Genomic DNA, 56,915 nt, shown 5'->3' with positions numbered 1-56,915 from the left:
TCCACCGGGAAGGTCAGCATCGAGGTTTCTAGTGCCTGGCCGACACCGACGCTCGTGTTCGAACCCTGTCCCAACGATGGACCGGTGCTGGTAGCGGTCCGCTACCGAGTGCAATCGGATAAACGCGAAAAATTCATCGCCGCGATGAGCACGGTCAGGCAGTCACGGCTGCGAACCGGCGGCCACAGTTGGCGGTTGTATCACAGTGTCGAACAGCCCGACATGTTCCTCGAACGGTTCACCGTGGTGTCCTGGTCCGAATTCGAGCGCCAGCGCACCGAACGCTGGTTGGAATACGACACCGACGGTGTCTCTAGGGCGATCAGCTATACCGTCGACCGCACCCGGCGGCATGGGTACTACCTCGCCGTGCGGGTGCGCAGGAAAAGAGTCGGTCGAGACAGGGCTGGTCATTGATCGGCTTCGAAAACCGAGACGGGATCGAGGATTACGCCGTTTTCCTCCACGTAGCGGTCCCACAGGGCGAGCAGTTCGGCGAGCTTGTCGGGCCGCGCGGCGGCCAGATCGTTGATCTCTCCCGGGTCGACGGACAGGTCGTAGAGCTGCCAGGCGCCCGGGCCGTAGGGCTCGGGCAGGTGCAGCGCCTTCCAGTCGCCCTGGCGAATGGCGCGGCGGCCGAACAACTCCCAGCCGGTGCCGGTGGCACCGTCGTGCACCGCCTCGGCGGCACCCGAGAGATATTTCACCAGCGAGCGGCCGCGCATGGGCACCACCTCGCGGCCCTGGTAATTCGTGCCGGGATGGGCGACGCCGGCGAGTTCCAGCACGGTCGGGGCGATGTCCATGACGGTGGTGAACGCGGTGCCGATCTCGCCCTGGCGGGCGAAGCCCGGCCAGGTGACGAACCCGACCACCCGGATGCCGCCCTCAGAGGTGAACGCCTTGTGCAGGCGCGACGGCGCCGTGGCGGCCTGTGCCCAGCGCGGGCCGTACCAGATGAACGAGCTGGGGCGGCCAAGGTTGTCGACGCTATTGTCGCAGTGCTTTTCGATCTGCGTGGCGATCTGGGCGCCGTGCAGCGGCATCGCCTCGACGATTGCCCCCTCCGCGCCGTTGTCGGACAGGAAGATCACGACCGTGTCGTCAAGCTCGCCGGTCTCGGCCAGGTAGTCGATCACCCGACCCACATTCCAGTCCAGCCGGTCCACCATCCCGGCGTAGACCTCCATGGTGCGGGCCGACAGCGCACGCTCGTCGGGCGTCATGTCGGCCCACTCGGCGGCGCCGTCGGCCACCACGGGATGGGGCACCACATCCGGTGGGCACAGGCCGAGTCGCTTCAGCGCGTCCAACCGGGCCTCGCGCAGTTCGTCCGGGCCGGCGTCATAGCGGCCGCGATAGGTCGCGATGGATTCGTCGGGGGCCTGCAGCGGCCAGTGCGGCGCCTGAAACGGCAGATAGGCGAAGAATGGCCGCTCGTCGTCAGGGCGCCGCTCCCGGAAGTAGCGCAGCAGGGTGTCGGTAAACGAGTCCGACGAGTAGAACTCGTCGCCGACCGTGACGAACTGGTCATCCTCGGTGTAAAGCGTTGGCACAATGGAGAACCCGGTTGCCGCGGCGCCTCCGTAGTGGCTGGCGCCTGCCGGCAGCAGCGCGAACGAACGCTCGAATCCACGAGCCCACGGAGACCTGTCGATGGTGCTACCGAGATGCCATTTGCCGGACATCAGCGTGAAGTAGCCGGCGTCGCGCAGTAGTTCGGGCAGGGCCGCGACCCGGTCGTTGAGATAGCCCTCATAGCCGGGGGCGCCGCGGAATGCGGGGCCCGCGACTTCGAGCATCGTGCCGATCCCGGCGATGTGGTGATCGGTTCCGCTCAACAACATCGCCCGGGTGGGCGAGCAGGCCGGCGCCGAATGAAAATCGGTGAACCGGGTGCCCGCGTAGGCCAGCCGGTCCAGATTGGGGGTGCTGATTTCGCCGCCGAAGGCGCCGATGTCCGAATAGCCGAGATCGTCTGCCACGATGACCAGAAAGTTGGGTCGCTTCACGGTGAAGCATCCTGTCAGGTCGGCCTGGCGGACTCAACGACGCCCGTATTCGAAGCGGTTGAGCACGTCGTAGGCCGCGACGGGCAGGGCGGCGAACAGGCGGTAAATCAAGCGCACTGGCGTCGATGGGATCTTCGGGTAGCCGGAGAGCACGGACGTCTGCTCGAGGAATTTGAGCTTCGGGTTCCACTTCTCCATGTCGCGAGCGTCGCGGATGCCCCATTTGGTGATGCCTTTGGTGAGCAGTTTGGACATCCGCGGCGCGATCGGTGGCAGCGTGTCGAAGAGCATCTCGCCGGAGGCGAACCGGTCGGTCAGGCGCTCGACCAGCTGACGAACATCGGTCTCCCACAGGTACATCAGCAATCCTTCAGCGATGACCAAGGTCGGGTGACCGGTCGGGATTTGGTCGAGCCATTGCGGATCGGTCACCGACGAGCCGATCATCCGATAGCGGTCGGTGTCGTCGTACAGCCGCCGACGCAGCTCGATGACGGCCGGCTGATCGATGTCGAACCAAAGTCCCGGTGGCGCGATCCGAAATGCTCGCCCGTCGAGGCCGCAACCCAGGTGCACGACGACGGCATCGGGGTGACGCGCGAGAAAGGCGGTAGCCCAGTCATCGAGCTGCCTTGCCCGCAGCGCGACCAGGTACTGGTTGGACGCCGGCAGCGAGCTCCGATGTATGCGCTTAAAGTCGTAGTCGATGCGATCGAGGGCCTCGGCGGCTGCCTGGTCACCCAGAATTGGTCGGTGCGAATGGCTTTCATACGCGCGCAGGTACAGGGTGACCAGGTTCGTCCACTCCACCGAGCCCCACCTGACCGAGCTGAAGTCAACTTTCGCTGCCGTCATGTTCGCTTCCCCTCCCGTGCAAAGCGCGTGGGACACAACTGATGATGGCGACGCCCCGATCTCGAACACTCCGGCGGCGTCGTGGCCGCGACAATCCCGAGATACGCAGACCGTCACCGTTTGACCGTAAACAGCGTCGGGAATCCCTCGGCCCGCAGGTCGGCGGCGGCATCGGCGATGCCCTGCTGGGTTCCGATGACCAGATCGTGCTGCAGCGCAACGGTCGCGGAGTGTGGCGGCAGGAACCCGAACGGGGTGACCACGTTCGCCGGACCTGTCGAATAGCCATAGGCCGGATCGCCGTAACCCCAGTTGATGAGATACCTCAGGTCGGGCTGAAGCAGGTCTGCGATCGGGTTGCCGATGACGGGTATGGCGCGCAGCGGCTCCAACAGCGGCAGGTTCTCGGTGGGAATCATGTAGTAGGTGGTCATCGTCGGTCCCGACGTGGGCAACTCGACCGCCGACGCGAGCTGCGCGTCCGTGAACGTCGGATACAGGTTGTGCACGTAGAGGACACCCATGAGGGCGTTGACGTCGGCGAGCACATCGATCGGGTAGCGCGGGAAGTCGGCGAAGCCGTCGTATTCCCCGGTGTAGATGACGGTCGGGTAGTCGTTCGACGGGGTCCCGCCCGAATACATCCCGCCCAGATGCGGCAGGCCCAGGCCGGGAAAGCGGGTGAACATGCCGCCGTTGGGATTCATCGGATCCCCGACCAGCACGAAGTTCACGTCCGGGCTCGGGATGCCGGCCGCCACGAGTTTCGGCATTTCCAGCGAGGCGACAACCGCGCTCTGCGAGTAGCCGAAGACGTTGATGGGGGTGATCCCGTCGTCATACGCCTGCAATATCGCCTTGTCGAGGATCGCGAGGCCCTGGCGCACCGACTGGTCCAGGGTCATGCTCCGCAGACCGGTGATCGGAAACAGTTGGTTGGGTGTGGTCAGGACCTGGAGGTTCGTGGTGGTGAAGTTGGGCGAAATGTAAAGGCGGTAAACCTCGTTCAGGTACCGCGGTGTCGGTGTCGGTATGTCGGTGGGTCCCATGATCAACGAAATCCCGACGGGTATCGGCTCGCCGCCGGTCAGGGGGCCGGCCAGCGCTTTGGAGGCCGCCGCGTCGGTCGCCGCGTAGGCGTTGCCGGCGGCGGCCAGCAACCGGGCAAACGTGCCGTGAAACGCCGCGGCTTGCTTGATGAGGGCCTGGTACTCGCGGGCATAGGAGTTGAACAGGGCCGTGACAGATGCCGAAACCTCATCCGCTGCCGCCTCGAGCACACCGGTGGTGGGGCCGGCGGCGGCCGCGCTGGCATCGTTGATCGCCGAACCTACGTCGGCCACGTCGGCGGCGGCCGCCAACATGGCCTGCGGTCCCGCGAGCACGGATGCCTGCACTCAGCAACCGTAGGAAAATCCCGCTACTTTGTCCGGCATTTCAGGCTAAAAGGCGTTGGGGTCTTGCTGAACCTCGACGGGCACCGGATGGCTATACAGGTGTGCGGCGTTGGCCCAGGTGATTTTGCGGATGACGTCGTGCGGCAGATCGCCGATTTCGTCGTGGATCGTTTGTTGGGTGTGCGGCCAGGTCGAGTCGCAATGCGGATAGTCGGCTTCCAACATGATGTTGTCCACCCCGATCCGGTCACGCTGGACGAAGGACGACTTGTCCTCCACCGCGCAGAACCAGAAGTTGCGCGTGAAAACCTCTGCGGGAGTCAATGTTTCACCCAACGCCTGCCAGGTGCCATACATCGCGTGGTAGCTGAGCATGTGGTCGAGGCGATCCAGCAATCCTGCGACCCAACCGATTCCGCCTTCCGACAGGCAGATCTTGAGATCGGGGAACCTGCTGGGCAGGCCGGAGTACAGCCAGTCGACCGCCGCCGAAATGGCGTAGGCGAAGAACAGCACGCCCTGCACGTCCGGGGGCGCGTCCTCGGTGGTGGATGGGGACGAACCCGACGAGCCGATGTGCAGGTTCACCACGGTGCCCGTCTCGGCGCAGGCGGCCATCATCGGATCCCAGTGACCCGAGTGAATGCTCGGCAGGCCGAGCATCGCGGGGTTCTCGCTGAAGGTGACGGCATGAAACCCGCGCTCGGCGTTCTCATAGATCATGGTTGCGCCCAGTTCGGGGTCCAGCAGCCACGGCAGCTGGCAGGGAATGATGCGGTCCGGGTATGAGCCTGCCCAGACCTCGAGATGCCAGTCGTTCCAGGCGCGGACCGAGGCCAGCGCGAGGTCGCGGTCGTTGGTTACCTGCTGCAGCCGCTGGCCGGCGAAACCCGGCAGGAAGGACGGGAAGTTCAGCGAGGCGTAGATGCCGTTGAGGTCCATGTCCTTGACGCGTTCGTGGATATCCCACGCGCCCCTGCGCATTTCGTCGAATCGGACCGGTTCGAAGCCATACTCGGACACCGGGCGGCCGACGACGGCGTTGAATCCCACGTTGGGCAGTTCTTGTCCGTCGTAGACCCAGGTCTGGCCGCCCCGGTCGGTGTCGACGACCTTGGGCGCGCGGTCCGCGAACTTGCGCGGCAGCCGGCCGGTGAAGGTGTCCGGGGGTTCGACGATGTGGTCGTCGACCGAGATCACCGTGTAGCGGCGGTGCGCGCGCGGCGGGTCAGGCAGAAACGTGACCGAACGATCGTCGCCGGTCTTGGCTTTGGTGAAGGTCAGGTTGGCGGCCAGCTCGTCGATCGATTTCACTCGTCACCCTCCTTTTGGTGGCGCGAGCAGCCGGGGTTACTTGAGCACATCGGGGTCCGCCTTAATGGTCATCCGCGCCGCGCCCGCCCAGTAGACGTCCGCGGCGCGTTCGATGAGCGACCGTTGCATGCCCGCCATGTCGGACCAATTCATCTGCACCGGTTCGCGGCCGGTGAGCATGACGTCATAGGCCAGTTTGCAAACTCGTTCGATCGACGCCGCCCGGTAGACGGCTTCGGGCAGGCTGCGGCCGGTGGCGATGACGCCGTGATTGGCCAGGATCGTCAGCTTGGCCCCGCCGATGCGGGCCGCGAGTTCGGCGGCCCGGGCCGCGCTGTCGACCTCGCCGTCGTAGGTGTCGACCAGACACATGTCGTCGAGGAACAGCGCACCGGTCTGGTGCACCAGTTCGGGCAGCCGGCCCAGCGCGGCGAGCACGCACACGTAGTACGGATGATTGTGGATCACCACCCGGGCGTCGTCGCGGACCCGATGCAATTCGGTGTGGATGTGGATCGCCGGGGTGACGTCCCACCGACCGCGCACCACCGCGCGTCGGCGTCCACCACACAGATGTCCGACGCGGTGAGCTCGGCCCACCACAGGCCCCACGGATTGACGAACATGTCGGTCTGTCCGTCGGGCTGCCAGGTGATGTGTCCGGCCATGTTTTCGGCGAAGCCGATGGCGGCCAGATGACGAAAGGCCACCGCGAGCGCCTGTTCGTCGGACAACTCGACGCCGATTGGGGGGACCACCGACGGTGCCCACACCTCTAGCCCGCCGCGCCGCGCGTCAGGAGCATTCATGCTCGGCCTCCATCCTGATCCGGATATCCTCACGGAGCTCACCTTTAGCGATCTTCCCACCGGACGAGCGGGGTAGTTCGTCGACCATGATCAGCCGTTCGGGCAGCAGTTCCTTGGAGACCCCCGACGCCAGGAGATGCTCGACGAGCTCCGGCAACTCGATGGTGCGCGAATGAGCGAGTTCGGTGTAGACACAGACCTTTTCGCCGAACACCGGGTCGGGCATCGCGACGGCCGCGGCGACCGCGATCGCTGGATGACTGGTGACGGCGTCCTCGACCTGCGCCGCGCTGATGTTCTTGCCGCCGCGCAGGATGAAATCGGAGGTTCGGCCGGTGACGGTCAAATACCCGTCGGCGTCGATCTCGCAGATATCGCCCATCCGCATCCACCCGTCTCGGGTGAACAGCTTGTCGTGGTCGGTGCCCCCGAGGTAGCCGAGGCTCGTCGCGGGCCCCCGGCACGCGGGTTGGCCACGTCCGGTGGCGGTGACATCCCGATCGCCGTCGAAAAGCCGCACCGACATTTCCGGCACGATCCGCCCACCGGTGCGCAGCCGTTGTTGCAGCGGATCGTCCAGCGTGGTCCCGCTCAGCAGGCCGGTTTCGTTCGAGCCATAAAACTGCAGAATCTTCGCACCGGTGAGTTCCTCGAACTCGGCGGCCGGCCGATACGGTAGCGCCTCGCCGCCGGCGAACACGACCCGCAGCGAACTCAAATCGTAGTCGCGAGACGCCGGGTCGGTCATCAGCATCGTCAATTGCGTGCTGACACAGCACAATACGCTTGCCCGGTGGGTGGCTATCGCCTCGCACGCGGCCCGCGTACTGAACCGGTTCAAGATGACCGACGTCGCACCCAGATAGATCGGGGTGGTGTGGCTGGTCCATATTCCGAAGCCGAAAGGCATTGGTATGACCGGCAAGAAGATGTCATCCGCCGTCAGCAGGCCGTTGGCGACGGCCTTCTGGTGAAAGTAGTGCCAGCGGTTCTGGGTATGCACGACGCACTTGGGCAGGCCCGTCGTGCCCGAAGTCGAATTGATCAGGAAGACGTCGTCGGCGCCGAGTTGCCATTCGACCCCCACCGCCTTGGGCTCCACCTCGGTGCAAAGGCGCGCGGCGTCGGCCGCGTGCCCCATGGTCAGCGTGGGCACACCCAGGGCTGCGGAGGCGGCGGTACCGCTGCGCTGCTGATCGACGATCAGTACCTTGGGCTGCGAATTCGCCAGTATCGCGGCAACCTCGCGGGTGCCGGCGCGCGCCCCGATGCCGACGACGACAGCCCCACAGCGTTCAACCGCCACGAACAGCACGTGAAGGGCGGCCGAATCCCCGTGCCACACCGCGACCCGGTCGCCCGGCGCAATACCGACGCCGGCCAGCTGTCCCGCCAGAACGCTTGCCGCACTGTCGAATTCGCGCCACGTCAGCGACGAACCCTGGTGATCAACATAGGCTAGCCGATCCGGTGACCGCTGAGCGTTACGACGCACCGCGTCCGACAGCGTGGAGTCCGACCACCAGCCAGCCGCGCGAAACCTGACCGCATCCTGCGCGGCGAAGGCCGGCGACGACCCGGCATGAAGGCTATCCCGCGCGCCGACGCTCATCACCAAATGATAGGAAACCCCGGGCCTGCAGCGGAGATGCGATGAGGACTACCTCCCGTCAGCGGCTGTTCCGAGAGCCACACCGGCCGCGTCGCGCGACCATGTCAGCGCCGTCCCCGCAGGTCAGGGGCGCTTGCCTATAAGTAAATATCTGTTAAGGTGGCCACTATCTGCTCACCGACGAGAGGCTCCCGCTCAGAATGCCGGGTAACGGCGCGAATTGCCCCGCTATGTATACGGGGATTCAACCTCAGATAGCTGATCGATGAGCATTGATCGTTCTTTCATCGGCCGCGAGTTTCCGCCTGTGTCGCTGTTGGTGACCCGCAGTCGGCTGCGCAACTTCGCCAAGGCAACCGGACAGGATCAACCCGTCTACACCGACGTCGACGCGGCCAAGCAGGCCGGGTACCGCGACCTGCCAGTCCCGCCGACCTTCTTTTTCGGGATCGAACTCGAGGCGCCGGATCCATTCGCCTTTGTCACCGAACTCGGGGTGGACCTGCGCACCGTGTTGCACGGAGAGCAGAAGTTCGACTATCGGCGGATGGCGTTTGCCGGCGACGAGTTGACCGCGGTGAGCCGCATCGCCGACATCTACGAGAAAAAGGGCGGACTGCTCGAATTCGTCGTGCGCGAGACCACCGTCACCGATCAGGACGGTGCGGTCGTTGCCGTGATGCGCAGCTCGACGGTGGTGCAGAACCGGCGGGCGAACTGATGGCGTCATTTGTACCCGAGGTCGGCGCCGAATTGCCGCCGCTGGCGATCGATCCGATTTCGCGGACCACGTTGGCGCTGTTCGCCGGTGCCTCCGGCGACCACAACCCCATTCACATCGACCTCGACGTCGCCCGCTCGGCCGGGCTCGACGACGTGTTCGCGCACGGCATGTTGTCGATGGCCTACCTGGCCCGGTTGCTCACCAACGTTGTTCCGCAACAACAACTTCGCTCGTTCCAGGTGCGGTTCGCCGCGATCACCCCGGTGCACGGCCGGCCGACCTGTACCGGCACCGTTGCCTCGATCAACGAGGTTGACGGCGAGCGCCAAGCGACTCTCGACCTCCAGGTCAGCCTGCCCGACGGCACGGTGACGCTGCTCGGCAGCGCCGTCGTCGCACTCGATTGAACAACGAAAGGACACCCAGAATGGGAAAGCTGGACGGGAAGACGGCCATAGTCAGCGGCTCGGGCCGCGGCATCGGACGCGCGATCGCGCTCAAGCTCGCTGGCGAAGGCGCCAACGTCGTGGTCAACGATCTCGACACCGACCCGGCCAACGCGGTCGTCGAGGAAATCACCAAAGCCGGTGGCAACGCGGTGGTCTGCGCCGGGAGCGTCACCGCCGAGGGCTTCGGCGAACGGTTCGTCGGCACCGCGACGTCGGAGTTCGGCGGCCTCGACATCATCATCAACAACGCCGGCTACACCTGGGATTCGGTCATCCAGAAGATGACCGACGAGCAGTGGGACGCGATCCTCGACGTTCATCTCAAGGCGCCGTTTCGCATCCTGCGCGCCGCACAACCGGTGATCAGCAAGGCGGCCAAGGCCGAGAAGGAGGCCGGCACCCGGGTCTACCGCAAGGTGGTCAACATCTCCTCGGTGGCCGGTCTGACCGGGAATCCCGGGCAGGTCAACTACTCCTCGGCCAAGGCGGCCATCATCGGCATGACCAAGACTTTGTGCAAGGAATGGGGTCGCTACAACGTCAACGTCAACGCGGTGGCCTTCGGGTTCATCGAGACCCGGCTGACTTCCGCAGCGGCAGACGGCAATTCAACCATCGAGATCGAGGGCCGCGAGATCAAGGTCGGGGTCAACCCCGGCCTGCTGGCGGCGGCGGAAATGATGATCCCGCTCGGGCGCCCCGGTACCCCCGACGAGGCCGCCGGAGCGGTGGCGATGCTGACCTATCCGGAGGCCGATTACGTCAGCGGGCAGCTCCTGGTCGCCGGCGGCGGATTCGAGGCCTGATCACGATGAACACGACTTACACCAGCGCGTGGCGCGACGACGAGGTCAACGCACTCGGCGAACTCGCCGACAAGTTCTTCGCCAAATCCCTGGTCCCGCATCGTGACCGGTTCGAAGCACAACAGCACGTCGATCGTGAGGTGTGGCGGGAGGCCGGGAGGCTCGGGTTGCTGTGTTGCTCGATCCCCGAGGAATACGGCGGTGGCGGCGGCAGTTTCGCTCACGACCTGGCCGTGATCGAGGCGCAGGGTCGTGCGCTCGACAGCGGCTGGGGCAACTCCGTGCACAGCGGCATCGTCGCGCACTACTTCCTGGCCTACGGCACCGAGGAACAGCGGCGACGCTGGCTGCCCAAGATGGCCAGCGGCGAGATGATCACCGCGATCGCGATGACCGAGCCCGGCGCGGGCTCCGACCTGAAAAACATCAAGACCACCGCGCTGCGCGACGGCGACGACTACATCATCAACGGCGCCAAGACCTTCATCTCCAACGGGTCGGTGGCCGATCTGATCGTGGTGGTGGCCAAGACCGACCCCAAGGCCGGCGCCAAGGGGGTCTCGCTGATCATCGCCGAGACCGCCGGACTGGCCGGATTCACCCGGGGCCGCATCCTGGACAAGGTGGGCCAGCACGGCGCCGACACCTCGGAGTTGTTCTTCGAGAACGCCCGGGTGCCGACCGACAATCTCCTGGGCGGCGTCGAGGGCAAGGGCTTCGCGCAGTTGATGACTCAGCTCGCCCAGGAGCGGCTCACCATCGCCACCAGCGCCGTCGTCGCGACCGAGGTGGCCGTCGCCGAGACGATCGCGTACACCAAGTCCCGCAACGCTTTTGACCAGACGATCTTCGATTTCCAGAACACGAAGTTCACCTTGGCCGAATGCCAGACCCAGGCGCACGTGGCCCGGGTCTTCCTCGACTCGTGCATCGAACGGCACCTGCGCGGTGAGCTCGACGCGACGACGGCCGCCATGGCCAAGTGGTGGCTCACCGAGCAGCAATGCCAGGTCATCGATCGCTGTCTGCAGCTCTTCGGCGGGTACGGCTACATGCGCGAGTACCCAATCGCGCGCATGTACGAGGACGCACGGGTGCAGAAGATCTACGGCGGGGCCAACGAGGTCATGAAAGAGATCATTGCCAGATCCCTGTGAAGTGGCCGCCGGTCCCGCGGCCGAGCTCGTCGGGATTCGCCGGCGGCCCAAGGATCGCAAAGATCAAATCGTCGAGGCCGCTCGGCAACTGATCGTTGCGCGCGGCTACCGCAATGTGTCGATGGCCGAGATCGCCGAGGCCGTGGGGATCACCGCGGGCGCACTGTACCGGCACTTCGCGAACAAGGCGGTGTTGCTAGGGGCGGTGATCGACAGCAGCTTCGACGACGCGGTCGCGGTCACCTGCCAACGCGAGTTGACCCTGCCGGACGTGCTGGCACTGGCCTGCGAGCAGGCGGTGACCCGACGTGACACCGGCGCGCTGTGGTGGCGGGAGTCACGCTACCTGGAACGCGATACGGCGACCCGGCTGCGTCGGCGGCTCCGCGACAACAATCGCTCCTACCAGGCGTTGATCGAAGCGCAGCGCCCCGATTTGCCCGCGGTGCAGACGCAGCGGTTGGCGTGGGGGGTTCAGTCGATCATGGCCAGTCCAAGCTTCCACGCCACGAAGTTGCCGCATGCGGACTTCGTGGCGCTGCTGACGGTGGCGTGCCGCTCGCTGTGCGCGGCCGAATTGGGTCCACCCGCAGCGGAACTGCCGCGACCGCGCACCGCTGCGCTCGAACCGGTGTCCAAACGCGAAAGCCTGCTGGCGCACGCCATAACGCTGTTCGAACGCAACGGCTTCGACGCGACCTCCCTCAACGAGATCGGGATGGCCGCCGGCGTGACCGGCCCCAACCTCTACAGCTATTTCGCGAGCAAGGCCGACATTCTCGAAACCGCGACTGCACGCGGAGTGAGCGCGCTCTGGTTGCTGCTCAACCGGGTACTACGCGCCAACGACGGGGCCGCGCAGGCCCTGCACGATCTGGTCCGCGGCTACATCGAACTGGCCTTGGAGCGAACCGTTTTGGCCTCGCTGTTGCTGTCCGAGCAACAGAACATCGACGACGTCACGCGTAACCGGCAGCGCGAATATGTCGCCGAATGGGTGGCGCTGTTGCGTGCTTCGCGGCCCGCGGTCGGTGAGCAGGCCGCACGGGTGTTGGTGCACACCGCGCTGGCGGTGATTCACAACATGACCCACATCGGGCGAGAGCAAAGCGATCCGACGTTCGCCGATGATCTCGCAGCCATGGCCACCGCGGTGCTGTTCTCCCCCACCGGCTAGACACTCGGGAAGCGAGCGGCCCACGCGGGTTGACCGTATTGTCGGTCTGTGCTGATCGGTTTCCTTCTCGCTCTGGGCTGCTCGGTGTGTTACGGCAGTGCCTCGGTATTGCAGGCCGTCGCGACGCGATCGGTGGAATCCGGCAGCGGTTCGGGCATCGACCCCGCGCTGCTGATCCGCGCCAGTAAACAGTGGCGCTATGTCGCGGGCATTGGTCTGGACGGCCTCGGCTTTCTGCTTCAGGTAGTGGCGCTGCGCCTGGTGCCCATCTACGTCGTCGCCGCGGCGTTGGCCGCCTCGATCGCGGTCACCGGCATCGTGTCCGCCTGGCTGCTCTCGGCGCGGCTTTCCCGAGCCGAATGGACGGCCGTCGGCGTCGTCTGCGTGAGCTTATTCGTGCTCGCGTGCGCAGCCGGGCCCGGCCACTTCCGCCGTGCCCCAGCGGGATTGGGTTGGGCGCTGGTGGGCGTGGTCGTGGCGATATTCGTCGCCGGTGCCGTTGCGGGCCGGCTGCCCGAACGCGAGCGCGCGCTCGCGCTGGGTCTCGGTTCGGGCACCGGCTTCGGTGTCGTCGAGATCGGGGTGCGCCTGCTCGACGAGATCGACCCCACCAAGCGCGCCTTCTACGCCAATCCGGCGCTGTATGCGGCGGCGGCCGGCGGGGCCGCCGGATTCCTGTTGCTCACCTCGGCATTACAACGTGGCTCGGTCACCACGACCGTGGCCGCCATGGTGGTCGGTGAGACGGTCGCCCCCGCGCTCGTCGGCGCCGTGTGGCTCGGTGACCGCGCCCGCCCCGGCTACGGCTGGCTGGTGATCACCGGATTTGTGATAGCGGTAGCCGCGACGCTGGTGTTGGCCCGGTTCGGCGAACCCCCGGATGCCGCCCCCGATCCTGCGGGCGCCAGTTGAGTCAGGCTTGAGCCAGTCTTGGTTCAGTCCTAAATCAGTCCTTGCCACGCGGCGGCGGCTGCACCTCGACCCCACCGGACTTGTGCTCCGGGCCCGCCGCGGGATGTTCGGCCGGTACGCGCCCGCGGAACCGGTCCGCTTCACCGGGCTCCCGCGTTACCGGGCGGCGCTCCTCGCTGCGGTACGGACCGGGCTTCGGTCGCGGCTTCCCGCCGGGGAAAGCCAATCGAAAGATGCTGCGGTGCACCGTGAACCACTGCTTGGAAAACCGTCCGGAGTTGTACGGCAACTCGTAGCGCTCACAGATTTCCTTGATCTTGGGCGCGATCTCGGAGTATCGGCTACTCGGCATGTCGGGATACAGGTGGTGCTCAACCTGATAGCCGAGGTTGCCGCTGATCACGTGAAAGAGCGGGCTGCCGTCGATGTTGGCCGCGCCAACCAACTGACGCAGATACCAATCCCCGCGCGTCTCGTTCTCGGTCTCCTCTTGGGTGAAGGTATAGGTCTGGTCGGGAAAGTGGCCGCAGAAGATGATGGCGTGCGCCCACACGTTGCGGATGACGTTGGCCAGGGCGTCGGCTCCCAAGGTGCGCAGGTAGGTGCTTTCCACGCCGGGTAGCACCCGATCGAGGAAAGCCGCCGTGGCGCCCAGCCGGCCCGTTCTTGAAACCCTCCGAAGCAATCTGCCGGTACGGGACTCCGCCGGTTGCTCGAGCCGGCCCCGCAGCGCCAACTGCACCAGCCCAAATGCGCCGGCGCTGATCAGCGGCCAACCGAGGTAGTCCTTGATGATCTGCGAACGCGCTTTTCCCCCAATGCCTTTCAGGTCTTTGCGCACCTCCGACCAGGGCTTCTCCCCCGCCCGGATCGCTTCGATGTCCATGTCGTGTACCGCGACGCCCCACTCGAACAGCACGGTGAGCAGGAGGTTGTACAGCGGTTGCCCCAAAAAGCGCGGGTGCCACTTCTGGTTGGGATCGATTCGCATGATCTCGTAGCCGAGATCCTTATCCTTGCCAAGGATATTCGTGTAGGTGTGATGGATGTAGTTGTGCGAATGCTTCCACGCCTCCTTGGTCGAGGCCGTGTCCCAATCCCAGACCGAGGAGTGAATATCGGGATCGTTCATCCAATCCCATTGGCCGTGCATCACGTTGTGGCCGATCTCCATGTTCTCCAAGATCTTGGCCATACCCAGGCACGCGGTGCCCAGCACCCACGCGGTTTTCGACCGTGACCCGAGCAGCAGCACACGTCCGGCCACCACGATCTGGCGTTGTACCGAAATCACCGTCTTGATGTATCGGCGGTCGCGCTCGCCGAGGTCGGCGAACACCTCGTCGTGAATCGCGTCGAGTTCCTTGGCAAGCTTCTCGCGCTCTTGCTCGCCGAGGTGGGCGATTGGGTTGTGTTGGCGTTCCAGCGTAGAAGTCATCGCGACTCCTTTCGTTACAGTTCGAGCTCCACATCACCTTCGGCGGTGTGGATACAGATCCGCACGTCTTGTTCAGTGGGTTCGATGACGTCACCAGAGCGCAGATCACGCAGCTTGCCCGATTTGAGCGTGCCGACGCAGGTGTGACAGATTCCGATGCGGCAGCCATACGCGAGATTGAGGCCAGCCTTTTCCCCGGCCTCCAATATCGATGTGCCGCCGTCGCATTCGACCGTCTTTTCGCTGTCGAGGAAGTTCACCACGCCGCCTTCGCCGGCGCCGGCCCCGCCGCCGATCTTCGGCTGGAAGCGCTCGAAGTGCAGGCGATCCGGGTCGCCGTTGGCTTCCCAGTGTGCGATCAGCGCGTCGAGCATTTCCTCTGGCCCCGAACAGAACGCCTCGCGTTCGCGCCAGTCCGGGCAGACCTCGTCGAGGTCACCCGGCGACAGCCGGCCCCGCTCGGACGTCAGGCGCAGATCGAGCCGCATCCGCTCGTTGCGGTTATCCAGGTCCTCCAGGACGGGCAAAAACATGACCTGGTCGCGGGTGCGCGCGGAATGGATGACGACCGCGTCGTCCAGTTCGCCGCGATGATCCAGGCTGCGCAGCATGCTCATGATCGGAGTGATGCCGCTGCCGGCGCTGATGAACAGCAGCTTCGACGGCAGCGGCGTAGGTAGGGTGAACACGCCCTCGATTTCGCCGAGCCGCACCAGATCGCCCGGCTGGATCTTCTGCACCAGATAGGGCGACACGATGCCGCTGTCCACCTTCTTGGGCGTCACGCTGATCAGGCCGTCCTCCGGCGACGGATCCGAGGTCAGCGAGTACGCGCGCCAGTGGTAGACGCCGTCGATCACCACACCGAGCCGGACATATTGCCCCGGCTTGTGCCCCGGCCATTCGTACCCCGGCCGAATCAGGATGCTCGCAGCTTCCGAGCCCTGCTGCTCGACCCGTTCGACCTTCCCGCGCAGTTCCTTGGTGGTCCAGAGCGGGTTGATCATCTCGAGGTAATCGTCGGGCTGCAGCGGGCTGAATAGCCGCCGCACCGCGCGCAAGAACAGACGGCGACCCCGTGGGACGTTGGGTTGGGCGCCGCGCTCAGCCATGATTTTTATGGTACACAGTCGTTCACCGGCATCAAGTAAGCGATTGAATCTTCCTTAGTATAAACTGATTTAAGCGATTTTGTCCCATGCGAAATTAGATCGCCTGTTCACTGAACCGCGCTACGCTACTGGCTTGATGGATTACTTGCCCCGAGACCCTGCTTGTGACGTGCCCCACATTGGCGCCGCGCAAACATCGTGTAGCCGAGCTAGACGACCGTCTAGCTGATCGATTCCTGGCGGGATACCCTTGTCCGATGCCGTCCTCCACGCAGCCCACGCGGCTTGGCTCCACCCCTCGAACGGTTTCGCAGATGCGCACGTTGCGCGCCGCGCTGGAGTTGTTTGCCGAATATGGCGTGGGGGCTACGTCCTACCAGATGATCGCTGACGCCACGGGAGTGACCAAAGGCGCCATCTATCACCAGTTCAATACCAAAGATGAGCTCATCATCGCCGTGGCGGAAATGGAGCTGGCCACGCTTGAAGACGCACTTGAGGCCGCCGAAGCATTGGACCGCCGCACCGAGGCGCGTGAACTGCTGCTGAATCTCGTGATCGATCACGCCGTGGAACACCGCCGCGGGGCGAACACCCTGCAGTTCGATCCGGTGGTCGTGCGGTTGCTGTCCGAGCACAAACCGTTTCAGCACTTCATCGAGCGGCTCTACGGGATGCTCGTCGGCGACGAGCCCGGACCTGATACGCAGGTCCGCCTCGCGGCCCTGACCTGCGTCATCGGCGGTACGGTCTCCCATCCCCTAGTTGGCGACCTGGACGACGACACCCTGCGCGCCCAACTGCTGGAGACTGCGCGGCGGCTTGTCGGCCTGCCGGCGGCGGTCTCCAAGCGCCGAACAGGCCGATAACCCAAACGCGCCTCGGCGTGACTACGCCTGAATTCGCCTTCTGCACATCCGGTTTCGACGCCGCGCGGTCCGCGCTATTGACATCACTAGACGATCGTCTAGGGTGCTATTAAGCCTAGACGATCGTCTAGCTGCGGGTGTTGCGAAATGGAGACTCCGATGTCGTGGAGCGAACAATTCATCGACGCGTTCAACACGCACGAGGTCGAGCCGATGGTGGCCATCTGCTCCCCCGAAGTCAAATGGGAAGACGTCTCCGGCCACATCGAGTTCCAGGGACACGACGGCGTCAAGAACATGGTCGAGATCACCTTGATGGCCGTGCCGAACTGCAAGTTCACTCACCATGGCGGCATGCAAAACGGCAATCGATACATGGTGGAATGGACTATGTCGGGAACGGCATTCGACATTGAATTCGCCTGTCGCGGAACGTCCGTCGGCGAGACGGACGACGATGGCCGCATCGTCCACAATCGCGACTATTGGGACTCGCGGTCCTTCCCGATGATGCCGGGTGGCCCGGTGAACCCTGAACTCTCCGAGCTGCAGGAGCAACACCATGGTGCCTGAAAAGCTCATCACGGCCGACTGTCACATCACTCCGCCACTGTCGATAGTCAACGAGCTGCCGGAGCATTACCGCGAGTACTTCCCCCGGATCGAGCAGGACGAGCACGGCAAGGACGTGTACAAGCTCGGCCACATCGTGTCACTTGCGATGATGAGTGGCGAAGGCACCTCTGACATCCAGGCCGACGCGACGGGCGCCGAGGGCAACGTCGTCAGCGAGGCGCGCATGAGCCTGGACGCCGCAGAGCAACTCGCCGACCTCGAGCGCGACGGTGTCTACGGCGCCGTGCTGATCGGCCGAATCGCCGACATGCCCAACGGAATCCCCGCCGATGCCGACATCGCCTACTGCAAGGTGGCCAACGACTGGTTGGCCGACCACTGGGGCCCCTACCTCCATCGCGTCGCGCCCGGAATCCACCTGCCGTTCAAGGATGTTGCCGCGTCGGTGGCCGAGCTGGAACGTGCCGCGGGCCTGGGCCTGCGGCCCGCACTGCTGCCGGACGGAATCTTCGAGCGCCCCTACTACATGGAAGAGTGGGAACCGCTTTGGGAGGCCGCGGATAGCCTGCGGGTCCCCATCACCATGCATGTCGGCGGCCTACGCCAACCGTTGGTCGGACCCGGCCTGATGGCCTACCCCGGCCGGCAGGACATCGGCTGGTACGTGCAGAGCTGCGGCATGGGCGAGACGCTGGGCTGGATGACATACAGCGGCGTATTCGAGCGCTACCCCAACCTGCACGTGATCTGTACGGAGGGCTATGCCGGTTGGTTGGCCTTCGCCATGCAGTTCTACGACCACCACTTCAGCCAGAGCCGGCTGCACCAACTCGGCATCGACGACCTGATGGGCCCGGCCAAGATCGACGTGCACCCGAGCTATTACCTCAAGCGCCAAACGCACGCGACGTTCATGTGGGACCCGCTGGCCATCCGCAACCGCGACCTCACGGGCCTGGACTGCTTGATGTGGGGCAACGACTATCCGCACCACGAGGGGTCGTTCCCGTTCTCCGCGGAGTGGATCGAAAAGCAATTCGACGGCGTGCCCGCCAACGAAGTCGACCAGATCTGCCGCGGCAATGCCGCCGAGGTCTTCGGAATCACCGTCTGATGGCGGGAATCCTCGACCACTACCGGTTGGACGGAAAAGTGGCGTTGGTCACCGGAGCGGGTAAGGGAATTGGCGCGGGAATCGCCGTCGCGCTCGCCGAGGCGGGTGCCGACGTCGCCATGACGGCGCGCACCAAGGAAGACATCGAAGCGGTCGCCAAGCAGGTGCGCGAGCTGGGCCGCCAGGCCGTCGCGATACCCGGCGACGTCACCGACCACGCCGGGCTGCCGCATCTGGTCGACGAAACGGTAAGTGCGCTTGGCGGGTTGGACATCCTGGTCAACAACGCCGGTGGCACCGACCAGCTCGGCACGATCCAGACGACGACGGTCGCGAGCCTGGAATACGCATTCCACTTCAACGTGTCGACGCCATTCGAGTTGACCCGGCTCGCCATGCCGCAGATGCTGCAACGGGGCGGCGGGTCGATCGTGAACATCGGCTCAATGGCGGGCTTGATGGCCGAGCGCGGCTTCATCTCCTACAGCCTGAGCAAGTCGGCCCTGGCGCAGCTGACCCGGCTGTTGGCGATTGAGCTCTCGCCCCGGGTCCGGGTGAACGCGGTGTTTCCCGGCGCCACGGAAACCGATGCGTTGCGTGGCTTCCTCGAGATGGCACCGCAGGTGCGCGAGTCGATGCACGCCAAAACGCCGATGCGGCGTAACGGAACACCCGCCGACATCGCGGCCGCGGTGACGTTCTTCGCGTCACCGGCGTCATCATGGGTGACCGGCAAGCTACTTGAGGTCGACGGCGCCGCTCCCCCCGGCCTGTTCCCCGCCGACTATCCCGACCTGTAAGCAAGGAGCATTGCATGACAGTCGAATTCGATGGCGACGTCATCATCGTCACCGGCGGGGCGGGCGGTCTCGGCCGTTCCCAAGCAGCCGAACTCGGCCGGCGCGGCGCGCGCGTGGTGGTCAACGACCTCGGCGGTAGTCCGCGCGGCGGCGGCTCCGACCCGGCGATGGCATCGGCAGTGGTCGACGAAATACGTTCCGCAGGTGGACAAGCCATCGCCAGCACGGAGGACATCGCCTCCGCGGACGGTCCGCGACAGCTCGTCGAACTGGCGCTGGACACCTGGGGCCGGGTGGACGGGGTGGTCCACAATGCCGCGATTCTGCGCGCCGACCATTTCGAGAATGTCAGCGAGGCCGACTACGACGACATCATGCACGTCAACCTGCGCGGCGCCTTTCGGACCGTGCAGGCCGTCTACCGGGCGATGAAGGACCGCGGCGGCGGACGCATTCTGACCGTCACGTCGGCGTCGGGATTGTGCGGCGCCTTCGGACAATCGGTGTACGCGGCAACCAAGATGGGCGTCATCGGCTTCACCCGTTCGATCGCATGGGAGGGCATGCGGTTCGGGATCAAGGCAAACGCGATCGCCCCGGCGGCCTTCGATAGCCGACTGTATGCGGTGATGGACCCCGAGCACGACGCGACGCTGACCGGCCGACCGCCCGAGTTGCAGGCCTCGCTGGAAGGCGCCGAGTTGCTGGGCCTGTACACGGCCAGCCGCGTCACCCCGCTCGCGCTGGCCCTGTTGCACCGCAGTTGCCCGGTGACCGCCGAGGTCTATTCCGCCACGGGTGGCTACTTCACCCGCTTCGCGCTGAGCCACACCAAGGGGTCACTTTTGGGCGTCGAGCCCACCGTCGATGATGTGGTCGCCCACTTCGGCGAGATCCGCGGCGATGGCACCGTTACGAACGAACTGGACGGCGAGGCGCTGGTGTGGGGTTTGCAGTCCTTCGCCCCGCGGCTCAAGCCGCTCTTCGCCGCCCAGAGCGGCGGTTGACGGCTACGGAGCCGCCCGCGTGCATAGTCGCGCGTGGATGGCGGCGTGTCGCCGCACAGCCACGCACGGTCGCGGTTAGCGCGACGTGGTCAACCGGCTTTGAGGCGGATCTTCCAGCGCACGAAGGCGAGGTAGCACACGCTGATGACGGCCAGCATCGCCATGTCGAACCACCACGCGCCGGCGCTGTGCTGCCAGTGCGAATCGTGCGGCGTCTGCTTGACCTTGTCCTGCAGACTGAGCAGATCGACGGTGGAGGCCGACGACGCGAAGCCCCATCTCGCCGGTGTGGCCCAAGACATTTGGTCCAGGCCGATACGCGCCGTCACGGGAATCATGCCGCCGGAGAACACCAGCTGCGACATGACCGCCACCACGAGCAGCGGCATGATCTGTTCGTTGGACCGGGCGAGGGACGACAACAACAACCCCAGCATCGCCGAGGCGACGGTGGTGGCAGCGATGTCAACGAACAGCTCGAATTCGGGTTGGCCCAGCGCGACCGCCCCCCGGGTCGGCCCGCCCTTACCGAGGATCGCGATGACGGTCACGATCGCCGACTGGACGATGGCGAACACGGTGTAGACGCAGACCTTTGCCAGCAGGTACGCGCTGGTGGACAGGCCGACCGCCTGTTCGCGCAAGAAGATGGCGCGTTCGCCGATGAGATCTCGGATGGTCAGTGCGGTCCCCATGAAGACCGCACCGACGTTAAGCAACACCAGGATCTGCGCCGGCTCGGTGGGCGCGTCGCCCAACGGGTCGGGCATGCCGAACCCGACGTTGCCGGGCACCGACATCGACAACGACCCCATGATGAACGGCAGCAGCGCCAGGAAGATGAAATAGCCCCGGTCGGAAACGATCAGCCGGACCTGACGCCTGGCGATGGTGGAGAACTGCCGTAACAGGCTGGTATGCGTCGGCTCGCCGAGCTCGGCGGGTTCTTCCACCGGTGGTGGTGGCGGCTGGGGCCCCGTGCGCGCCAGGTACCGGGCCTTCGCCGCGTCCGGGTCGTCGGCCACCGAGCTGAAGATGTCGGCCCAGTTCGTCGTTCCCATCGCGGGGCCGATCTGGCTTGGCGGCCCGCAAAAGGCGGTCTTGCCCCCGGGCGCCAGCAGCAGCACCTGATCGCACACGTCCAAATAGGTCAGCGAGTGGGTGACCACAAGAACCACGCGCCCGGCGTCGGCCAGCTGTCGCAGCATGGTCATAACCTGCCGGTCCAGCGCGGGGTCGAGACCGGATGTCGGCTCGTCGAGGATGAGCAGCGACGGACCGGTCAGCAGCTCGAGCGCCACCGACGCACGCTTGCGTTGACCGCCGGAGAGCTTGTCGACCCGCTTCTCCAGGTGCTGGGTCATCTCGAGCTCTTCGAGTACCCGGGCAACGACTTCTTCACGGTCGGTCTTGGTGGTGTCCGGCGGCAACCGCAGTTCCGCCGCGTACATCAGCGCCTGTTTCACGGTCAGCTGACCGTGCACCACGTCGTCCTGCGGCACCATGCCGATCCTGCTGCGCAGCGAGGCGTATTCGGCGTGGATGTTGTGCCCCTCGAATACCACCGTGCCGGCGCTCGGCTGGGTGTACCCGGCCACCAGCCGGGCGAAGGTCGACTTGCCCGCACCCGAGGGACCGATGACCGCCGTCAGCATCCCCGGCCGCGCGATCAGGGAGATGTCGTCGAGCAGCTTCCGGTTGTCGATCGTCCACGCCACCCCGCGCACGTCGAGCCCGCCCGTGCCCGTCGCCGCCGCGGTCTCCTGACGCCGTACCAACGTGCCACCAGAGAAGACGAGGTCGACGTTGCCGATCGTGACGACGTCGCCGTCGCGCAGCAACGCGTGCTCGACGCGGGTGCCGTTGACGAAGGTGCCGTTGATGCTGCGGTTGTCGACGATCTCGGTGCCGTTGGGAGTGGGCACCAGGCTGGCGTGGTGGCGGCCGGCCAGCACGTCGGGAATGACGATGTCGTTGTCGTTGGCGCGGCCGACCTTGATGGCCCCGGGTGTCTCGGAGCCCGGCGCGCGGCCCGGCCGCAGGATCTTCATCATCGACGTCGCGAGATCGCCGCCTTGGCGTCCGCCCGCCGCTGCCTCGGCTGGCGGCCTGCGGTAAATCTGTGGGGCTTGCGGCGGAAGCCCGACGGGCTGCGAGGGGCTTTGCGGGTATCCCGCCTGCGGTCCGCTCGGCGGGTGGGCCGCCTGCGGCCCGCTGGGCGGATGGGCAGCCTGCGGCCCGCTGGGCGGGTGGGCGGCCTGCGGGCCGCTGGGCGGGAAGGCAGGCGGCATCCGCGTCGTCGGCATCGCCTGCTGGGGCTGTCCGGGCCGATCCACGTGCGGCGGCGCGGGGTGCGCACCCGTCGCGGTGGCCAACGGTATCGACGAGGTCAGCGGCGGACGTCCCGCCGAGCCCTGGTGGCGACCGACCTCAAACGTCAACGCGGGACCGTCAGGGTTGCCGATGTTGATCCGTTGGCCGTCCTGGATGTCGACGTAGGGCACGCGCCGGTTGTTGACGTACATCCCGTTCAGGCTGCCGTTGTCGATCGCCACCCATCGGCCCTGGTCGAATCGCACGATCAGGTGCGCGCGAGAGATGAGCGGATGCCCGACGCGAACGTCGGCACGTAGGTCACGCCCGATCACGACGTCGTTGCCTGCGGCGAACGTGCGCTGCGATGCGTCATACCGCACCGTCAGCACAGGTGGGGCGGATGTGCTCACGGGCACCAACTGTATCGGGAATGCGGCCGCCTGCCGAGCAAGTCGACGACACGGTTTAGCGCCGCCGCCGGGCGAGCGGGACTTCGTGGTTGTTTCTAGGGGTCCGGACTGTAAAGGATCTGTCAACCTCCCGTAAAAACCCTTCGGCAACCTCGCGCACGGGCAACGGACTGCGTAGCGTTGAATGAGCCGGTCGCACCGCCGCCGTTCCGGACAGCCCACTCGCACAGGGACAAGCCATGCACACCGTTGAGACGCTGCTTCGCCAGGAATTGCGCAACTACGCCGTGGAGGTGCGGCAGCTTGCCTACACGCTGCCCGACGGGGTGGGCGAGCACAACCTGCTCCAACTGTCGGATCGGATGCGCGCTGCCGCCGACTTGGTGGACCGCAAGGGCGCGTGACGCGACCGGCCTAGCTTCGCCAATCTTCTTATCCCCCTACATATTTCGCCAGCGCGCGTCAGGGTTGCGCTGAAGTCGTTCGGGCGATTGGCGTTTCGCGACGCTTGTTTTTGATCGGGGCGCAGCGGGTAGACGGCTGTCCATGCAGAACAGCGACGAGGCGTTACCCGATGACGTGCCGGTCGCCGACGCCGTTGAGCAACAGCGCCCGGTCGCCGATTTGGCGTCCGACGACGACTACCCGTCATCTCGGCAGCCCGACGGTGATGTGCCGCTGGAAGCAGCCGCCCCCGATTGGCACGAACAGCAGGAACCGATTCCGATCGACCCGGAATTCGAAGAACCTGACCCCTAGGCTTGCTAGCGATTAACCCGCTGTGGCCAGCTTCTCTGTCCCACTGCGATCCAGACCGTCACCACCGGTGACCTGCTTGACGAAATCGCCGATGTACCGGATGGCGCGTCTGGCCTCCGGCAAGATGTCGGCCGCCAACGTGAAGTCGTGAATTTGTCCGTCCCACAGGTGCAGATCGCAGCGGACTCCGGCGGCGTCCAAACGCTCCGCCATCAATTCGGCGTCCGGAAGCAACAACTCGTCGGAGCTCACATGAATAGTGACCGGCGGCAACGCGGACAGATCGGCGTCAACCGGTGAGACCACACGAGCCGAGGAATCACCGTCACTCGTCGAAAGATGAGCCTCACTGAGATAGCGCGCGAACACCGACAGCGCCCCACGAGTGAACATGGAGCACTTGCGGGCATTGCGGTGCTTCAGTTTCCGGGTCGGATCCGCCTCGGTGAAGGGCGAGACCGTCGCGATTCCGGCCGGCCGCAACACACGGTCGCGGATGGCGACGAGCGCGGTCATGAACGCGAGGTAACCGCCCGCCGAGTCACCGGCTATCACGATGCGGTCCCCGTCGTAGCCGTGCCGTTGCAGCCAGCGCAATCCGCTTACCCCGTCTTCGATCGCGTGGGCTATCTGGTGGGACGGCAGTTTGCGGTATCCCACCGTCAGAACGGCGGCATCAGCGGCCCGCGATAGGCGCGTCACGAGCGCACGGTGGGTGTTGAGTCCGCAGGTAAGGAATGCTCCGCCGTGAAGGTAGAGGATCGCCCGGTCCGACGAGGCGCCCGCCGCGCGAACCCATTCGGCAGAACAGTTTTCCAGCCGTACCGGTTCGATGTGGGCCGACGAGCCAAACCGTGGCATGAGGCCGGCAAGACCGTCGACGCGTTCCCATGGCCACGGCAGATTCGGCCGCACCGTCCAGGCGCGCACCGCATTCTTGACGATCAACCGAGTGGCCCATGAAACGGCGACGGATTGCGGGCTGTGCCGATGGTGAATTCGGCGCTGCATCGCCTTGCGGGGAAAGGTCCGACGACGATCGTGTTGTAATACCATTGGCTTCCAACTTTCTGAAGTAAACGCGGATACCCGGCCGCCAAGGGTCAAAAACCGCGCGTTAGCTCGGCATTACAGTTGCGAATCTCACTGTCTTTAGGCGCGAAAAAGGGGTATTCCCGTCGTTAAATCTGCGCCAAGGCTCAAAATCTGCGCCAAGGCTCATTAGGGGGCTCATTAGCCGGCTGGGCGGAGGCCCGTGGGCGATTCCGAGCGTCAGCTGATGATTACTGGGATCCCATTGAGCACACCGTTGCCCGACGGTTCGTCGACGAATTCCGGCGGGGAGAGCGCATTGGTGTTGGCCCCGGGTGAACGGTTGGCCACCGACATGCGGGTGCCCGGTTTGTTGTGACCCCAGCCGTGCGGCATCGAGACCACGCCCGGCTTGATCGCGTCGGTAATCTCGATGGGCACCCTGATCTCGCCGGCCGCCGATTTCACCGTGACGACATCGTCCTCACCGACACCGCAGCGCGCCGCGTCGTCGGGGTGGATCAGCAGCGTGCACCGGTCCCTGCCCTTCATCAGCGCGGGGACGTTGTGCAGCCAGGTGTTGTTCGAGCGCAGGTGCCGGCGGCTGACCAGGACGAGTGGCTCCGCCGGCCGCTCCAGGCGCGCGGCCAGCCGGGGCAGGTCGTCGAGCAGGTATTGCGGGGCGAGCCGGATCTTCTTGTCAGGCGTGGCGAGCAGGTCGGGCAACTGCGGCACCATCGGCCCGAAGTCGATTCCGTTCGGATTGGCCTTGAGCATGTCCAGGGTGAGCCCACCCGGATTCTTGCCGTACTGGTCCCCGAACGGCCCCGTCCGCAAGGTGAGGTCCAGCATCCGCTCGGGCCCGCCCGCATCGTAGAGCTCGCGGATTTCCGCGCCGTCGACGCCCGCGGTGAAGGCCAGGTAGTCGAAGAAGCCGTCGTCGATCGCCGCGACATCGACGTCTTCGGCCGGGGTGCCGGTGCACAGGCCGGTGAGCCGGATCAGGATCTCCCACTCGTGCGGGCGGTCGCCGGGGTCGAACACCGGCGCCGAGTAGTTCGCGATGCTGCGGATCGCGAATAGCAGGATGAGGTCGTCGTGGTGCGGCTGTTCGAGCGGCGACAGTCCGGGCAGGATGACGTCGGCGTGCCGCGTCGTTTCGTTGAGCCAAAGGTCAACGGAGATCATCGCTTCCAGCATCGGCAGCACCTCGTCGAGCTTGTCGCCACCGGGCGTGGACAGCACCGGGTTGCCCGCGACCGTGATCAGCGCCTTGAGCTGCCCGTCGCCGGGCGTGGCGATCTCCTCGGCCATGCACGACACCGGCGCCTGACCAAGCACCTCTTTGGCTCCGCGCACCCGGGTGTGCCAGCGACCGAATTCGGCGACGCCGCCCTCCAGACCGGGCAGCGGCTGTGTGGTGATCGACCACGCCGCCGGCCGCGGGAACATCGCTCCGCCGGGGGTGTCGAAGTGGCCGGTCAAAATGTTGATCACGTCCACCAGCCAGCTGGCCAGGCTGCCAAACTCCTGATTGCACAACCCAATTCGCCCGTATACCACCGATCTCTGCGTCCCGGCGAGTTCTCGGGCCAGCCCTCGGATGCGTTCGGCGTCGATGCCGGTGACGGCGCTGACCCGCTCCGGCGGCCAGTCGGCGGCGACCCGGCGCATGGTGTCGACCCCGTCGACGTGCGGACCCGCATTGACCAGGTCCTCGGCGAACAGGGTGTGCGCGACGGCGAGCAGCAGCGCCGCGTCGGTGCCCGGCACGATCGGCAGCCACTCGTCGGCACGCGCGGCGGTCTGGGTACGCACCGGGTCGATGACGATCACCTTGCCGCGCTTGCGGATCGCGTCGATCAGGCCCATCACGTTGGGCGCGGCCAGCAGCGAACCCTGCGACGCGGCGGGGTTGGCGCCCATGATGACCAGCAGGTCGGTGCGCTCGATATCGGGCACCGGGAAGTTCCACCACAGGCCGTACATCAGGTGCGACGAAAGGTTTTTCGGCCACTGGTCGACGGTGCCGGGCGAATAGGTGACCGGCATTCCGGACATGCCCATCAGCACGCCCGCGTAGCGGGCCAGCGAAAACGAGTGCGCCAGTGGATTACCGGTGTAAGCGGTGACCGCGCCGATCCCGTACTTTTCGATCACCGGCGTCAGCAACTCGGTGCAGCGGCGAAACGCCGCGTCCCAGCTGACTTCCTGCCAGCGCCCGTCGACCTTGATGAGCGGGGTGCGGATGCGATCCGGGTCGTCGTGTATCGCGCCCAGCGAGACGCCCTTCGGGCATAGGTGGCCGCGACTCCACACGTCGTCGCGGTTGCCACGGATGCCGGCGACGCGGCCGTCCTCGACGTGAATCTCCAAACCGCACATGGCCTCACACAGCGGGCACGTTCGCAGATGTTTGCCGTCTTCGACCGTCGTCATCCGCTCACCATATTCCGCTACCGCGCGTATCGGAAGTAGGCATAATGCGACCAGGACACCGACGAAACGGGAACGGGAGGTTGCGTTGATCGAACCCCTGTTGGTCGACCGGGTTGCGGTAGTGACGGGCGGAGGTGGCGGCATCGGCGCGGCGACGGCACGGCTGTTCGCCGAGCACGGAGCGCACGTGGTCATCGCCGAGATCGACGAACAGCTGGCGCGGCGTACCGCCGAGGAGATCACCGGGTCGGGCGGTTCGGCCTTCGCGGTCGTCACCGATGTCCGCGACGGCAACCAGGTGGCGCAGTTGGCGCGATCGGTGCTGGATCGATACGGCAGGGTGGATGTGCTGGTCAACAACGTCGGCCACTGGGTGCGCCATCCGGGCGGCTTTGCCAGTACCGACCCCGAGCTCTGGGACGAGCTCTACCGGGTGAACCTGCACCACGTCTTCCTCGTCACCCGCGCGTTCCTGCCGGCGATGCTCGACCGCCGCGCCGGGGCGATCGTCAACGTCTCGTCCGTCGAGGGACTGCGGGGCTACCCCGAGGATCCGGTCTACGCCGCGTTCAAAGCGGCCGTCATCCACTTCACCCGCAGCCTGGCCGTCCAGGTCGGCCATGACGGGGTGCGGGTCAACGCCATCGGTCCCGATGTCACCGAATCGCTGCAGGTGCCCTACTCGCAGTGGTTGACCGCCGACGAGCAGGCGCAGTGGCCGCAGTGGGTTCCGGTCGGACGGATGGGACTGCCCGAAGACCAGGCCAGCGTCATCCTGTTCTTGGCCTCAGACCTGTCGGCATTCGTCACCGGTCACACGATCCCGACCGACGGCGGCACGGGCGCCGCGGGTGGATGGTTCCGCTCGTCGCGCCGATCCGACCGGGAATGGACCAATCGACCTGCCGCGCCCTGACCGGCTACGGGTGTTTGCGCGGTATGGGTTGCAACGAACCCGCCCTTGCAAGGTCGAGATAGCGCCGAAAGGTGGGGCACTCGAAGTGGTTGGCGGCGCGGCAAGCTGCTGCGTGTTTGAGACCGTCGCTGATCGCTGCGAGCTTGCGGACAGTGTCATCGATCTCGGCTGCTCGGGCAATCAGCGCCGACCGATCAATTCGGATCTTTCCGCCCGGTGAGAGCATAGTTGCGATCTCGTCGAGTGAGAACCCAGCGGCCCGTGCGAGGCTGATGAATGCCAGTTGATCAAGGACCTTCGGTTCGAAGACTCGGCGTTGGCCACGTCGCCCAACCGGAGTAATCAATCGCTTCTCTTCGTAGAACCGCAACGCTGAAGGTGCCATGTCGCAGCGGCGCGCGACTTCTGAAATGTCGATAAGATCCACCCTTTTCCCCTTGCGTTCAAGTCGACTTGAACTGCGATAGTCCTCCTTAACTTAGATGGTGACCAAGGGAGAGGATCATGATGCCCAGCACTGCCAATACGCAACAGCTGCAGGCGTGGAACGGTCCCAACGGCGCAGCATGGGTTGCGTTGCAGGACACTCTCGATGCGATGTTCAAACCTTTCGAGGATCTTCTTGCTGATAGTGTTCGCGTTACACCTGGTGAGCGGCAGCGGGTTCTCGATGTCGGCTGTGGTACCGGCGCCACGACGTTGGCTATTGCGGAGCGTTTGAGCGAGCACGGCAGCTGCACTGGGATCGACATCTCCCAGCCAATGGTCGCTACCGCCCAAAACCGCGCCCGCGTGCGGCAATTGCCGGTCGGATTCATCGTCGCCGACGCCCAGACGCATTCATTTGATGACGCGCGCTTCGACCACGTCGTGTCTCGTTTCGGCGTGATGTTTTTCGACGATCCGGTGTCAGCTTTTGGCAACCTGCGATGCGCCACCCGTAGCGGAGGCCGGCTTGCTTTCTACTGCTGGCGTCATCCGGACGACAACCCCTTCATGAACACTGCCGAGCGCGTGGCCGGGACATTATTACCAGCTCTTGAACCGCGAGCGGTCGGGAGACCCGGACCCGCTGCGTTCGCCGACCGACAGCGCATCCGGAGGATCCTCGACGCTGCCGGCTGGAGCGCGATCGGCGTCAAAGCCGCCGACGTCACATGCACGCTGCCTATCGTTGATCTCTTGCCCTACCTGACCCAGATTGGGCCGATCGCGAAGGCGTTGCCGAGCGTCGATGCCGAGACCCGCACCAAGGTAATCAGCGCGCTGCGGGAGGCGTACCAACCATTCATCGTAGGAGACTCCGTCGAGTACACAGCCGCCTGCTGGTTGGTCGAAGCCACCGCGGCTTAGCAGTAAGCGTTTTAACACCTGGCCGGGCGGGCAATCGGCCACTCGTGGATAGCGACAATGACGATAGTGACGACATGTTGGAGCAGAGCGAGAGCCTGGACTCCGACGAGGTGCGCAACGACGACGGCGATGAGGTGGTCGATCCGCCCGAGCGGTGGATCGACGCCGGCGAGAGCGAGTCGCTCGACGAAAAATTGGCGGCGGAAACCCCGGACAGGGCGGACGACGACGGACCGTCGCGCGATGCGCACGACTCCGATGCCGGCGGTGCGCTCGACGTGGTCAGCGACGAACAACTGGACCGCATCGACGTCGCCGCGCACGGCCGCGCAAGCGGTCAGATCGACGGCGCCCCCGAGGACGGCGACTCGTTCTATAACGTCGAGAAGTAACGAGCACCAAGCGGATTCACGACTGTGGCAGGCGCCCCGCCGTGCGAGACGCCTGCCACAGACGATTGGATCAGCCGGCCATGAACTCGTGGTAAGCCGACTCCAGCTCAGGCGACAGCGCCGTCACATTGCACTGGCGCTCGGTGTCCCCGATCGGAGCCAGGATCCCGCGCAGGTCGTTGTACTCCTGCGGGTGCGCGGTGAAGTAGCTGCGCAAGCTGGCCGCCGCGGCCGGACGCGGTTGTCCGTACGCCGCCGTGACTACCTGGTTGGCGCCCGGGTGAGCGCCCAGGTATTGCTGCGCCGCGCCGGTGACCGATGAGACGGTCGCGTTCACCCCGCCCGGACTGCAATCGGGTGCTGCGGCCGCCATCGGAGCGCCGACACCGAGTGCCAGCCCGCCGAGCAGCAGGCCGGCACCAACCCCGGCCATTCGCCGGCGCGCGGATGTATTGCTGAATTTCATAGTTATTTCCTTCGAATGCGCGAACACGTTCGGTGAGGCGCCCGAACCCCCGAAATCCAAAGTAGCTGAGCCGAAACCGTGCGCTACCGACGTTCGCTGTCGACGAACGCCGCTAATCGTGGGCAGCGTGATCCGGGCCACGCAAACGGGCGCAGTTTGCTAAGCGGGTAAGCAAGACGGTGCGCCAAACCTAAGAAATCTCAGAGACATTGGCCGATTCTTAGGCATTCGTGATCTCAATTCGTGACGAAACCGTTATCGGCTCAGCGGCCGCGGGCACGGCGGTTGTGCCTTTTGATCGCGTCGACGAGTTCGGGTTTCGTCATCGAGGATCGACCACGAACATCGAGCCGGCGCGCGATCTCGAGCAGGTGCTTCTTGCTGGCGTTGGCGTCGACACCTTCGGCCGTCGGCAACGGGTTGCGCAAGCCCCCGCGCTCGGCGTGCTCATCGGAAGGGCCTTGCTCCTCTTTCGCTTCCCAGTGGTCGCCGACCTTCTCGAAGCTGTGCTTGACCGCGGCATAGGCGACGCGATGCGCCCGCTCCTCGCTGCCGTATTGTTCGGCGGCTGAATCGTGAGCCTTGGCGAAGGTCCGTTGCGCCTTGCCGCTGGAGCGGCGCAACGTGCTGGGCAATTCGTCTTGCTTTGCCGTACCACGCTTCGTTGTCTTCGGCATCAAAACCTCCTCACGTTGTCTCAGCCTTGGGCTGATCGTTGCGCTATCGCATAGGCCAGCTGAAGGAAGTCGGCTCCGGCCAGGGCGGTGAAGCTGCCCGCGATCAGGCGGGTGAATCTGGGCGCGAAGATCAATCCGATGGCGAACCCGGTGGCCACCCACATGTCCAGGCAGAAGGGGCACGTCAGCAGCTCACCCAGGGTGTGCCGCAACTGCCCCGATTGCCGGGATTCTTCTTGCACCTCGGCCGGCCCGCCGGTCCCCGCGTAATAGGAGAATGGCGCCCGCAACGGGCTGGTCACCGCGTCTTTGGTCAGGGTCCGCGAAAGCTTGTGGGTACCCATGCTGACCGTGATCAGGTCCTGTAAACGCCACCGCTCCGGCAACTTGCGCCCGGTAACCGCAGCCGCCACCGTCGTGACGGCAACCAGCGCGGTGTAGAGGATCAGAACCGCCACATACCCGCCCAGTGGCCGGGGGTTGTCGCCGCGGTACGTGTCGGCCTCCTGCCCGGCCCGGTCAGCCATCTCTTCAGCCACCCCGGTGCCGGCTTCACTCACTTCTTTCACTGCCCCACTCCTTCATCGCGTTCCCGGCGGGTACCCGGTTCGGCGGAGGGCAACCGGGGGCGCAGCGTGTAGCCCGGCGATGCCCGGGTATCCACAGCGAAGCTGTACGAGCGCAAGGGATGGTGCGGCGATCGTGGATGAGTGCAGAGGCCGCCGAGTGCGACCGCTTACCGCGGCCCTATCAACGACCCTCGTGCTTGCGGCCTGTGCACAGCCGGGAACCACACTGGAAAGTCAACCCGCAGTGGCCGTTACGCGGATTCAGACGACCCTGCATGATCCGGTGTGGTCGTACACCAGACACACGGTCATCGCACCCACCGACGACGACCGACTCGCCGAGATCAGCGATCTCGGTGCGCCAGAGGCCCACACCCGGCTCTCGGCGCCCATGGCCGTGGGCCGCAACATCCAGATCAGCGGAAGCGACAACAGCCGCGTCTTTGTGCCCGAGCCGGCCCGCAACCGCGTCGCTGTCGTCGACCTGGCCAGCCTGCAGCAGGTCGAAGACTTCGATGCGGGTCCCGCCCCGGCCGTTCTCGCCGAAGACCGCGGCATGCGCATCCTGCTGGCCCTGTCCGCGGATGGATCGTCGGTGACACCGGTGGACGTCGAGGGCTTCCGCAAGCTGGCGACCGCAAGGTTCGGCCAACCCGCCACCGCCATCGACGGCGCGAACCGTGGCCGCGATATCGAATACCACCTCTACGGGCCATCGGGCATCCGCTTCTACAAAGGGCCGTCGTCGCCCCCGGAGAAGCGTGGCGATCTCGACCTGGACGTCGCGACGGCGGCAGGTGACGGAACCAAGGTGACGCGGAGCTACGTCGCCGATCAAGGCCGCACAGTGCTCTACGCGGTGGACTCCCGGCGCGGTGGGGAAGGCTTGCAGGTTGTGGGTCGCGCGCAGGTGCCGTCGCCGATTCGCTACCTGGGCACCGACGACACCCGGATCTACGCCGCGACGGACGCGGGCGTGGTGGTGTTCGACTCGGCAACGGTGACCGGCTACCCGCACGGCAAAATCACGACGCTTCGCACCATCGACTATCGGACGTCGATGCCCCCCGGGCCGGCCAAAACCGCGCCCCTGTCGGGCATGGCCGTTGCGCAGCACCGGGTGTATTTGACCCTGAAGGGGCAGCCGTTCGTGATCAGTGTGGGCAAGCCGCGCCTATAACACGTCAGTTTCGAGGCACCGAGGAGAACCGATGAGCACGCAGCCGGAGCACCAGACGGCGATTGGAGTCGACGACGACGTGGCCCTGATCAAACGACAGATAACGGCGCTGCGCGAGCTGGGCGGGCGAGGATCGGTGAGCGAGGACGAGATCTACGACTTCAGCATCCGATGGGGCACCGTGCTGGCCGGCCGGGTACGACGGCTAGCGCACTACAGTGCACTGGGTCTGCTGGCCGAGGCCGATGCCGCGAAGTTTCAGGCGCTGCGTGACGAATTGGACGAGCTGACCGGCCTCATCGAACGGTTCAGGCTTACCCGCCCTCGCCTCGCGGGCGACGCTAGTGCGCCGCATCGGCGTCTGCGGCGCGTGTGAGAAAGTCCTTGTCCCGCAACACGATTCCCGTTCGCGGCACGGCGCATTCGGGATTACGACACGTGAGGGCCACCATGTACGCGTCTGGATCCTCGTCGAGGAACAAAAACCCTAGGTAGAGAGCGTCTCCGACGTCGAAGTCCGTCGCTCGGCAGCTTCCGCAGTAGCCGCCCTTGGCGGCGATCTGCCGCAAAACCCGCTCCCGCGAAGCTGGGTCGAGGCGAATCAACTCGGGCCGCACCATGATTTCGTCACCCATGGCGTCAGATCTCCACGTCCTTGTCGTAGTAGACGTTGTCCTCGCGCCAGCCGCCCTTGCCCTTGCCGATGCCGGAGTAGTCGTCGACAAACTCGATCTGGCTGATCCATTTGGCCATCTTGAAACCCACCTGGGTTTCCACACGCAACCGCAAGGGTGCGCCGTGCTTGATCGGTAGCGGTTTGCCATTCATCTGGTAGGCGAGCAGGGTCTGCGGCTTGTATGCCAGTTCGAGATCGATGACCTCGTAGAACTGTCCCCCGCCGTGCGAGCTGGGTTCGTCGGTGCTGTTGTCCTGCATGGTGAGGAAGCAGATATAGCGGGCCTGCGGCAAGGGTCGCACCAGCTGGACAAGTTGGGCCAGCGGGATTCCGCTCCATTCGCCGATGCTGGTCCAGCCCTGAACGCAGTTGTGCAGCACCCGTTGCGTCTGTTGCTCCGCCAGGCCACGCAGCGCCGCCAAGTCCAGCGTCACGGGCCGTTCCACCAGCCCGCCGACCGGCAGTCGCCAATCCACGAAGTTGTGCACCGCCATGACCTTGTAGGCGGTGGCGGTCGGCGGCTTGCCGTTGACCCGATGGTCTTGCGTCAGTTTGCTCTTCGGATAGTTCTGCCGGGAATTCAAGGGCCGCAACAGGATCAGTCGCGCGTGGGTGACCACCGCGCCCAGTATCCGCTGGACCGACATGGGCCGTCGCAGGCTCCACAGGGTCGCCGCGACGTGGACGGCGATGATCGCGCCGATGATCACCAGTGACAGCGCCGTCGCCCAGTGGGTGTTGCGTGCCGAGCCGAAGATCATGGTTGCGGTGGGCCGCCCCCAGCCCCAGAAGAACACCATCGACAGGTGGACCACGATGAACAACAGAAACGCGAGCAAACCGATGAAATGCAGGGAGCGGGCCCATTGCCGGCCACCCCACATCCGCACATACCACGGGAACCGCGCCTCGATCGCCGGGGATTGCGCGGCCCCGGTCAGGATCTGGAACGGCGCCAAAACGAAGACCACCCCGGCGTACGCCAGCTTCTGCATGGCATCCAGCGGTTCGCCGGGCAGCAGCGGCGGCAGGCTGAACGTCATGTACGTGACGATGTCGTTCCAGGCGTCGGAAAAGATCGCCCACGAGTAGGGCCAGTACCGGTGCCATTGACCGGTGGCGAAGAGCAGGATGTAGTACGACAGCCCCACCAAAATCCAGCCGATCACCCCGAAAAAGTGCCAGTGCCGGCCCATCCCGAGCTGCGCCCGCCCGGGTAACGAGATCAACGGGTGGTAGTCCTCCTCTTCGTCGAGGGTGTCGTAGAGCCTGTCGGTCGGCATCACCTTGCGGGTGAACCGTGCCCATTCGGTGCCCGGTTTGCTGTCCTCGTTCCAGTACAACTTCGGGTGGGTAGACAGGATCTCGATTCCGCTGCGGATGACCAGCGTCACGAACAACACGTTCAGCCAGTGGTCGATTCGCAACCACGCCGGGAAGTCGAGGGGCGTCATGTCGAGGCCCTCTCGGCTGTCCGTTCGGCTCCCATCAGTCGCGCCAATCCTGCCGCTGCGGATAAGCCACATTGATGCCCACGAGCACCGACCCGTACAGGGCGATGAATCCACCGGCGCAGGCGAACGCCAGCGTCCCGGGAGCGAAATCCCACCTGCCGGTCAGCGCCGCCACTGCGGGCAGGCTGACGGCCCTGGTTGCCAGGTAGACGCCGACGTAGAGGACGCAGACGAGACCACCCAGACGCCAACCATGTTGCGGCAAAACATGTTTGACTGCCGGCCCGATCGCGACCACGGCGCAGACACACCCGGTGATCAGAGCCGCGCAGTAGACGGTGAAATACGGAGGCACCGGTGTCGTGGTGACGAGGACGTAGGCATGCACCGCGGCCAGAGCCAGCAGGAGCACGCTACCCAACGCGGTCACAAACCGCGGCACATTGAAGGCGACATAGCCGTTGAACGTCAGAATGCGGTACATCCGGCTACGGCGCCACGCCCGCTGAATCACAGCGCCCACAGCTGTCCGCGTACCCTGCCTGACGTGCGTTAACCACCCGCGCCGATACTTACAGGCAACCTTCAGGAACCCTGGCCGGTAACGCCTTTCGGGCCGGGTCCGGCGAGGCGATGCGCCGTCTCGAGCATCAGCGCGTGCACGAAGGCCTGCGGAAGGTTCCCGCGCAATTGGCGCTGTCCCACGTCATACTCCTCGGTGAAAAGGCCGGGCGGGCCGCAGGCCGTCCGGCCGCGTTCGAACCAGCGAACCGCGGCCAGATCGTTGCCCTGCTGATGATCCGCCAGCGCCGCAAGGAATCCACACAACAGGAAGGCCCCCTCGTCCGTACCGAGTGGTTGCCCGTGCGGACGGAACCGATAGACGAATCCTTGCTCGGACAGCTCCGTGCGTACCGCCTCCAGCGTGGCGACTGTGCGCGGATCGTCGGCCGGGATCGCGCCACGAACCGACGGCAGCAGCAGTGCCGCGTCGATTCCTGGATCGTCCGGAGCACGTTGCCATCTGCCGCTCGGATGCAGGCAATCCGAGCCAGTGGCGGTCACGAGTTGGTCGGCCAGATGGTCCCACCCCGCACCCTGCCGTGGCGGTGCCACCGCCGCTACCCGCCGCAGCCCGGCGGCACACGTCAGCCGGGAATGCGCCCAATGCCGATCGTCCAATTCCCAAATGCCGGCATCGGGCTCACGCCATCGCTGTTCGATCGTCCGCACCAGAGTCTCGACGGCTCGCCAGTGCGTGCCGTCCAGGCGGTCGCGCTCGGCCGCGGCTGCCAACAAGAGCAGCGCCTCGCCGTGACTGTCGAGCTGGAATTGGTCTGCTACCCAGTTGCCGGTCTTGGCATGGCCGCCGGGGTAACCCGGCAAATCGAGGTCTTGTTCACGCGGCGGCGGACCGCCGTCGACCGAATAGGCCGGCCGAAGCTTGGAACCGTCCGCCAGCACGCGTTCGCTGACGAAGCGCACGGCGTCGTCGAGCAGTGGGTAGTCGCCGACGGCGAATGCCTGGCCCGCGTAACACTGGTCTCGAATCCAGCAGTACCGGTAGTCGTAGTTTCGGCCCTGCTCGGCCCGTTCCGGCAAGGATGTCGTCGCCGCGGCCACCATCCCACCGCGGCTGCTCGTCAAGCCGCGCAGCACCGCGTAGGCGAGCTGAGCGTCGACGTCGGCCAGCGTGTTCGTGATCGCCGGAACCTCTTGCGCCCAAGCGTGTTCGGTGGCGTTCCAGGCGTCCTCCGCGCGGGGCGGCTGCTCCTGCAGCTCATGCTCGGAAATCTCGAGAACGAGGTCGTGGTCACGTCCTGGAGCGACATCCACCACCGCCTGCAGCGAGCCGTCGTCACACACCTGGGCGTCGGCGGCTCCCGCCCACCGGAATCGGTACGGGCCCGACCTCCCGGTCCACACCGGCTCGCCCCGGCACTCAGCGCAAGACAGGTCGGACATCGGGTGGCCGCCGAAATCGGCGCGGACGTCCACCGCGATGCGCATCCGCGACCGCCCGTCGACGGGGTGAATGCGGCGGAGCAGCACCGCGGTGTGCTCATCGGCTGGGAGGGCCAGCGCCTCGCGGCATTCGACTATTCCGTCGGTCGCGACCCACCGCGAACGCCAGATCAACGACCGTGGTTCGTACCGTCCGCCCCACACGAACCGAGGCAGATCCGGCGCTACGGCATACACGCCGGCGCCGCCGAGGAGCGTGCCGAACACCGCTGCGCCGTGCCAGCGTGGCATGCACATCCAGCAGTAGTCGCCGCGGGGGCCGACGACCACACCGCGCTCCCCGTCGGCGAGTACGGCATATTGCCTCAGGACGTGCGGAGGGAAGCGCTGAGCCAGCGGACGCTGCTCATCCATCGCCTCGCCTCCGTTGCGCGCAGGGCGCTTGGTCTCATCCGAAGCGGTCGGTGATCAATTCAAACGATCGAGCTTGACAAGCCCCTCGATGGCATTGTCGAACTCCCCGCTGTCGACCGCGTCCAGGGTGCCCAGCACGACCGCCAGCGCGCTGCGCAGGCGCCGCACCTCGCCGTAGGCCTGCAGGTGGGAGTCGATGAGTTCACGCCCCGAGATCGGCGGAGGGCCGACTCGCTGCCAGTGTTTCAGTGTTCTTTCATCGATCACCTGTTGGTCCCCCGTTTGCTATGAGCCAGCGGATAACGCCAACCCCCGAGCTGATACCCGCTAACCATGCGACCGGTCATACCCGCTGAAAGCGCTGCTAAAACCGGCTTTCAGTTAATCGATCTCGGCACGCGATGATGGACTGGCATCGATTGGCGTCGTCTTCGGGCGGGTATGCGGTCCGTCATCGCGGATGCGACCGGGATCACCTGACGGGAGGCGGATGTGCGATTGCGGCGCAGTCAGTTAAGCGAGCCGGGAATCACGCGCAAGCGCCGCGGCAAGGGTTTCTGTTACTACGGGCCGGCTGGGGAACGGCTGACCGACGACACCACTCTGGCGCGGATCGAAGGTCTCGTGATTCCACCGGCCTGGCAGAAGGTGTGGATCTCGCCGCAGCCCAACGGCCATATTCAGGCCGTCGGCACCGACGCGGCCGGGCGCCGGCAATACCTCTACCACCCGGCCTGGCAGCAGGAACGCGCCGAGGAGAAGTTTGACCGGGTCCTGCGATTGTCCACTCGGTTGCCGGCGTGGCGGTCCAGCATCGCCCGCGACCTTGCCGGCCGGGGCCTGACGCAGGAACGGGTGCTTGCCTTGGCACTGCGCCTGTTGGATCGCGGCTACTTTCGCGCCGGCGGCGAGGAGTACGCCGACGAGAACGAGTCCTACGGGATCGCCACCCTGCTGTGTGAACACGTGACGGTGCGCCGTGACGCGGTCGAATTCGACTACCCCGCCAAGAGCGGGGTCCGGCGCACCGTTGAAGTCGAGGATCCTGAGGTCCTCCGGGCGGTTCGGTCGCTGCTGCGCCGCACCGGCAGAACCGAGCGTCTTCTGGTGTGCCGCAAAGGTTCTGACTGGGTCAACATTCAGGCCGATGACCTCAACGCTCGATTCAAACAGCTCGTCGGTGACGACTACACCGTCAAGGATCTGCGAACCTGGCACGGGACGGTGCTGGCCGCCGCGGCGTTCGCCGACGCAGATCCCGCGGTCTCCCAGCGGGTCGCCAAGCGCGTTGCGGCCGCGGTGATGCGGGAGGTCGCCGACGAGTTGGGCAACACCCCAGCGGTCGCGCGCGGCTCGTACGTGGACCCGCGGGTTGTCACCGGTTACGAGCAGGGCATGACCATTGCCACCGCCGCACGGCGCGCCGAGCGCGCCCGCCGACCCGAGGCCGCCCAGGAAATCCTGGAGAAGGCCACTCGCACACTGATCCGACGAGTGGCGAAGGGCGACAGCGTATCTGGGCGTACCGACCTGGCCAAGACCGCGTGACCGCGGCAGATGCCGGATATGGACGCGCCGGCCTCGGCTCGGCCGCCAGCGCGAGCAGACGCAAACAGCCCCGACACGCCGAGCGTGAAGGGGCTTTTGCGTCTGCTCGCGCCGGTGGCGCACCATGAGCGGATGACCGAACAGGGCCCCACGCGCGTGGCGGTCTACCTCGATTTCGACAACATCGTGATCTCGAGGTACGACCAGGTGCACGGGCGCAACTCGTTTCACCGCGACAAGGCGAAAGGCCTCGACGACGAGCGACTCAAGATGGCGACCGTCGACGTCGGCGCAGTCATCGACTTCGCTTCGTCCTTCGGCACTCTCGTCCTCACCCGCGCCTACGCGGACTGGTCCGCCGACGTCAACGCCGCCTACCACGGCCAGCTGGTCGGCCGCGCCGTCGACCTGGTGCAACTCTTTCCGGCGTCGGGTTACAGCAAGAACGGCGCCGACATCCGGCTGGCGGTCGATGCGGTCGAGGACATGTTCCGGTTGCCCGACCTGACCCACGTGGTCATCGTGGGGGGCGACTCGGATTACATCGCGCTCGCCCAGCGCTGCAAGCGCCTCGGCCGCTATGTGGTGGGCATCGGGGTCGCCGGCGCCAGCAGCCGGTCACTGGCCGCCGCCTGCGACGAATTCGTCACCTATGACGCGCTGCCCGGGATACCCAGCAGCGCCCCGGCTCCCAAGGCCGACAAACGCAGCCGGCGCACGAAAGCATCCGAGCCGGACGACGAGCCGCCGGCCACCGATCCGCAGGCCGCCGCCACCGGGCTGCTCGAGCGTGCTCTGCGCATCGGGCTGGAAAAAGAAGATGCCGACTGGCTGCACAACTCCGCGGTCAAGGCCCAGATGAAGCGCATGGACCCGTCGTTCAGCGAAAAGTCGTTGGGGTTCAAGTCCTTCAGCGACTTCCTGCGTTCGCGCAGCGATCTCGTCGACCTTGACGAGAGCAGCACGACGCGCATGGTCCGCCTGCATATTGACGCCGGCTCATAGCCACGATGGCCATGCAGATCTGGGAATTGGTTGCCCGAGAACAGATCCGGGACACGCTTGCGCGATACAACTGGTCGGGTGACGCCGGGCGGATTGACGGCCTGACCGAAACATTCTGCGCCGAAGGCGTCCTGGAGATCCGCGGCATGGCGCCCCTGCGCGGGCGATCCGAAATCGCCGCCTTCCTCGGCAACGTGACAAGCAACGTCGTCGCCGATGCTGACGTCAAGCGGATCGTCCGACACAACGTCGCCAACGTGCTGTTCACCGAGTTGACGCCTGAGCAGGCGCACGTCTCGTCGTACTTCACCGTGGTGACCCACATCGGGTTGGATCATTTCGGCCGCTACCGCGATGTCTTGGTGCCTGACGGCGAAACCTGGTTGATCAAGCACCGCAAGGTGTCCACCGACTGGGCAGCGCCTAATTCGGCGATGGCTCGTCAGCCACCGGCTCATGGTGGGCATTGATGAGGCGGCTCAACTCCCGGCGCGACCGGATTCCGAGCTTGGCGAACGCGCTACGCAGGTGCGAGTTGACGGTGTGCGGTGACAGGTAAAGTCGTTGTGCCACTTCCCTATTCGTCGAACCGGCAGCCACCAGGTGGACGACCTTGAGCTCACTGTCGGTGAGGCTGTCGATTCCGGTCTGCGGGCGGGGCTTGCCGACCACGCGTCGTGAAATGCCATGCGCCCGAAGGGCTTGGCCGATCCGCTGAGCATCGGCGGTCGCACCACAGCGCAGGTAGGTCTCGAACGCGACGTTGAGCTGGTCGAGGCCCTCGGGGGTGCGGTTGGCGCGCGCGAGTTCCGTGCCGGCGTCCTCGGCGGCGGCGGCGTGCAGCAGCGGTCGCGACAGCTCGCTCAGGGATTTGGCCGCGGCGATCAGTGCGTCGGGATCGCGTTCCAAGATGGCCCGCGCGTGCTGGGCCACCGCGTTGAACAACGGCGCCCCCGGCTCTTCGCGGGTGAGCACCTTCACGGCATGCAGCACCTGTGCACGCAATCCCGCGTCACCGGCGGCGGCCGCGACCCGCGCGGCCAACACGATGTGATCGAGGTCGACCGCCCAGAGCGGAGTCTGCATGAGCGTGAAGTCGTCGGTGAGCCAGCGCTGCGCTTCGGCGATGTCGCCGCGCTGCCATGCCAGATGCGCCAAAGCCGCCATCGCCTCGCGTCGGTGCCCGGGTCCGCCCGCCGAATGCGCGTCCCGCGCGTTAATGGCGACCTCGCGCAGCAGGGCGCGGTCGTTGGTGTGGGCGCCCGCCCGGGCGAGCACCATCAGGCCGATCCGTCCCCCGATGCGTGTCCAGGTCATCCGTTCCGGCTCGGGCAGCGACTCGACGCTGGCCCGCGCGGTCTCCAGCCGGCCGGCGGCCAGATGGATCAGCGCGTGTATCTGGGTGAGGAGCTGAACCGCCATCTGGTTACGTTGCGTGCGGGCCTGGCGCAGGCTCACCGCGAGGCTGGTGGCGGCGTCATCGAGCTGACCGAGCGTGAGGAGCACAATGGCGCGATTGATCGCCGCCAGGTGCCGCACCGGACCGGGTTCGACGCTGCGGGTGAGGACGGCGAGACGTTCGAGTGCCTGCTCGGCGCGCCCGGCGTACCCGTCGGCGCAATCCACGATGGCCGCCGAAGCCTCGGCGAGCACTTTGGTCAGCACGTCATCGGTCAACGCCGCCGCGTCCAGGGCGTCATCGACGGCGCGGCGGATGTCACCGGTCTGGCCGTCCATCGCCAGGTTGTAGGCCAGCCAGCCGAGATGCCGTGTCCGGGTGAGGTCGTTGATGCTGGCCAACTCCAGCGCTCGCCGGTTTTCCTCGGCGCGTTGACCGGCCGGGCGCGGCGACAACATGGACAAGCCCAGCCGAACGTCGGCCTCTTCTTGCGCCGAGATGCCGGCGGAAAGCGTTGCCGAAGCCAGTTGTTGCGCCTCGCCGTAACGCATGGCCTGGTTGAGCAGCACCACGGTTTCGGCGACCAACGGCCCGCGCGCGCGATGCTGCCAGGGCAGCAATTGCAGGGCCCGTTTGCTGATGTCGGCCGCGGTCGACGGATCGGAGGCGGCGAGGGATTGCGCGGCTTGTCGCAGCGCCCGGATGGCCGCCTTGTCGCCGACTTCGGCGCTGCGCGCGAGTTGGGTCGCCACCTCGACCGGCGCCGCTCCGCCGGCGAGGAGAACGGCGACGACGTCCCGCTCCATGGCTTTCCGCAGCGACTGTGGCATCGACTGTCGCGTCGCTTGCCGCAGCAGGTCATGGCGGAACCGCAGCCCGTCCTCGTCTTCGGTGAGCAGGTCAGCCCGCACCGCCTCCTCTACCGCCGAGAGCAACCCGATCGGGCGGCGTTCGAGCATCTCGGCCAGCAGCCCCGCCGAGAAGCTGTCGGGCAGAACGGAAGCCACCTGCACGACACGGCGCGCATCGGCCGAGAGGCGGTCCAGCCGCTCTTGCATGGTGGCGGTGAGCCGCTGCGGCAGCTCGCGCCCACTGACACTGGCGCGCCCGCCCGCCACGCTGATTCGGCCCTCTTCCTGCAGCCCGAGGATCAGCTCCATCACCAGGAACGGGTTGCCGTGGGCCTTGTCGGCGAGGCTGAGTAGCGACGCGTCCGCTTCGGCGCGCACGACGTCGGCCACGATGTCGGCGACCGCGGTCGGCTCGACGGCGCCCAACCGCAGCACCCGGGCGCCGTCGTGGTGCAGCAAGTTGACGGTCGTGCCGACCGCTGGTCCCCCGGCGCCGGTGCGGGTGGCCAGCACCCACAACACCGGGGCGCCGGCAAGGCCCGTCGTCAACGACCGCACGGCCATCAGCGTCGCGTGGTCGGCCCAGTGGATGTCGTCGAGCACGATTTGGATCGGTGTCTTCGCCGCCGCCGCGCCGATCGCGGCCTGCAAGTCGTTGACCACCAGGTAGCGCAAGTCGGCCGAGTGCACGCGGCGCAGCGTCGAGGCCTGACCGATCGGCGGATCGGCACGCAGCGTCGCCATGAACAACGGGGCAAACGGAACGGTTTGCTGATACTCGAAGGCCTGTCCCGACAACGACCGCACACCCTTGTCGGCACGCGCGATGAACTCCTGCAACAGCCGCGTTTTGCCGATGCCCGGTGGACCCTCGACGATCACGACGCGTGTGTCCAGGCTTGTTGCTGAGCCGCCGCGGCGCTTGGCGAGGGAGCTACCGAACTCGCGAACCGCTCTGAGTTCTTCATCGCGACCGCGAATCGGCGGCGTCACGAGCGACCTTCCAGACGAATTAATACGAACGACGCTGTTGAGTATCGGAGCCGGGAATGCCCCTTCGAGTCCGCCATTGGCCAGCCGTCACAACTGGCGTGCGTGTAACTTCGACCTATGCGGATGGGGGCCCCGATACGACAATGCCAGCCGTCGGGCTGATCGGTCGGCACGCCGAAACGCGTGCGTTGGGCGAGTTCGTCGATGATGTCCGGTCGGCTCGGAGCCGGGCTTTGGTGCTGCGCGGCGAGTGCGGGTTGGGCAAAACGGAGCTGCTGAATTGGCTGGCGCGGCAAGCCGAGCAAACCGGCGACTGCCAGGTGCTGCGTGCCGCCGGGGTCGAGGCGGAGATGGAGCTGGCCTTCGCCGGCCTGCATCAGCTACTCGCGCCCGTCCTGTCCCGGCTCGACGAGCTCCCGCCGCCCCAGCGTGACGCGCTGCAAATGGCCTTCGGCTTCCGCGAGGGCGCGGCCCCCGATCGATTCTTCATCGCCCTGGCCGTGTTGAGCCTGTTGGCCGACACGGCAAGGCAGCAGCCCCTGATCTGCCTCATCGATGACGAACAGTGGCTCGATCGGGCTTCGGCGCAGGCGCTGGCCTTTGTGGCGCGCCGCCTTGGTGACGAGTCGGTGGGCCTGATCTTCGCTACCCAGCTGGTCACCGCGGAGCTGTCCGGACTGCCCGAACTGCGCCTGGGCGGACTCAGTACCGACGATGCCCGCACGCTGTTGGATCGGGCTCTGACCGCGCCGCTTGATCCGGTGATCCGCGAGCAGATCGTGACCGAAAGCCGCGGCAACCCGCTGGCGCTGTTGGAGTTGCCGCGCGGGATAACGCCAGCCCAGCTGGCGGGCGGTTTTGCCTTGCCTGCCATGCCTCCAACGGGCTTGACGGGCCGACTGGAGCAGAGCTTCATGCGACGCCTCGAAGCCCTGCCGCCAGCGACCAGGGACGTCCTGCGGCTGGCGGCCGCCGATCCGGTCGGTGAGCCGGCGGTGCGGTGGGACGCCGCGGCGCGCCTGGGGCTCGATCCTGGAGCCGCGACCCCGGCGATCGAGGCCGGGCTGATCGACTTCGGCACCCGGGTGCAGTTTCGTCACCCGCTGATCCGTTCCGTCGTCTACCGCTCGACGCCGGTGGCCGACAGGCGCAAGATACATCGGGCGTTGGCCGAAGCAACCGACCCGCGATCCGATCCCGACCGCAGGGCCTGGCATCTGGCGCAGGCGGCGACCGGGCCCGACGAGACCGTCGCCGCGGACCTCGAGGGCTCGGCGGAGCGGGCCTTGGCGCGCGGCGGTGTGGCCGCCGGCGCGGCGTTCTTGGAGCTCGCGGCGATGCTGACGCCGGGGGCGGAGCACCGCGCGGCGCGCCTGTTGGCCGCCGCGCGGGCCAAGCGCGACGCCGGCGCCCTCGACGCTGCCCTGGGGCTCTTGGTGGGGGCCGAAGCCGGATCCCAAGACGCGTTGCAGGCGGCCCACGTGGAATACCTGCGCGGCGAGATTGCCTTCGACCAATTGCGCGTGCGCGAAGCGGCCCAACTGCTGCAGAGCGCGGCCGGGCGCTTCGAATCGTTGTGCGCCGAGTCATCCCGCGAGGCGCGGTTGCGCGCATTGGACGCCGCGATGTGGCTGGCCGGCCCCGACGGTCCGGACACGAACAGCATCCTGGCAACGGCCGCCGCAGCCGCCGCCGGCCCGGCCAGCCCGCAACCGCCGCGGGCCGTCGACGTGCTGCTGGACGCGTTTGTCGCCCGGTTCACCGTGGGCTACGCGGCTGCGGCGCCGTTGTTCAACCGCGCGATCGAGATGCTGCTCACTGCGAATGTCGTTGCCGGCCAGCCCGATAGCTGGCTGCCCATCACCCGCTCCAAGATGGGCGCCACCCTGGCCGCCGAGGTATGGGACGCCCGGTCCTGGTATGCACTGGCGTTGCGCGAGACACAATTCGACCGGACCACCGGCGCCCCCATCCACCTGCAGTTCGCGCTGCACTACCTGGCGTGGACGCTGATGCTGCGCGGCGAATTCGACAAGGCGGCCGCGGTGGTCGACGAGGATTGCGCGGTCGCGGCCGCGACGGGCAACCCGCCGTTGAGGTTTGGCAAGCTGCTGCTGGCCGCGTGGCGCGGTCGGCGCGAGCAGGCCTGCGAATTGATCGAGGAGACACTCGCGGCCGCCGAGGCCGGGGGCAAGTGCAAGGTCGCCGACTTCGCCTCGTACGGACGCGCGGTACTCACCAACGGATTCGGCCGCCACGCAGACGCGCTGGCCGCCATCAAACCGGTGTTCGACCACGACCACGTCGGCATGGGCGCCCTGGTGATCCCGGAGCTGGCCGAGGCCGCGTCACGCACCGGCAACGTCGAAGTGCTTGTCGCGGCCCGTGATTGGATGGCGGCGCGCGTGCAGACGACTCCGACCCCATGGGCACTCGGCATCGACTCCCGCATTCGCGCGCTGTTGAGCGACGACGATGCGGCGGAGGGCCTCTACCGCGAATCCCTCGATCACCTCGGTCGCACTCAGGTGGGCCTGGAGAGTGCCCGCGGGCATCTGATCTACGGCGAATGGTTGCGCCGCCAGAATCGGCGCATCGATGCGCGCGCCGAGCTGAGGGTGGCCGAGGAGCTGTTCGCGGCCATGGGCGCCGAGGCATTTGCCGACCGCGCTCGCCGCGAGCTGATGGCCACCGGCGAATCGGCCCGTAAGCGTTCCGTCGACACCGGCGACGACCTCACCCCACAGGAGCTGCAGGTGGCGCGGCTCGCTCAGGAAGGCTTGTCCAACAACGCAATCGGCGAACAGCTATTCATCAGCCCGCGCACCGTTCAGTACCACCTGCGCAAGGTTTTCGCCAAGCTGGGCATCCGCTCGCGAGGCGAACTTGCGCACGTGCTTCCCGGCGGTGCGTCTCGGCTCGAACCCAGCGCCTAGTTGCGGCTAGGGCAACACGGTGTGCATCAACATCACGTCGTATGCCGACCACAGCGACAGGTTGAAGTAGAGGTCCCGCCCCGACGACCACGGGTGAATCATCGGCGCGTAGATGCCGCCCGGCATCTGCCACGAACTGACCAACATCTGCTCGGGACTCCATGGTCCCTGCGGGGACGGCGCGGTCCTTGCGACGACGTCGTTGCTGCCGCCGTTGGTGTAGAGCACCAGGTACTGCTTGAGATAGTCGTTGTATTGGGCCGACATCTCGCCCACCGGTCCCGGGAAAACCGGGGTGGCCTTGCTCGGATCGCCCGGAACCCAGGAGTTCGAATCACCGTTCCAGTACGCGTATTTGGAGGGATCCGCCACAAAGCGCGGGGGCACCCGCGACAGGAACGCGGCACCGCCGCGCCCCGACGGCGTCCCGAACGAATACAGGTAGTTGTCTTTGCCTTTCATGAAGGCGCCCATCTGGAAGTTCTCGTTGCCCGGCATGAACCTGCCACCCGGCACGTTTTCCGGCGAGGACGGGCGGATCGAGTTGGGCTGGACCGACCAGTTCTGGCCGTTGTCGCGGGATAGCGCGATCGCCGAGTAGTTCGTCGACCAGTCGCCATCGCGGATCCACTCCCGGATGGACATGAAGTTGATGACCTGGGTTCCCCCCAGCGAGATGCCGGAGGTCGGAATGAGCCCGGTCTCCTTGGGCGCCACCCTGGGGGTGTTGATGATCTGTTTGGACAGCCCCGATTGCCATGCGGGCGAACCGGCGTACCTGTCCGACGGCGACGAGGGGCCAATGTGGATGCCCTTGGACAGGTCGCGGTCGGAGCTGCGGAACAGGACGTTGTATCGCCATTGTTGGCCGTGGACCTTGCAATAGCCGAAGGTGTCACCAAAGGCCATGAGCGCCTGGCGATTCGACGCGTCGCCGTTGTCCCAGACGACACCGAGGTCGGTTCCCGATATGCCGAACCGCTCGAGGGTTTTGTTCGGGCCGTTGGTGCCCGTGATCCAGTCGACGAGCGAGGTCGGAGCCCCGCCGATATTGGCGGGAGGACCGGGAGGCGGCGCCGGTTGCGCCGCCGGCTGCGGCGCCGGCTGCGGATGCACCGGGGCCGCGTTGGGCGCCAACTGGTTGGCGTTCGCCGGCGGTGCGTTACCCGCACCGGGAGGATTCGGACCGGGCGGCAAGACCTCCGCCTGATGTGTCATCGGCGCCGAATATTGGGTGCCTGTCGTCGGCTTGAGCAGCGAGGAGATCAGCGGACCGAGCTTGGGCAGCGGCGCGCGGTCGTTCGCGTTCGGCGGCCGGCGACCGGTCGGCGGCCGGACGACCGGCTGGGGCGCGGGCATGGGTGCCGAATTGGCTGGGGGGTCGATGTTCGCCTCGGGCGCCTCACAGGGCGTGGCACTCGCGGGCGGCGCGATGCCTATCGCCACGGTGAGCCCAGCAGCGGCCGTCGACGCCACAACCACCGACATAATTCGCGGAATCGCCGACTGCGACTTCAAATGCCACACCTTTCCCGGTTTCCAAGCCACGAACGCCACGAACGCCACGAACGCCACTGTGATGTCCCTTGAAGTTCATTGACGCCCATAGCCGGCCCATGTGACGATAGTGATCAACGAGGCTGTTGTGACCGGTGAGTTGCGAAAAGGTATGCATCCGAGACCGTGTCGCGACCCATTTGTTCCGAGGCGAATTTCGCGAGCAAGCCACGTTAGGATCCGTCGGTGCCACCGAACCCACCCCTGGGAGTTCGCTTACTCGGGTTGGCGAGCCGATCGACAAAACCGCTTTCCGAGCTGACCGACGACGAATTGATCGCCGCGCGAGATCGGTTGAACAGGCTGCGCGCCGGCAAGGCCGCGCGCGTCATTACCGGGTTTCCGCATCGCCATGTCGCCATCGAGCAACGAGCGCTGCCCTTGGGCGATCGCACGCTGTCCATGCGGGTATATCGGCCGTCACGGCACGACGGCGCATTACCTCTGGTGGTGCATTTCCACGGCGGCGGGTTCGCGTTGGGCACCGCCGCGCAAACCGACTGGCTGAATTCCGGTGTCGCGGCGCGCACCCCGGCGCTGGTGGTGTCGGTGGACTACCGGCTCGCCCCGGAACACCCGTTCCCCGCATCCACGCAGGATGCGTTCGACGCCCTCGATTGGTTGCGGGGTGCGGGATCGGAGCTCAACATCCGTCCCGGCCCCCCGGCGCTGATGGGTGACAGCGCGGGCGGGAACCTGGCCGCCGTCGCCGCCCTACATGCTCGCGATCGCGGCATCGATGTGGCGCTTCAGGTGCTGATCTACCCGGTCGTGGATTTCACCGACGCGATGTTGTCCTACCCGTCGGCGCTGGAAAACCCCGATCCCATCCTGACGCCGACCACACTGGCGGCCTTCCGGCGAATCTGGTTGCGGGACAACGACCCCGCCGACCCGTTGGTTTCGCCCCTGCTGGCATCGGACCTGCGCGGCGTGGCACCCGGGTTGGTGCAGACCGCGCGCTTCGATCCGCTGCGCGACCAAGCCGCCGCCTACGCCGATCGCCTGCGTGACGTCGGCGCGCTCGCGGCGCTCACCGAATACCCCCATGCCGCACACGCATTCATCGCAACACCGGGAGCCAACCGCGGAGCGCAGCGCGCCCGCCGCGAGATCATCGCGCACCTTCAGCAAGCGTTCACCCGGCAACCAGCCGAGAGTCGATAACACGCGGTTATGGTGTTGCGCCGCAAAGCAATTCGCTACGCGGCGCCGGTTCCTGCGATTGCCTGTGCGAGTTGTCCGGGAAGGAACTGCGTGAGGGCGGGAACGATGCCACCGATGTGCGTGCCAGCCAGCAGCTGCAGCGGAATCCCGTCGAAGAGGATGGTGATCGGCGTCAGGGGCGTGAGGATCCCGCTAAAGGGGACTTCGGACGGGGCCGTGATCGTCGAACCCAATATGTCCAGGGTGATGGGCGGCAGGCCCACCATCGTTTGACCGTTCAGGAAGCCGTTGGCGACGTTGGCCGGCGCATCGAGGACTCCGTCGATGGCGCCCACCACGTTTCCGGTTTGCAGCGCGCTGGTAATCACGTGGGCGCTGTTTGAGAGCGCGCTGATCGTGGTGATCGGTGAGCCCAACAGGTCAAGCGCGAGCGCGAACGGCGTCCCGAACGTAATGCCAAAGGTGTTGGTATCAAATGTCGTTGTGAAGTCCGTGAGCGTCTGAACGGTGTTGGCGAGGTTCTGTGCCATCTGACCAGGTATGCCCAGGATCGGGAGCAGGTCGCCCAACGGCCCCATGGGCGTGATGGCGATCGGCCCGGTCCCCGAGGTGTTAAAGCCGGGCAGGATGAAGTTTTCCAGACCCTGCAAGGCGTCGTCCGCGGCGGCGTTGGGGTTGCCCGCAAGCAAAGCTTGCCCGGCGGCGTGGAAACTCGCCCTCAGCGCGGGCAATCCGGCGTGGATGTCCCTGCCGGCGTTCTGTAGCGCGGTCGTGACCGTCTGGGCGTAGCCGGTCTGGTTGTGAACGATCTGCTGCAACAACGGGTGCGGGTCGGCGGCACTGGCGCCCACGATGCTTTGCAAATTGGCTTCGGTATTGGCGACGAGCGCTTTGTAGGGAGCTTCGATTGCTGCGATATTGCCGGGGCTGAAGAAGCCCTGCCCCGGGGTGCCCAGCAGCGAGGCGACACCCGTCAGCGGCTGCGCCGGCCCGGCCGCCGCACCCGCCAACAGCTGTTCGGCGTTACCGACCTCGCTGGCCAGATAGGCACCGGCGCCCGACTTGACCAAGCCGACGAACTCGTTGTGGAACGCGGCCGCCCGGGCGGTGAGCGCGTGGAATTCCTCGCCGTGGTTGCCGAACAGAGCCGCGATCGCGACCGACACCTCGTCGGCGCCGGCCGCCGCAATCGAAGTCGTTTGGGCCGCCGCGGAGTTGGTGGCCTCACCCAGCGTCGAGCCGATACTCGAGAGATCCTGGGCCGCCGACTCGATCAGCTCCGGCGCAGCGATAACGAACGACATCTTTTCCTCTTATTCCTGTCTCGGCCTCGAGTTGCGGCACGCCAGCCAAACCGTGGGCGGGCACGGCCAGGACCCAGCTGGCCGCGAATGGCGGAGTCCGGCTTCGATGCCGGCTCGCTGACAAGGGTGGCGGCTCTACTGGCGCGGGGCTATCACACGAAGTGGTGATGTTTAAGCAGCGCTCATGCGATGCCTAAGGCACATCGCATTCCAGGCCCTCGATGCCTTTCGAGATCGACTATCGCGTCAGCTTGGGGATGCGGTGACGACGATGGACTCCTGCCCGATCTTCCAGGCGGTCATGAATTTGCTGACGCTGACCTTGGTGTCGCCGTGATCGGCGTACGGATCGTTGAGGTGAACGGTGTCGCTGTTGGTGTCGACGCCGGTCACCACGAGGAAGTGATCGGGCGAAGTCCGCTGATCGTTGGAGTTCAAGATCGTTCCCGAATTGACCCAGGCGATGACCTTGCGGTTGGCACCGAGGTATTCCTCCAGCTTGGGTAGACCCACCTCTTCCGGGTGCGCGTCGTAGGTCATTTTCGATTTGATGCCGTAGTGCGCAAGCAGCACGACGATGTCGGCCATGTCGATGCCGCCCTTATCGGTTTCGTGGCCCGGGTCGCCGGTCGGAAGATAGATCGCCCCGTCACGGATCGACGACGGCGTGTCCTGTGCCAGCTTGATGACCTGCTGCTCGGTGGGAGCGGTGCCGGTGACCTCGCCGACCACGGCGGCCACCGACGCGATCCCGCAGGTGTCCTCGGTCGACTGCTGCACCCAATACCGGGCGTCCGCCTCGGGGTCGCCGTAGACGCCGCCGGGACGGGTTGGTGCCGCGGGGGCGCCGGCGGCCGTTGGTGAGGCCGGGGTCGACCGCGTGGCCGACTCACCGGCCGAGCCGCATGCCGCGACAAGGCAGACACTGGAAATGCCGATCAAAGCACCCACCACCGCCGAGCGCGCCGTGGTGGCGATGCGGGAAATGAAGATCACGTTGACCGCGCCAGTGAACCATTAAAGCCGCTACGACGTCCGGCTTTTCCTGCGTATTCGGGCCGGTAGCCCTCGGTAGAACGTGTTACAGTTTGGCCCACGCCGAGGGTGGCCAAGGAGGTCCGCATGGATTTCAAAAGTGCAGCAGCAGAAGCTGACCGGGCCTAAATGACGCGCAAACGAGTCGTCATCGCCGGCCTGGGGGACGCAGGGATATTGACCGCGATCCGCCTGGCGCGGCACGCCGACGTCGTGGGTGTCTCGGCGAAACCCGCGCTGGTCAGCGGCCAAGAACTTGGCATTCGGCTGGTGCGTCCCCAAGACTGGGCCCGCGACAACTGGATTCCATTCGACCGGTTCCGCTCCCTGGACAAAGCGCGCACGGTGCAGGCGTCGCTGACCGGAGTGGATTTGGCTGCCCGAACCGTGTTCGCCCGCGGCGACGACGGCGCGACAATCGCCGAGGAGTACGACGCCCTGGTCATCTCGACCGGCGTGACCAACGGCTTCTGGCGCCGCCCGACGCTGCAGTCGGCGGCGCAGATCGGTGCCGACCTGCGTGCCGCGCACAACCGGTTGGCCGCCGCCGGATCGGTGATCGTCGTGGGGGGCGGCGCGGCGGCCGTCAGCAGCGCCGCCAACATCGCAATCACCTGGCCAGGCAAGCGGATCGACTTGTACTTCCCCGGCGAGCGGGCCCTGGGCGGGCATCACCCGCGGATCTGGAATCAGATCCAGGACCGGCTGACGGACCTCGGAGTGGGCCTGCACCCTGGCCACCGCGCCGCGCTCGCCAACGGCTTCGCCGGCGACGAGATCACCAGCGAACCGGTCGAATGGAGCACCGGACAGCCCCCGGCATCGGCCGACGCGGTGTTGTGGGCGATCGGGCGGGTGCGTCCCAACACCGAGTGGTTGCCCCCGGAGCTGCTCGACAACGACGGCTTCGTCCGCGTGACGCCGGAGCTGCGCGTGCCCGGCCAGCAGAATGTCTTTGCGCTCGGCGACGTCGCGGCGACCGACCCGCTGCGCAGCTCCGCCCGCAATCGCGGGGATGCGTTGGTGGCCCACAACATCCGCGCCGAGTTCGCGGGCAGGCCGCTGCGCACCTTCCGGGCCCCGCGCAGTCGGTGGGGTTCGGTGCTGGGCATCCAGGCCGACGGGCTGGAAGTCTTTCTGCCCACTGGCCAGATGTTTCGCTTCCCCTCGTGGGCGGTCGAACGGGTGGTGATGCCGTGGATCGTCCGATGGGGCATGTATCGCGGAGTGCGGGAGAACCGCCCGTTTCGGTAGCGCCCGTTCCCCCAATCGGGGGAGGCGCGATTCATCCCGCGTACCGTCTGCTCGGCCGACTGACGCCGTTGAACCGCGCTGGAATAGTCGTTGGCATCCAGGGATGGCCCGTTGGGGGCCGGGCCGCACGCGGCGCTCCGACGCCGTGACATCGTGACAAGGATTTCCAGACAGACACTCCAAGCGAGCGCCCCGGCCCCTTCGATCTCGCTTCAATGGGCCATCCCTGGACCCGCTCACCGTCTTGGCGCGGAAAGGACGAAGTCGGATGAAAAAGTGGCGCAACCCGCTGCGAACCCAGCTTGCGGCACTCATCGTGGCGCTCGCGGCGGGGTCTTCCGTTGACGCGATTGCCTGCCGTCTGCTCCAGGCCTTGGACGACGACCCGCTCCCCCTGTGAACGGGGCGCCGACGACCGCTACCTGATCTGCAATCCGCGCCTCCGGGCCCACACCAGGGCCGCGACGGTGCCGACTATCCAGATTCCTCCGGCAATCGCGAGATGCCAGAAACTCTTGGCATCGCGTCCCAGGATCGGCCACAGCAACGCGGGCACCCGTGTCCACACCACTCGGTGCTCGATGCCGTTCATCGGGTCGGCGATGTAGTACAGCGCATACGGCAGGGCGAGGGCCAGCAGCCAGCCGACGGTGCGGCGATAGTCGCGCCGTTGCCGCCACCGCCGAATCAGCGGCTCAGCGCTGACCGGATGCAGCACGGAGACGAGGTTGCCCATCCCCAGCCAGGACACGATCGGCACCGCGACCGTCGGAATCGTGATGCCCAGGCGCGCCGGGGTTTCCAGCGCCAGCGTCAACGCCACTGCGGTGGCCAAAGTCGGCAGTCCGACGATCACCAGCAGCGCCAGGTTCTTGATCACCAGGATTCGCCGCAGCGGCACACCATCGGCGAGTGCCTGTCGAACCCGGTAGTGGTCCGCGCCAAGCAGGTTGGTGGTGGTGACGTCGGCAAAAATGAACGACGAGAAGTACGTGCTGATCAGGACGACCCAGTCGTAGTGACGCGGACCGGGATTCAACGGCTGCACCAGCAACCAGGCCGCGGCAAGAAAGAAATTGAACACCACGCCCATCAGCCAGGTGCGCGGCGGCGTGAACGCCCAGCGGATCTCGGCGCACACCGCCGGCGCCAGCCGTTGCCGAAAATCCTTCGCCGCCAGCCGGGCCGCGGCGGGACGGGGAGCCCATGCCCGTACCGCGCAGCGCACGGCGGCGCGCACTCGCGGGGACTGCGCTGCCGGCGACATCCGAGACTCCCGAAACGTCCGGAACTCCAATGTGTGCTCCCCCAGAGCGGCTGTCCGAGCGGCCATACCGAGGCCGGGCAATTAAGGTATCTGCACTATGACGGTCACGTGGGCCTTTCTGGCCGAAGCGGCGGCGTCGGTGGACAACAAGCTCAACGTGTCGGGTGGCGTGCTGTCCAGGTATGCGGTCGGGCCCGAGCGGCTGGCGCGCTTCGTGCTGGTGTTGATGACGGAAGCCGACTCGGATGATCCGGACCGACGGGTCAGCGTGGAATTCCGACCGCCGACGTTCGACGAGCCGGTGCGCCAAGAGTTCGAGATACCCGAAGCCGCCATCGGCAAGTTTCCGGGGTTTGCCTTCTTCAACGTCGAGGTGACGCTGCCGGTCGATGGCCGTTGGCTGATCCTGGTGTCGGGCAGCTCGGGCACCATCTCGATTCCGTTGGTCATCGGTCAAGACGACGAAGCGGGCTAGCCGGCGCGCTATCGCGAGAACCGGTTGAGCAGACCGGGTTTCGCGGCTATGCGCGCGGGTAACCGCGGCGGACTGTGCGGTCGAGAATTCCCAGGGTTGCCCGCAACGCGCCCTCGGAAATCACCGGGAAGATCTTGGCGTCGCGCCACTGGGCGTCGATGTTCGACCAGTCGTAGAACGAGGTGACGACGGTGCCGTCATCAGTCGGCTCGAGCCGGTAGCCGTAGACGTGACCGATCTGGGGACGGATCTGGCCCAGAATCGTCCAGGCGATCAGCCGGTCCTTTTCGAACTCGGCGATCTGCACCGTCACGTCGTACTTGCCCAGCTGCGGAAAGTCGTTCAACGACTCGCGATCCATGTGGACCACGAAGCTGTCACCCACGGCCCGGACGGGGTCGCCCTCGGCGTCCTGGAGCATCCCCGACGCGTCGATTGCGACGTGGCCCTGCGGATCGCACAGCACCGCGAAGATGTCCGATGCCGGCGCCGGGATGGTGCGCTGGACCTCGATGCGTTCAGTCATGAGTGCTTACTGTACGACGCCCGGGCCGGCGGCAGGTCGGTTGTCATGCGCGCGCATGCAGACCTTCCTATGATGGGAGAGTCGCCCTGAAGTCTCCATCGAACTGCCCGCGCGACAGCACTTTCAGCCCGTCGTGCTCCACCTTCTCGCGAGCACACAGAGGAGGACGATCGGCCAGGTGAGCAGTTCCAGCGATGAGAACGACTACCGCAATCTGGCCGTGAAAGGCCTGCGCCCCAGTGAACTTGACTGGGCGCTGAACCACGACGCCGTGCATGGGATCGGTTACGCGTTCAAAAACCCCGTCGCCGTCGCCGATGCCAGTGACGATCCGGATGACGATCGAGAGACCTACCTCATCCGGGTCAGGCGCAATGACCTGGCCAATGCGCTGGGAAAGATCAACGAATGGATCGTCAAGAATCCGGGCAAGGCAGGCATGCACGCGTTCGGGTTCGTCCGGGCGCTGTCGCGGGAGGGGCTGCAACCCGTCACCGATGACGAGGAGCGCTGCTGACCCGTTATTGGGTTGCTTTGGCCGCGACCTTGTCGGCGGCCTGCATGCCCTGGTCGGAGATTTTGAATGCGCAGGCTTTCATGTCGATGACCGCGTTGCGCACCGCACTCAGCACCCGCTGACATGTCCAGCCCCGGGCATTGTGCCTGTTCATGATGATCGAGATCTTCGGCGGGTCCCCCGCCAGGTTTCCGAAAGTCCAGTGCAGCGTGGTGCCGTTGAGCGATTCGCTGATCTCTTGGCCGCCGCACCCCTTCCACTTGCCGGCCGACGTTTGCACGAAGGCCAGGGCTTGGTCGGCGGAGGGAAACGTGGTCAGGGCTTGCTCGATGGAGTGGGTGTACCTCTGCCCCGGCTCGTGCAGCACGTCGAACTGCACGGCCGTGTATCCGCTGTCGGAATACACGGGAGGCTGGACGATGTGGGCGGGCCCGAGGCAGTCCGGATTCGACACCGCGAAGGCGTTGGTGTCCATGGTCGACAGGCCGCCCAGGTCTTGCATGCCGGTCGTGCCCATGATGGCGTTGCCCTCGTCGACGGTGAGCAGGAACGAACTCAGCCGGTCCTCGGGCACCCGAGGCGCCGTAGTGGTGGGCGGCGGGGCGGGTGCCGATGACGTCGGCGCGGCGGAGGTAGCCGGTGAGGTAGCCGGTGAGGTGGCCGGTGTCTTCGATGGTGACGAACAGCCGGCCACTGTCACCGCTCCCGCCGCCGCGAGCGCGGCTAACCGCGTGGCGTGCAACCGAATCCGAGTGTCCATGCGTCCTCCCACTTCCGTTGCCGGCTAGTCTCCGGTGCGCGCGAATTTGACGGTCACGCTGGTGCTGCCGCAGTTAGTGCCGTTAGCTGACTGCACGTCCTCGAAGCCCTGCCCGGTGAGCAGCGCAATCGGATTCTGCGCCGGCTGCGGCAGCGGGAATTGCGAGTTGACCTTCACGTGCGCCGTGCCGCCCTTCGAGCACCGGCTGTCGAACTCTCGGGCATACACCCACTGTCCGCCGCCGAACACCAGCGCCCACCAGGAACTGGGTGGCGCGTGGAAGAAGCTCATGCACCGATCCCCCGTGCGCAGGCAATGGGTCTGGACGGTGTAGTCCCCCTCTTCTTTGAAGCCGGTCGGCGTGACATCCGACTCGTGGTAGCGGCCGCGCAGCCCTTCGGCCGGGGACACCACGCGCGGGGGCAGCGTCGCTGGGTCGGGAAGGGTGCTGAGGTCGGCGTCGCCGGTGCGGGTGAACGTGACGCTTCGTTTGTTGCCGCACCCCACGGCCATCGTCTGGGTGGCTTCGCCGACCAGGGTGCCATCGGGACGGGGCTGCAACGTGAAGGTTTCCCACACTTCGCCGTCGAGCTTCCCGCAGTTGGTAGAGCCGACGCTCACCGCGATCCAGTTACCGTCGACCTGGTCCAGCACCATCGACGTGACCTGCAGGGTGTCACCGGATAGCCGTGACGCGGTGGCCATGCACCCGGCGCTGCCACAGGCCGAGCGGACCGCCCACGTTTCGGTGGTCGGCGTCGCACCCTTGGGCACTTGGCCTTCGAGGCTGGTGACGCGGGCGAAATCGACGTTGTAGACGCCGGTGAACGGACCCGTGTTGGGCGCTGAAGCTTGAGCGGCTTTGGGCGCCGCGCTGGACCCGTGCGGTGCCGCCACGGGGACCGGCTTGGGGGCATCGATGAGCTTGACACCCGCGAAAACCGCGCCGGCGACCAGCAACGCGGCGCCGGCCAGGGCCCCGGCCAGCACACCGCGGCGCCGCCGCTTCGATCGCAGCACCACCGTGGGCGCCACGGCGCTCAACGACGGCTGGGTGACTTCGGTGTCCGGCCGGGCCGGAATCTCCCCGGCATAGGCGAAGCCGGGGCTCGACTGTTGGCGCAGGTGCTCGGCGAACTGGGTGCAGCTGACGAATCGCTGCG

At 66.1% G+C, this 56,915-nt stretch carries 54 protein-coding genes and 1 pseudogene (2 of these 55 running past the window's edge); 27 read left to right on the top strand and 28 right to left on the bottom strand.

The features are described from left to right. Positions 1–417: the end of an MFS transporter gene (locus G6N66_RS12750; protein WP_085236445.1), read on the top strand. It extends 1,230 nt beyond the left edge of the window; 417 of the gene's 1,647 nt are visible here — the last part of the coding sequence; its start codon lies beyond the left edge, outside the window; the stop codon is at positions 415–417. Here the strand turns inward: G6N66_RS12750 and G6N66_RS12745 are convergent. From G6N66_RS12745 to G6N66_RS12720, 6 genes and pseudogenes are all read right to left on the bottom strand, one after another. Then, positions 411–2,012, bottom strand: coding sequence for an arylsulfatase (locus tag G6N66_RS12745; protein ID WP_085236443.1), 1,602 nt, complete (start codon positions 2,010–2,012; stop codon positions 411–413). The two genes, G6N66_RS12750 and G6N66_RS12745, sit on opposite strands and share 7 nt — an antisense overlap. Positions 2,013–2,045: 33 nt before the next feature. Beyond that, on the bottom strand, positions 2,046–2,867 hold the full coding sequence (locus G6N66_RS12740; RefSeq protein WP_085236442.1) for a class I SAM-dependent methyltransferase: 822 nt from the start codon (positions 2,865–2,867) through the stop codon (positions 2,046–2,048). 113 nt (positions 2,868–2,980) lie between these two features. Next, positions 2,981–4,264 carry a PE family protein gene (locus G6N66_RS30055; protein ID WP_085236440.1) on the bottom strand — a complete coding sequence of 428 codons (1,284 nt, stop codon included), beginning with the start codon at positions 4,262–4,264 and terminating at the stop codon, positions 2,981–2,983. A gap of 45 nt (positions 4,265–4,309) precedes the next feature. Continuing rightward, positions 4,310–5,578 (bottom strand): amidohydrolase family protein, encoded by a 1,269-nt coding sequence (locus G6N66_RS12730; RefSeq protein WP_085236439.1) that lies wholly within the window; start codon positions 5,576–5,578, stop codon positions 4,310–4,312. Positions 5,579–5,614: 36 nt separating this feature from the next. Beyond that, positions 5,615–6,387 (bottom strand): annotated as a pseudogene (locus G6N66_RS12725) (class II aldolase/adducin family protein). Beyond that, positions 6,374–7,999 (bottom strand): class I adenylate-forming enzyme family protein, encoded by a 1,626-nt coding sequence (locus G6N66_RS12720; protein ID WP_085236428.1) that lies wholly within the window; start codon positions 7,997–7,999, stop codon positions 6,374–6,376. Before G6N66_RS12720 ends, G6N66_RS12725 begins: the two are co-directional and overlap by 14 nt. A gap of 265 nt (positions 8,000–8,264) precedes the next feature. Between G6N66_RS12720 and G6N66_RS12715 the strand changes: the two genes are divergently transcribed. From G6N66_RS12715 to G6N66_RS12690, 6 genes are read left to right on the top strand one after another with little or no spacing between them, the layout of a single operon-like run. After that, positions 8,265–8,720: a MaoC family dehydratase N-terminal domain-containing protein gene (locus tag G6N66_RS12715; protein ID WP_085236426.1), complete on the top strand. Its 456-nt coding sequence runs from the start codon at positions 8,265–8,267 to the stop codon at positions 8,718–8,720. Further along, complete coding sequence (locus tag G6N66_RS12710) at positions 8,720–9,130, top strand: MaoC/PaaZ C-terminal domain-containing protein (RefSeq protein WP_085236424.1); 411 nt, start codon at positions 8,720–8,722, stop codon at positions 9,128–9,130. The genes G6N66_RS12715 and G6N66_RS12710 overlap by 1 nt, the downstream gene beginning before the upstream one ends. 20 nt (positions 9,131–9,150) lie before the next feature. Beyond that, positions 9,151–9,978 (top strand): SDR family NAD(P)-dependent oxidoreductase, encoded by an 828-nt coding sequence (locus tag G6N66_RS12705; RefSeq protein ID WP_085236422.1) that lies wholly within the window; start codon positions 9,151–9,153, stop codon positions 9,976–9,978. A 5-nt stretch (positions 9,979–9,983) separates the two neighbouring features. Next, complete coding sequence (locus G6N66_RS12700) at positions 9,984–11,135, top strand: acyl-CoA dehydrogenase family protein (RefSeq protein WP_085236420.1); 1,152 nt, start codon at positions 9,984–9,986, stop codon at positions 11,133–11,135. A gap of 1 nt (position 11,136) precedes the next feature. Further along, positions 11,137–12,312, top strand: a complete 1,176-nt coding sequence (locus tag G6N66_RS12695) for a TetR/AcrR family transcriptional regulator (RefSeq protein WP_085236418.1) — start codon at positions 11,137–11,139, stop codon at positions 12,310–12,312. Between the two features lie 48 nt (positions 12,313–12,360). Beyond that, positions 12,361–13,224: a DMT family transporter gene (locus tag G6N66_RS12690; protein WP_085236416.1), complete on the top strand. Its 864-nt coding sequence runs from the start codon at positions 12,361–12,363 to the stop codon at positions 13,222–13,224. A gap of 34 nt (positions 13,225–13,258) precedes the next feature. Here G6N66_RS12690 and G6N66_RS12685 read toward each other — a convergent pair whose 3' ends face one another. Together G6N66_RS12685 and G6N66_RS12680 are read right to left on the bottom strand one after the other, a co-directional pair. Then, positions 13,259–14,662: a fatty acid desaturase family protein gene (locus G6N66_RS12685; protein ID WP_085236414.1), complete on the bottom strand. Its 1,404-nt coding sequence runs from the start codon at positions 14,660–14,662 to the stop codon at positions 13,259–13,261. 14 nt (positions 14,663–14,676) lie between these two features. Further along, a complete protein-coding gene (locus tag G6N66_RS12680; protein WP_085236413.1) occupies positions 14,677–15,774 on the bottom strand; it encodes a ferredoxin reductase in 1,098 nt (365 codons plus the stop codon). 257 nt (positions 15,775–16,031) lie between these two features. Here G6N66_RS12680 and G6N66_RS12675 point away from each other — a divergent pair, with 257 nt between their 5' ends. From G6N66_RS12675 to G6N66_RS12655, 5 genes are all read left to right on the top strand, one after another. Continuing rightward, a complete protein-coding gene (locus G6N66_RS12675) occupies positions 16,032–16,643 on the top strand; it encodes a TetR/AcrR family transcriptional regulator (protein WP_085236411.1) in 612 nt (203 codons plus the stop codon). Positions 16,644–16,802: 159 nt separating this feature from the next. Continuing rightward, positions 16,803–17,216 (top strand): nuclear transport factor 2 family protein, encoded by a 414-nt coding sequence (locus G6N66_RS12670; protein ID WP_163645829.1) that lies wholly within the window; start codon positions 16,803–16,805, stop codon positions 17,214–17,216. Beyond that, the gene (locus tag G6N66_RS12665) at positions 17,206–18,333 is read left to right on the top strand and encodes an amidohydrolase family protein (RefSeq protein ID WP_085236408.1); all 1,128 of its coding nucleotides are present in this window, start codon (positions 17,206–17,208) and stop codon (positions 18,331–18,333) included. Before G6N66_RS12670 ends, G6N66_RS12665 begins: the two co-directional genes overlap by 11 nt. Then, on the top strand, positions 18,333–19,133 hold the full coding sequence (locus G6N66_RS12660; protein WP_085236406.1) for a glucose 1-dehydrogenase: 801 nt from the start codon (positions 18,333–18,335) through the stop codon (positions 19,131–19,133). The genes G6N66_RS12665 and G6N66_RS12660 overlap by 1 nt, the downstream gene beginning before the upstream one ends. Positions 19,134–19,147: 14 nt before the next feature. Next, positions 19,148–20,140 (top strand): SDR family NAD(P)-dependent oxidoreductase, encoded by a 993-nt coding sequence (locus G6N66_RS12655; RefSeq protein ID WP_085236404.1) that lies wholly within the window; start codon positions 19,148–19,150, stop codon positions 20,138–20,140. Positions 20,141–20,229: 89 nt separating this feature from the next. Here the strand turns inward: G6N66_RS12655 and G6N66_RS12650 are convergent, their stop codons facing one another. Beyond that, positions 20,230–22,875 carry an FHA domain-containing protein gene (locus G6N66_RS12650; protein WP_276012822.1) on the bottom strand — a complete coding sequence of 882 codons (2,646 nt, stop codon included), beginning with the start codon at positions 22,873–22,875 and terminating at the stop codon, positions 20,230–20,232. Between the two features lie 230 nt (positions 22,876–23,105). On the opposite strand from G6N66_RS12650, the gene G6N66_RS28825 reads away from it, so the two are divergent. Together G6N66_RS28825 and G6N66_RS12645 are read left to right on the top strand one after the other, a co-directional pair. Next, the gene (locus G6N66_RS28825; protein ID WP_169721550.1) at positions 23,106–23,270 is read left to right on the top strand and encodes a hypothetical protein; all 165 of its coding nucleotides are present in this window, start codon (positions 23,106–23,108) and stop codon (positions 23,268–23,270) included. A 142-nt stretch (positions 23,271–23,412) separates the two neighbouring features. Continuing rightward, a complete protein-coding gene (locus G6N66_RS12645) occupies positions 23,413–23,625 on the top strand; it encodes a hypothetical protein (protein WP_085236402.1) in 213 nt (70 codons plus the stop codon). Between the two features lie 12 nt (positions 23,626–23,637). Here G6N66_RS12645 and G6N66_RS12640 read toward each other — a convergent pair whose 3' ends face one another. Together G6N66_RS12640 and G6N66_RS12635 are read right to left on the bottom strand one after the other, a co-directional pair. Beyond that, positions 23,638–24,681: an alpha/beta hydrolase gene (locus G6N66_RS12640; RefSeq protein WP_372515670.1), complete on the bottom strand. Its 1,044-nt coding sequence runs from the start codon at positions 24,679–24,681 to the stop codon at positions 23,638–23,640. A 216-nt stretch (positions 24,682–24,897) separates the two neighbouring features. Further along, positions 24,898–27,096 carry a molybdopterin-dependent oxidoreductase gene (locus tag G6N66_RS12635; RefSeq protein ID WP_085236398.1) on the bottom strand — a complete coding sequence of 733 codons (2,199 nt, stop codon included), beginning with the start codon at positions 27,094–27,096 and terminating at the stop codon, positions 24,898–24,900. A gap of 85 nt (positions 27,097–27,181) precedes the next feature. Between G6N66_RS12635 and G6N66_RS12630 the strand changes: the two genes are divergently transcribed. Further along, the gene (locus tag G6N66_RS12630; RefSeq protein ID WP_232079288.1) at positions 27,182–28,012 is read left to right on the top strand and encodes an SDR family NAD(P)-dependent oxidoreductase; all 831 of its coding nucleotides are present in this window, start codon (positions 27,182–27,184) and stop codon (positions 28,010–28,012) included. Positions 28,013–28,016: 4 nt separating this feature from the next. Here G6N66_RS12630 and G6N66_RS12625 read toward each other — a convergent pair whose 3' ends face one another. Beyond that, positions 28,017–28,439: a helix-turn-helix domain-containing protein gene (locus tag G6N66_RS12625; protein WP_139825536.1), complete on the bottom strand. Its 423-nt coding sequence runs from the start codon at positions 28,437–28,439 to the stop codon at positions 28,017–28,019. Positions 28,440–28,516: 77 nt separating this feature from the next. Here G6N66_RS12625 and G6N66_RS12620 point away from each other — a divergent pair, with 77 nt between their 5' ends. Together G6N66_RS12620 and G6N66_RS12615 are read left to right on the top strand one after the other, a co-directional pair. After that, the gene (locus tag G6N66_RS12620) at positions 28,517–29,365 is read left to right on the top strand and encodes a class I SAM-dependent methyltransferase (RefSeq protein ID WP_232079287.1); all 849 of its coding nucleotides are present in this window, start codon (positions 28,517–28,519) and stop codon (positions 29,363–29,365) included. 74 nt (positions 29,366–29,439) lie between these two features. Further along, positions 29,440–29,757: a hypothetical protein gene (locus G6N66_RS12615; RefSeq protein ID WP_139825535.1), complete on the top strand. Its 318-nt coding sequence runs from the start codon at positions 29,440–29,442 to the stop codon at positions 29,755–29,757. A gap of 70 nt (positions 29,758–29,827) precedes the next feature. Here G6N66_RS12615 and G6N66_RS12610 read toward each other — a convergent pair whose 3' ends face one another. The 3 genes from G6N66_RS12610 to G6N66_RS12600 form a co-directional block, all read right to left on the bottom strand. Continuing rightward, a complete protein-coding gene (locus G6N66_RS12610; protein ID WP_085236388.1) occupies positions 29,828–30,223 on the bottom strand; it encodes a heme-binding protein in 396 nt (131 codons plus the stop codon). A 263-nt stretch (positions 30,224–30,486) separates the two neighbouring features. Then, positions 30,487–30,900 carry a ChaB family protein gene (locus tag G6N66_RS12605; RefSeq protein WP_085236386.1) on the bottom strand — a complete coding sequence of 138 codons (414 nt, stop codon included), beginning with the start codon at positions 30,898–30,900 and terminating at the stop codon, positions 30,487–30,489. Positions 30,901–30,920: 20 nt separating this feature from the next. After that, positions 30,921–31,427, bottom strand: coding sequence for a DUF1360 domain-containing protein (locus G6N66_RS12600; RefSeq protein WP_139825545.1), 507 nt, complete (start codon positions 31,425–31,427; stop codon positions 30,921–30,923). Positions 31,428–31,713: 286 nt separating this feature from the next. Here G6N66_RS12600 and G6N66_RS12595 point away from each other — a divergent pair, with 286 nt between their 5' ends. After that, positions 31,714–32,649 (top strand): YncE family protein, encoded by a 936-nt coding sequence (locus tag G6N66_RS12595; protein ID WP_372515671.1) that lies wholly within the window; start codon positions 31,714–31,716, stop codon positions 32,647–32,649. A 31-nt stretch (positions 32,650–32,680) separates the two neighbouring features. Then, positions 32,681–33,025 (top strand): hypothetical protein, encoded by a 345-nt coding sequence (locus tag G6N66_RS12590; protein ID WP_085236383.1) that lies wholly within the window; start codon positions 32,681–32,683, stop codon positions 33,023–33,025. Here G6N66_RS12590 and G6N66_RS12585 read toward each other — a convergent pair. From G6N66_RS12585 to G6N66_RS12565, 5 genes are all read right to left on the bottom strand, one after another. Next, a complete protein-coding gene (locus G6N66_RS12585; RefSeq protein ID WP_085236381.1) occupies positions 32,991–33,284 on the bottom strand; it encodes a hypothetical protein in 294 nt (97 codons plus the stop codon). The two genes, G6N66_RS12590 and G6N66_RS12585, sit on opposite strands and share 35 nt — an antisense overlap. A 4-nt stretch (positions 33,285–33,288) precedes the next feature. Beyond that, positions 33,289–34,779: a molybdopterin-dependent oxidoreductase gene (locus tag G6N66_RS12580; RefSeq protein ID WP_085236379.1), complete on the bottom strand. Its 1,491-nt coding sequence runs from the start codon at positions 34,777–34,779 to the stop codon at positions 33,289–33,291. A gap of 34 nt (positions 34,780–34,813) precedes the next feature. Then, entirely contained in the window at positions 34,814–35,302 is a 489-nt protein-coding gene (locus G6N66_RS12575; protein WP_232079285.1) for an oxidoreductase, read from the bottom strand. Positions 35,303–35,364: 62 nt separating this feature from the next. Beyond that, on the bottom strand, positions 35,365–37,158 hold the full coding sequence (locus G6N66_RS12570; protein WP_085236375.1) for a glycoside hydrolase family 15 protein: 1,794 nt from the start codon (positions 37,156–37,158) through the stop codon (positions 35,365–35,367). 54 nt (positions 37,159–37,212) lie between these two features. Next, on the bottom strand, positions 37,213–37,425 hold the full coding sequence (locus G6N66_RS12565; protein WP_085236374.1) for a hypothetical protein: 213 nt from the start codon (positions 37,423–37,425) through the stop codon (positions 37,213–37,215). Between the two features lie 225 nt (positions 37,426–37,650). Between G6N66_RS12565 and G6N66_RS12560 the strand changes: the two genes are divergently transcribed. From G6N66_RS12560 to G6N66_RS12550, 3 genes are all read left to right on the top strand, one after another. Further along, on the top strand, positions 37,651–38,706 hold the full coding sequence (locus G6N66_RS12560) for a DNA topoisomerase IB (RefSeq protein ID WP_085236372.1): 1,056 nt from the start codon (positions 37,651–37,653) through the stop codon (positions 38,704–38,706). Between the two features lie 132 nt (positions 38,707–38,838). After that, positions 38,839–39,711: an NYN domain-containing protein gene (locus tag G6N66_RS12555; RefSeq protein ID WP_085236370.1), complete on the top strand. Its 873-nt coding sequence runs from the start codon at positions 38,839–38,841 to the stop codon at positions 39,709–39,711. Between the two features lie 11 nt (positions 39,712–39,722). After that, a complete protein-coding gene (locus G6N66_RS12550) occupies positions 39,723–40,181 on the top strand; it encodes a nuclear transport factor 2 family protein (protein ID WP_085236555.1) in 459 nt (152 codons plus the stop codon). Here G6N66_RS12550 and G6N66_RS12545 read toward each other — a convergent pair. After that, the gene (locus G6N66_RS12545; protein WP_232079284.1) at positions 40,135–42,954 is read right to left on the bottom strand and encodes a helix-turn-helix transcriptional regulator; all 2,820 of its coding nucleotides are present in this window, start codon (positions 42,952–42,954) and stop codon (positions 40,135–40,137) included. The genes G6N66_RS12550 and G6N66_RS12545 overlap by 47 nt on opposite strands. A 143-nt stretch (positions 42,955–43,097) precedes the next feature. On the opposite strand from G6N66_RS12545, the gene G6N66_RS12540 reads away from it, so the two are divergent. After that, a complete protein-coding gene (locus G6N66_RS12540) occupies positions 43,098–45,890 on the top strand; it encodes an ATP-binding protein (RefSeq protein WP_085236366.1) in 2,793 nt (930 codons plus the stop codon). A 6-nt stretch (positions 45,891–45,896) separates the two neighbouring features. On the opposite strand, the gene G6N66_RS12535 is transcribed toward G6N66_RS12540, so the two are convergent. Beyond that, a complete protein-coding gene (locus tag G6N66_RS12535) occupies positions 45,897–47,378 on the bottom strand; it encodes a DUF4185 domain-containing protein (RefSeq protein WP_085236554.1) in 1,482 nt (493 codons plus the stop codon). A 255-nt stretch (positions 47,379–47,633) separates the two neighbouring features. Here G6N66_RS12535 and G6N66_RS12530 point away from each other — a divergent pair, with 255 nt between their 5' ends. Then, the gene (locus tag G6N66_RS12530) at positions 47,634–48,614 is read left to right on the top strand and encodes an alpha/beta hydrolase (protein ID WP_139825533.1); all 981 of its coding nucleotides are present in this window, start codon (positions 47,634–47,636) and stop codon (positions 48,612–48,614) included. A 35-nt stretch (positions 48,615–48,649) separates the two neighbouring features. On the opposite strand, the gene G6N66_RS29110 is transcribed toward G6N66_RS12530, so the two are convergent. Together G6N66_RS29110 and G6N66_RS12520 are read right to left on the bottom strand one after the other, a co-directional pair. After that, the gene (locus tag G6N66_RS29110) at positions 48,650–49,918 is read right to left on the bottom strand and encodes a PE family protein (RefSeq protein WP_085236362.1); all 1,269 of its coding nucleotides are present in this window, start codon (positions 49,916–49,918) and stop codon (positions 48,650–48,652) included. A 246-nt stretch (positions 49,919–50,164) separates the two neighbouring features. Next, a complete protein-coding gene (locus G6N66_RS12520; protein WP_232079283.1) occupies positions 50,165–50,914 on the bottom strand; it encodes a C39 family peptidase in 750 nt (249 codons plus the stop codon). Between the two features lie 168 nt (positions 50,915–51,082). Between G6N66_RS12520 and G6N66_RS12515 the strand changes: the two genes are divergently transcribed. Beyond that, positions 51,083–52,207: an FAD-dependent oxidoreductase gene (locus tag G6N66_RS12515; RefSeq protein ID WP_085236360.1), complete on the top strand. Its 1,125-nt coding sequence runs from the start codon at positions 51,083–51,085 to the stop codon at positions 52,205–52,207. A 418-nt stretch (positions 52,208–52,625) separates the two neighbouring features. Here the strand turns inward: G6N66_RS12515 and G6N66_RS12510 are convergent, their stop codons facing one another. After that, on the bottom strand, positions 52,626–53,474 hold the full coding sequence (locus G6N66_RS12510; protein ID WP_085236358.1) for a hypothetical protein: 849 nt from the start codon (positions 53,472–53,474) through the stop codon (positions 52,626–52,628). 97 nt (positions 53,475–53,571) lie between these two features. Here G6N66_RS12510 and G6N66_RS12505 point away from each other — a divergent pair, with 97 nt between their 5' ends. Then, complete coding sequence (locus G6N66_RS12505) at positions 53,572–53,949, top strand: hypothetical protein (protein WP_085236356.1); 378 nt, start codon at positions 53,572–53,574, stop codon at positions 53,947–53,949. Positions 53,950–53,995: 46 nt separating this feature from the next. Here the strand turns inward: G6N66_RS12505 and G6N66_RS12500 are convergent, their stop codons facing one another. Further along, a complete protein-coding gene (locus tag G6N66_RS12500; protein ID WP_085236354.1) occupies positions 53,996–54,475 on the bottom strand; it encodes an SRPBCC family protein in 480 nt (159 codons plus the stop codon). A 178-nt stretch (positions 54,476–54,653) separates the two neighbouring features. Here G6N66_RS12500 and G6N66_RS12495 point away from each other — a divergent pair, with 178 nt between their 5' ends. After that, positions 54,654–54,992, top strand: a complete 339-nt coding sequence (locus G6N66_RS12495) for a hypothetical protein (protein WP_085236352.1) — start codon at positions 54,654–54,656, stop codon at positions 54,990–54,992. Between the two features lie 4 nt (positions 54,993–54,996). Here the strand turns inward: G6N66_RS12495 and G6N66_RS12490 are convergent, their stop codons facing one another. Beyond that, entirely contained in the window at positions 54,997–55,752 is a 756-nt protein-coding gene (locus G6N66_RS12490) for a sensor domain-containing protein (protein ID WP_085236350.1), read from the bottom strand. 24 nt (positions 55,753–55,776) lie between these two features. After that, positions 55,777–56,915, bottom strand: the 3' portion of a protein-coding gene (locus G6N66_RS30050) for a serine/threonine-protein kinase (protein ID WP_085236348.1). The gene runs 781 nt beyond the window's last position; only the last 1,139 of its 1,920 coding nucleotides appear in the window; its start codon lies off the right edge, out of view; its stop codon occupies positions 55,777–55,779.

The sequence above is a fragment of the Mycobacterium conspicuum genome, assembly GCF_010730195.1.
GTDB lineage: Bacteria > Actinomycetota > Actinomycetes > Mycobacteriales > Mycobacteriaceae > Mycobacterium > Mycobacterium conspicuum.
Note: the sequence above shows the minus strand (reverse complement) of the source record. Positions and strands in the feature narration are given on the sequence as shown.

Coding starts and splice junctions, on each gene's coding strand:
- G6N66_RS12535 (WP_085236554.1), bottom strand. CDS start 47,378: ATGTCGGTGGTTGTGGCGTCGACGGCCGCTGCTGGGCTCACCGTGGCG.
- G6N66_RS12555 (WP_085236370.1), top strand. CDS start 38,839: ATGACCGAACAGGGCCCCACGCGCGTGGCGGTCTACCTCGATTTCGAC.
- G6N66_RS12605 (WP_085236386.1), bottom strand. CDS start 30,900: ATGCCGAAGACAACGAAGCGTGGTACGGCAAAGCAAGACGAATTGCCC.
- G6N66_RS12610 (WP_085236388.1), bottom strand. CDS start 30,223: ATGAAATTCAGCAATACATCCGCGCGCCGGCGAATGGCCGGGGTTGGT.
- G6N66_RS12515 (WP_085236360.1), top strand. CDS start 51,083: ATGACGCGCAAACGAGTCGTCATCGCCGGCCTGGGGGACGCAGGGATA.
- G6N66_RS12635 (WP_085236398.1), bottom strand. CDS start 27,096: ATGACGACGGTCGAAGACGGCAAACATCTGCGAACGTGCCCGCTGTGT.
- G6N66_RS12645 (WP_085236402.1), top strand. CDS start 23,413: ATGCAGAACAGCGACGAGGCGTTACCCGATGACGTGCCGGTCGCCGAC.
- G6N66_RS12710 (WP_085236424.1), top strand. CDS start 8,720: ATGGCGTCATTTGTACCCGAGGTCGGCGCCGAATTGCCGCCGCTGGCG.
- G6N66_RS12490 (WP_085236350.1), bottom strand. CDS start 55,752: ATGGACACTCGGATTCGGTTGCACGCCACGCGGTTAGCCGCGCTCGCG.
- G6N66_RS12620 (WP_232079287.1), top strand. CDS start 28,517: ATGATGCCCAGCACTGCCAATACGCAACAGCTGCAGGCGTGGAACGGT.
- G6N66_RS12600 (WP_139825545.1), bottom strand. CDS start 31,427: ATGGCTGACCGGGCCGGGCAGGAGGCCGACACGTACCGCGGCGACAAC.
- G6N66_RS12640 (WP_372515670.1), bottom strand. CDS start 24,681: ATGGTATTACAACACGATCGTCGTCGGACCTTTCCCCGCAAGGCGATG.
- G6N66_RS12550 (WP_085236555.1), top strand. CDS start 39,723: ATGCAGATCTGGGAATTGGTTGCCCGAGAACAGATCCGGGACACGCTT.
- G6N66_RS12705 (WP_085236422.1), top strand. CDS start 9,151: ATGGGAAAGCTGGACGGGAAGACGGCCATAGTCAGCGGCTCGGGCCGC.
- G6N66_RS12670 (WP_163645829.1), top strand. CDS start 16,803: ATGTCGTGGAGCGAACAATTCATCGACGCGTTCAACACGCACGAGGTC.
- G6N66_RS29110 (WP_085236362.1), bottom strand. CDS start 49,918: ATGTCGTTCGTTATCGCTGCGCCGGAGCTGATCGAGTCGGCGGCCCAG.
- G6N66_RS12500 (WP_085236354.1), bottom strand. CDS start 54,475: ATGACTGAACGCATCGAGGTCCAGCGCACCATCCCGGCGCCGGCATCG.
- G6N66_RS12680 (WP_085236413.1), bottom strand. CDS start 15,774: ATGGCTGAGCGCGGCGCCCAACCCAACGTCCCACGGGGTCGCCGTCTG.
- G6N66_RS12590 (WP_085236383.1), top strand. CDS start 32,681: ATGAGCACGCAGCCGGAGCACCAGACGGCGATTGGAGTCGACGACGAC.
- G6N66_RS12740 (WP_085236442.1), bottom strand. CDS start 2,867: ATGACGGCAGCGAAAGTTGACTTCAGCTCGGTCAGGTGGGGCTCGGTG.
- G6N66_RS12660 (WP_085236406.1), top strand. CDS start 18,333: ATGGCGGGAATCCTCGACCACTACCGGTTGGACGGAAAAGTGGCGTTG.
- G6N66_RS12700 (WP_085236420.1), top strand. CDS start 9,984: ATGAACACGACTTACACCAGCGCGTGGCGCGACGACGAGGTCAACGCA.
- G6N66_RS12720 (WP_085236428.1), bottom strand. CDS start 7,999: ATGAGCGTCGGCGCGCGGGATAGCCTTCATGCCGGGTCGTCGCCGGCC.
- G6N66_RS12615 (WP_139825535.1), top strand. CDS start 29,440: ATGTTGGAGCAGAGCGAGAGCCTGGACTCCGACGAGGTGCGCAACGAC.
- G6N66_RS12540 (WP_085236366.1), top strand. CDS start 43,098: ATGCCAGCCGTCGGGCTGATCGGTCGGCACGCCGAAACGCGTGCGTTG.
- G6N66_RS12580 (WP_085236379.1), bottom strand. CDS start 34,779: ATGACGCCCCTCGACTTCCCGGCGTGGTTGCGAATCGACCACTGGCTG.
- G6N66_RS28825 (WP_169721550.1), top strand. CDS start 23,106: ATGCACACCGTTGAGACGCTGCTTCGCCAGGAATTGCGCAACTACGCC.
- G6N66_RS12505 (WP_085236356.1), top strand. CDS start 53,572: ATGACGGTCACGTGGGCCTTTCTGGCCGAAGCGGCGGCGTCGGTGGAC.
- G6N66_RS12665 (WP_085236408.1), top strand. CDS start 17,206: ATGGTGCCTGAAAAGCTCATCACGGCCGACTGTCACATCACTCCGCCA.
- G6N66_RS12685 (WP_085236414.1), bottom strand. CDS start 14,662: ATGACTTCTACGCTGGAACGCCAACACAACCCAATCGCCCACCTCGGC.
- G6N66_RS12715 (WP_085236426.1), top strand. CDS start 8,265: ATGAGCATTGATCGTTCTTTCATCGGCCGCGAGTTTCCGCCTGTGTCG.
- G6N66_RS12510 (WP_085236358.1), bottom strand. CDS start 53,474: ATGTCGCCGGCAGCGCAGTCCCCGCGAGTGCGCGCCGCCGTGCGCTGC.
- G6N66_RS12655 (WP_085236404.1), top strand. CDS start 19,148: ATGACAGTCGAATTCGATGGCGACGTCATCATCGTCACCGGCGGGGCG.
- G6N66_RS12675 (WP_085236411.1), top strand. CDS start 16,032: ATGCCGTCCTCCACGCAGCCCACGCGGCTTGGCTCCACCCCTCGAACG.
- G6N66_RS12570 (WP_085236375.1), bottom strand. CDS start 37,158: ATGGATGAGCAGCGTCCGCTGGCTCAGCGCTTCCCTCCGCACGTCCTG.
- G6N66_RS12585 (WP_085236381.1), bottom strand. CDS start 33,284: ATGGGTGACGAAATCATGGTGCGGCCCGAGTTGATTCGCCTCGACCCA.